This window comes from Streptomyces sp. NPDC008317, assembly GCF_042955955.1.
Classification (GTDB): domain Bacteria; phylum Actinomycetota; class Actinomycetes; order Streptomycetales; family Streptomycetaceae; genus Actinacidiphila.
In genome coordinates this window covers 172281-229951 of sequence record NZ_JBIBFQ010000004.1, presented here as the reverse complement: position 1 = coordinate 229951, position 57671 = coordinate 172281, and the positions used below count along the sequence as shown (strand labels likewise).

Sequence of the window (57671 nt, the reverse complement as noted above, 5' to 3'; positions counted from 1 at the left end):
GCCCGGCCCCCGCGGGGGACGCGTATCTGTCGGTACGTGACCTGCGGATCCACTTCGACACCGACGACGGCCTGGTGAAGTCGGTCGACGGCCTCAGCTTCGACCTCCAGCGCGGCCGTACGCTCGGCATCGTCGGCGAGTCCGGCTCGGGCAAGTCCGTGACGTCGCTGGGCATCATGGGCCTGCACCGCACCTCGCGGGCCCGGATATCCGGCGAGGTCTGGCTGGACGGCGAGGAGTTGGTCGCCGCCGACCCGGACCACGTACGGCGGCTGCGCGGGCGCAAGATGGCGATGATCTTCCAGGACCCGCTCTCCGCGATGCACCCCTACTACACGGTCGGCGCGCAGATCGTCGAGGCGTACCGGGTGCACCAGAAGGTGTCGCGGAAGGTCGCGGCCGAGCGGGCCGTGGAGATGCTGGACCGGGTCGGCATCCCGGAGCCCAGGAAGCGCTTCTCGGACTACCCGCACCAGTTCTCCGGCGGTATGCGGCAGCGCGCGATGATCGCCATGTCGCTGGTCAACAACCCCGAGTTGCTGATCGCCGACGAGCCGACGACCGCGCTCGACGTGACCGTGCAGGCGCAGATCCTGGACCTGATCCGGGACCTGCAAAAGGAGTTCGGCTCCGCGGTCATCATGATCACCCACGACCTCGGAGTGGTCGCCGAGGTCGCCGACGACCTGCTGGTGATGTACGCGGGCCGGGCCGTGGAGCGCGGCACCGCCGAGACGCTGTTCACCGCGCCCCGACACCCGTACACCTGGGGCCTGTTGGGCTCCATGCCGCGTCTCGACCGGGAGCGCCTGGAGCGGCTCAACCCGGTCAAGGGCACCCCGCCCAGCCTGATCAACGTGCCGTCCGGCTGCGCCTTCCACCCGCGCTGCCCGTACGCGGCGCTGACCGGCGGCGCCGCGGAGACGGACGTGCCGGAACTGCGCGAGGTGGGCCCCGGCCACATGGCCGCCTGCCACCTCGGCGAGGCCGACCGCCTCCGGATCTGGACCGAAGAGATCGAACCGAAGCTGTGAAGGGTCAGGAAGAACCCGTGGCCGAGAACCCCTCGCCGGACGAGCCGCCGCAGGACGCGTCCTCGTCGGACGGCACACAGTCGGACGGCACGCCCCCGGACAACGCCGCTGCGGACGACGCGCCCTCGGACAACGCCGCGCCGGACGGCGGCACGTCGTCGGGCAGGCCCTCGCTCGACAAGAGCGTCCCGCTGCCGCGGCAGCGCGGCGGCGAGCCGCTGCTCAAGGTGACCGGTCTGGTCAAGCACTTCCCGATCACCAAGGGCCTGCTGCGCCGCCAGGTCGGCGCCGTACAGGCCGTGGACGGCATCGACTTCGAGGTCGCGGCGGGCGAAACGCTCGGCGTGGTCGGCGAGTCGGGCTGCGGCAAGTCCACGATGGGACGGCTGATCACCCGGCTGCTCGAACCGACCGGCGGCACGATCGAGTTCCAGGGCCGGGACATCACGCACCTGAGCACCGGGGCGATGCGCCCGATGCGGCGCGACGTCCAGATGATCTTCCAGGACCCCTTCTCCTCGCTGAACCCGCGGCACACCATCGGCACGATCGTCGGCGCCCCGTACAAGCTCCAGAAGGTCGCGACCGAGCACGGTGTGAAGCGCGAAGTGCAGAATCTGCTGGAGCTGGTCGGGCTCAGCCCCGAGCACTACAACCGCTACCCGCACGAGTTCTCCGGCGGTCAGCGGCAGCGGATCGGCATCGCGCGGGCCCTCGCCCTCAAGCCGAAACTGGTCGTCGCCGACGAGCCGGTCTCGGCGCTGGACGTGTCCATCCAGGCCCAGGTGGTGAACCTGCTGGACGACCTCCAGTCGGAGCTGGGCCTGACGTATGTGATCATCGCCCACGACCTGTCGGTGATCCGCCATGTCTCGGACCGGATCGCGGTGATGTACCTCGGCAAGGTGGTGGAGATCGCGGACCGGGAGGCGCTGTACAGCGCGCCCTTCCACCCGTACACCACCGCCCTGATGTCGGCGGTGCCGGTGCCCGACCCGCGGCGGCGCACGCAGCGCAAGCGCATCCTGCTCACCGGTGACGTGCCGTCGCCGATCTCGCCGCCGAGCGGCTGCCGCTTCCACACCCGGTGCTGGAAGGCGACGGAGGTGTGCAAGACGCAGGAGCCGCCGCTGGCGCCGCTGGCGACCGGCCACCAAGTGGCGTGCCACCACCCGGAGAACCAGCAGGACAGCGCGGCTGTCACGCCGTAGGCAGTCGTGACGGGACGGGCCGTACGGTCGCTGCTTTCTGGCCGTACGGCCGGCGCCGCCGGTCCGGCGCCGGTTCGTACGGTGGGCCTCGCGGTTCGTACGGCGGGCCGTAGTACAACATCGGCATGGCCACGGATCTGTTCACGCCCACCGTCCAGCACACGCTCGACGTCGTCGGGATCTTCGTCTTCGCGATCTCCGGCGCGCTGGCGGCGGTCCGCAGGAACTACGACGTGTTCGGCATGGCGGTGCTCGCCGAGGTCACGGCGCTCGGCGGCGGGGTCTTCCGCGATCTGGTCATCGGCGCGGTGCCGCCCGCCGCCTTCACCGACGTCGGCTACTTCTCGACGCCGCTGGTCGCCACCGCGCTGGTCTTCTTCCTGCACCCCGAGGTCGAGCGGATCACCGCCACGATGAACGTCTTCGACGCGGCCGGGCTCGGGCTGTTCTGCGTGAGCGGCACGATCAAGGCGCACACGTACGGGCTCGGGCTCACCCCGTCCGTCGCGCTCGGCCTCGCCACGGCGGCGGGCGGCGGCGTCCTGCGCGACCTGCTGGCGAACGAGGTGCCGTCGCTGCTGCGCTGGGACCGCGATCTGTACGCCGTCCCGGCCCTGGTCGGCGCGAGTACGGTCGCGCTGCTGATCCACTTCGACGTGCTGGGCGGTGTGACCGCGGGGCTCGCGGCGCTGGTCGCCTTCGTCCTGCGGCTGCTGGCGCTGCGGTTCCACTGGCGGGCGCCGCGGGCGTGGCACCGCAGGAGCGCGGCGGCGGAGGGGGAGTAGCGGACTCCGTCCGGGCCGGGCCGTGCGTACGCGGGCCTCGCGTGTGCCGGGCCGTGCGTACGCGGGCCGCGCGTGTGCCGGGCCGTGCGTATGAACGGCGGGGTCGCGCGGCCGGTCGCCGCGGCGGGAAACCGCCAGCGCTGGACACGGAGTCTCTACCGCTGGGTAACATCGGGGCATGGCACATGCGACAGCCCGCGCGACCCTCGGCGACAGCGAATTCGACCGCGACACGACGGTGACGGCCCGGCCGGGCGAGCCCGGCACGTACGACATCGACCTGTCACCGGGCTGGACCATCGCCGCGGCCGTCAACGGCGGGTATCTGCTCGCCGTCGTCGCCCGCGCCCTGCGCGACGCGCTGCCGCACGACGACCCCTTCACCATCACCGCCCATTACCTGACCGCCTCAGGCCCCGGCCCCGCCGTGATCAGGACCGAGACGGTACGGGCGGGCCGGACCCTCTCCAGCGGGCAGGCGTCGCTCTACCAGACCGACGAGCAGGGCCGCGAGGTCGAGCGGATGCGGGTCATCGCCGCGTACGGCGACCTGGGCGCGCTGCCCGACGACGTACGCACCACCGCGCCCGAGCCGTCGATGCCGGAGTACGCGGACTGCGTCGGCCCCGAGGACGCCCCCGAGGGCGGCGCGCCGCTGCCCGGCTCCAGCGCCCTCCTCGACCGCATCGCGCTCCGGCTCGATCCGGCCACCGCGGGCTGGGCCGTCGGCGCGCCCTCGGGGCGCGGTGACATGCGCGGCTGGTTCGGCCTGGCCGACGGCCGCGACCACGACGTCCTCTCGCTCCTCCTGGCCGTGGACGCCCTGCCCCCCACCGCCTTCGACCTCGGCCTCAAGGGCTGGGTCCCCACCCTCGAACTCACCGTCCACCTCCGCGCCCGCCCGGCCCCCGGCCCCCTCCGCATCGCCCTCACCACCCGCAATCTCGCCGGCGGCCTCCTCGAAGAGGACGCCGAAGTCTGGGACACCGCCAACCGCCTCGTGGCCCAGTCCCGCCAACTCGCCCGCGCCCCCCGCCCCTGACCCCCCTCCCGCCGCGGTCGGCCACCACGCCGGTGCCGTTGGCCATACGGTGAGGCGCCGGGTCCCACCCGGAGAGGGGGCATGGAGCGGTGAGGACACACCTGTTTCCCGCGTTCGCGAGGGTCTTCGCGTTCTGCGCGGCTGGAGGATTGACGGCTTTCGCGGTGCGGCGTTCGGGGGTGGCCGACGCCACATTGGCGGGTGCCATCTGGTACGGATTCCTCATGTGCGGAGTGGTTTCCGAGGTATTCCGCCATCGGCGCGACAAGGCGGCCGGTGGACGCCCGCACCGCGAAAGACGGTAGCCATGAGCATCCGCCATCCATCGCTCCGGCCAATCGGTTGCCTCGCGCCGGGGGCGTTGTCGCCGGGGTGAGGCGCCTCGGGGAGGGGGCGGACGCGGGTGGGGGTCGGAAGGTTGCTCCGGCGAACGTAGAATCGGGGCACCATGGCCTACTTCGACCACGCCGCCACCACGCCCATGCTCCCGGAGGCGGTCCAGGCGATGACCGCCCACCTCACGGTGACCGGGAACGCGTCCGCACTGCATGCCGCCGGGCGGCAGGCCCGGCGGACCGTCGAGGAGTCACGGGAAGCGCTCGCCGCGGCACTTGGCGCGCGCCCCAGCGAGATCGTCTTCACCGGCGGCGGCACCGAGTCGGACAACCTGGCGGTGAAGGGCCTGTTCTGGGCGCGCAGGGACGCCGACCCGCGCAGGGTCCGCGTACTGGCCAGCCCGGTCGAGCACCACGCGGTGCTGGACGCCGTCCACTGGCTCGCGGAGCACGAGGGCGCCGTCGTCGAGTGGCTGGACGTCGACGGCTACGGCCGGGTCCACCCCGAGACACTGCGCGCCGCGATCGAGCGTGACCCCGACGACGTGGCCCTGATCACCGTGATGTGGGCGAACAACGAGGTCGGTACGGTGCTGCCGGTCGCCGAACTGGCCGAGGTGGCACGGGAGTTCGGCATTCCGATGCACTCCGACGCCGTGCAGGCGTTCGGCCAGGCCGAGGTGGACTTCACCGCGAGCGGCCTCGACGCGATGACGGTGACCGGCCACAAGATCGGCGGCCCGTACGGCGTCGGCGCGCTCGTGCTGCGGCGCGAGGACACCCCCGTACCGCTGCTGCACGGCGGCGGCCAGGAGCGCAGCCGCTCCGGCACCCTCGACGTACCGGCCATCGCCGCCTTCGCGACCGCAGGCACCCTCGCCGCCGAGCGCCGCACCGCCTTCACCCGCGACATCGGCGCCCTGCGCGACACCCTCGTCCGCGACGTGCTCGCCACCGTGCCCGACGCCATCCTCAACGGCGACCCCGACCCCGCGGGCCGCCTCCCCGGCAACGCCCACTTCACCTTCCCAGGCTGCGAGGGGGACGCCCTGCTCCTGCTCCTCGACGCCCAGGGCATCGCCTGCTCCACCGGCTCCGCCTGCACCGCGGGCGTCGCCCAGCCCAGCCACGTCCTGCTCGCCATGCACCAGCCCCCCACCCACGCCCGCGCCACCCTGCGCTTCTCCCTGGGCCACACCACCACCCCCGCCGAGATCGCCACCCTCACCGCCGCCATCGGCCCCGCCGTCGAACGCGCCAGGGCCGCGGGCCAGACCTGAGGGCCGGGCCGGGAGGCCGTTACTCTGGGGGAGTGAATGACTTCCCTGACGCCGATCGCAAGAAGCTGCGCGTACTGGCCGCGATGAGCGGCGGTGTGGACTCCGCCGTGGCGGCGGCGCGCGCCGCCGAGGCGGGGCACGACGTGACCGGCGTGCACCTGGCGCTGTCGGCGAATCCGCAGAGCTTCAGGACGGGCGCGCGGGGCTGCTGCACGGTGGAGGACTCGCGGGACGCGCGGCGGGCGGCCGACGTGATCGGCATCCCGTTCTACGTGTGGGACCTCGCGGAGCGCTTCCGGGAGGACGTGGTCGAGGACTTCGTCGCGGAGTACGCGGCGGGCCGGACGCCGAATCCCTGCCTGCGCTGCAACGAGAAGATCAAATTCGCCGCGCTGCTGGACAAGGCGCTGGCGCTGGGCTTCGACGCGGTCTGCACCGGGCACTACGCGACCGTGCTGGTCAAGGACGACGGCACGCGCGAGCTGCACCGGGCGAGCGACGCGGCCAAGGACCAGTCGTACGTGCTCGGCGTCCTGGACGAGCGGCAGCTCGCGCACGCGATGTTCCCGCTGGGGGACACCCTGACCACCAAGGACGAGATCCGCGCGGAGGCCGAGCGGCGCGGGCTCGCGGTGGCGCGCAAGCCCGACAGCCACGACATCTGCTTCATCGCGGACGGCGACACCCAGGGCTTCCTGGCCAAGCGCCTCGGCACCGCGGAGGGCGCGATCGTGGACGAGGACGGCGCGCGGGTCGGCACGCACACGGGCGCCTACGGCTTCACCATCGGCCAGCGCAAGGGCCTGCGGATCGGCGTCCCCGCGGACGACGGCAAGCCGCGCTACGTCCTGGACATCTCGCCGGTCGACAACACCGTGACGGTCGGCCCCCTCGACGCTCTCGACGTGACATCGCTCACCGCGATCAAGCCGCGCTGGTGCGGCACCCCGCCGGCCGGCCCCGCCGCGTACACCGCGCAACTGCGGGCGCACGGCGAGGACGTACCGGTGACGGCGGAGCTGGTGGACGGCGAGCTGCGGGTCGGCTTCGGCGCGCCGGTGCGCGGCATCGCGCCGGGCCAGGCCGTCGTGCTGTACGACGGCACGCGCGTCGTCGGCTCGGCGACGATCGCCACGACGGACCGGGCGGGTTCGGCCGCGGACCGGGCCACCGGCGACCGGACGGACCCGCGGCCGGAACGGACCGCCGCCGTGAACGCCGATCAGGCCGCAGGAGCGCGCGCGGGCGCCGATACCGTGACCGTATGAACATCTGTGTCTTCCTCTCTGCCGCCGATCTCGACGAGCGGTATACGGCCCCTGCGCGTGAATTCGCCGAGCTGATCGGGCGCGGCGGCCACACCCTGGTCTGGGGCGGCTCGGACGTCGGCCTGATGAAGGTCGTCGCGGACGGCGTCCAGGAGAGCGGCGGCCGGCTGGTCGGGGTGTCGGTGGAATTCCTCCGGTCCAAGGCGCGGGAGAACGCGGACGAGATGGTGACCGCGGTCGACCTCGCCGAGCGCAAGGCGGAACTGCTGCGGCGCGCGGACGCGATCGTCATCATGGTCGGCGGCACCGGCACGCTGGACGAGGCCACCGAGATCCTGGAGCTGAAGAAGCACGGGCTGCACGCCAAGCCCGTCGTGCTGCTCAACAGCGCCGGTTTCTACGACGGGCTCAGGGAACAACTGCACCGGATGGACGCGGAGGGCTTCCTGCCGCTCCCGCTGGCCGATCTGGTGGCCTTCGCCGACACCGGCGAAGAGGCCATGACCTACCTGACGGAGAACGTGTGAGCATCCACCTGGTCACCGGAGCCGGCTCCGGCATCGGCGCCGCGGTCGCGCGCGGGCTGCTGGAGCGCGGCGACGAACTGTGGCTGCTGGCCAGGGACGCGGGCCGGGCCAAGGCGCTGGCCGCCGCCTTCCCCGGCGCGCGGACCCTGGTCGGCGACCTCGCCGAGCCGTCCCGGCTGTCCTGGGCGCTCGGCCACCAGTCGCCGCCCGACCGGCTGGACTCGCTGCTGCACATCGCGGGCGTGGTCGAACTGGGCGACATCGGCGACCTCACCCCGAAGGTGTGGAACGAGACGCTCGCGGTCAACCTCGTCGGCCCCTCCGAGCTGACCCGGCTGTTCCTGCCCCAACTGCGGCTCTCCCGCGGCCATGTGGTCTTCGTCAACTCCGGCGCCGGACTCGACGCGCATGCGCAGTGGGGCCCGTACGCGGCCAGCAAGCACGGCCTCAAGGCCCTCGCGGACGCCCTGCGCCGCGAGGAGCACGCCAACGGCCTGCGCGTCACCTCCGTCTTCCCCGGCCGCACCGCCACGCCCATGCAGGCCAAGGTGCACCAGCAGGAGGGCAAGCAGTACGACGCCGAGCGCTGGATCGCGCCCGAGTCGGTCGCCACCACGGTCCTCACCGCGATCGACCTGCCCCGGGACGCGGAGATCACCGACCTGACGGTCCGACCGGGCCGGTAACGCCTCGGGCGCGCCTGGCCGCGGCGGTGTGCCGCCTCCGGCACGGCTGACGGCGACGGCTGACGGCGGCGGCGGGGTGCGGGCTGTGGCAGGTGGCGCGCGCCGCGCGTGAGGCCGCCCGGTGCCCGGTCATGCGTCGGCCCCGGACCGGCGCGTCGCGTCTCGGCGGCCGGGGGCGCGTCACGTTTCGGGCGGGCGGCCCCCCGCCCCGCCGGTTTCGGTGGGCTTCCCGCAGGGGGCGGTCGCCCAACCGTGTACTTATGCCGGTCGATTGCTCCGGCGCAGCCGATATCCGACCCCTTTCGTCACTCTCGCACCTTAAGGTCATCCGCGCCCCACCCCGATCCGAGGGAGCGGACCGACCATGGCCTCTGCCACCGCAGTACCCCGGCCGAGCAGCGCCGGGCGGGACGTACGGACCCGCGCCGAGGCCGCCCTGCGGCTCGCCGCCCCCGCGCTGCTCGGCTACGGCGCCGCCCGCGCCCTCGGCATCGTCCTGCTCTGCTACTTCGCCGAGCGGCGCGGCCGTTCACCCGGCGCGGTGCTGTACGGGTCCTGGGACTCGCGCTGGTACCAGGACGTGGTCGAGCACGGCTACGACCGTACGGTCACCGGAGTGCCCAACGCCTGGCACGGCTGGAGCAACCTCGCGTTCTTCCCGCTGTACCCGGCGCTCTGCCGCGTCGCGGACGCGGTCCTGCCGGTCGGCGACGCCAAGGCGTCCTGGCTGGTCTCGCTGACCGCCTCGATGGCCGCGGCCTGGCTGATCTTCCTGGTCGGCAACCGCCTCCACCGGCGGCGTACCGGCGTCATCCTCGCGGTGCTGTGGGGCTGCCTGCCGCACGCGCTGGTCGAGAGCATGGCGTACACCGAGTCGCTGTTCACCGCGCTCTGCGCCGCCGCCCTCTACGCCACGCTGGCCAAACGCTGGGTGTGGGCCGGGACGTTCGCCGCGCTGGCCGGACTCACCCGGCCCACCGGCGTCGCCATCGCCGCGGCCGTCGGCCTCACCGCCGGGCTCGCCGCGGTCCGGGCACTGCGGCAGCCGCGCGAGGGACCCTGGTGGGGGCCGGTCTGGCGGCCCGCGCTCGGCATGCTGCTCGCGCCCGCCGGATGGCTGGCCTTCGTCGTCTGGGTGGGCGTGCGCGTGCACCGCGCCGACGGCTACTTCGCCGTCCAGGAAGCCTGGGGCAACCGCTTCAGCAAGGGCGGCTACCTGCTGCGGCGCTTCCGCTGGGTCTTCCTCGGCCCGCGCGGCAGCGACGTACCCGTCGCCTTCGTCGTCGTCACCCTCGTCGTCGTGGCCTGCTTCGCGCTCTTCGCCTTCAGCCTCGTCCAGCGCCAGCCGCTGCCGCTGCTGCTCTTCAGCGGCGCGCTCCTCGCCGTCCTCACCCTCGGCGCGGGCGTCTACATCGCCCGCGCCCGCTTCCTGCTCCCCGGCTTCCCCCTGCTGATCCCGCTGGCCCGCGTCCTCGCCCGCACCCACCCGCGCACCATCGCCTGCACCCTCTCCTTCGCCGCCGTCGCCTCCGCGATCTACGGAGTCCACCTGTCCCTGGTGTGGAACGGCCCGCCGTAGGGGAGGGCGACCGGCAGGAGAGGACGACCGCCGGAGGAGAGGGCGACCGCCGCGAGGGAAAGCGACCGGCCGCGGAGCGCATACGCTTTCGGACGTGAGTACCCAGACTGACTTCTCCCTGCCCGCGGGCACCGCGACCGGTGTCGGGTCCATGCCGGGCGGCGACGCCCGGGAGGCGGCGCGGGTGGCCGTGGAGGCCACGGCGGGCATGGCCTTCCTGCCCGAGCTGCCCGGCCGGGGCCCCGGCGCCGACATGATCGGCCGGACCCTCGGCATGCTCGTGGACCTCTACGCCCGCGTGGAGCCCAGCGGCTGGCGCTTCGGCGACCGGCCGGGACGGGACTCGAAGCGGGCCACGTCCTGGCTCGGCGAGGACCTGGACGCGCTGGAGGAGTTCACCCAGGGCTACGAAGGGCCGCTCAAGATCCAGGCGGTCGGCCCGTGGACGCTGGCCGCCGGGGTCGAGACCCGCAACGGCGAGGCCGCGCTGCGCGACCACGGGGCCGTACGCGACCTGGCGGGATCGCTCGCCGAGGGCCTGCGGCTGCACGTCGAGGAGGCGCGGCGCCGGGTCCCCGGCGCCCAGATCGTGCTCCAGCTCGACGAGCCGTCGCTCACCTCCGTGCTGCACGGCAGGATCAGGACGGCCAGCGGCTACCAGACCTACCGCGCGGTGGACCGCGCCGTCATCGAGTCGACGCTGCGCGACCTGATCGCGGCGGTCGGCGCACCGGCCGTCGTCCACTCCTGCGCCCCCGAGGTGCCCTTCGGTCTGCTGCGGCGCGCCGGGGTCGTCGGCATCTCCTTCGACTTCGACCTGCTCACCGAGCGTGACTGGGACGACTTCGGGGAGGCCGCGGAAGGCGGCACCGCGCTCTTCGCCGGTGTCGTCGCCGGCAAGGATGCCCCATTGTCAGACCCTGGCGGTAGCGTCAGTGGTGTTCGGGCGCTGTGGCGCAGGCTGGGGCTGGCACCGGGGGCATTGGGCTCCTCGGTCGCGGTCACCCCTTCCTGCGGTCTGGCGGGGGCCTCTCCGGCCTATGCCCGTGCCGCCCTGGTGCACTGCGCGAAGGCGGCGCGATCGCTCGTCGACAACCCTGAGTGAGGGAAGGGACAGTTTCGTGGCAGCCGTGGACGACGACGCAAGCCGGGGCGAGGCGAGCGCGGCGGAGATCCCCGCCGAGGCACGCGAGGAGCACGCACGCCTCGCCGAGCAGATCGAGGAGCACCGCTTCCGCTACTACGTCAACGACGCGCCCGTCGTCAGCGACGCCGAATTCGACACGCTGCTGCGCCGACTCGAAGCGGTCGAGGAGGAGCACCCGGGCCTGCGCACCCCCGACTCGCCGACCCAGAAGGTCGCGGGCGCGTACGAGACGGAGTTCACCTCCGTCCAGCACCGCGAGCGGATGCTGTCGCTCGACAACGCCTTCGCGCCGGAGGAGCTGGCCACCTGGGCCGAGCGCGTCGCCGCGGAGCTGGGCCCGCCGGACAACACGCACAGCCCGTACCACTTCCTGTGCGAGCTGAAGGTCGACGGCCTCGCGGTCAATCTGACGTACGAACAGGGCCGCCTCACCCGCGCCGCCACGCGCGGCGACGGCAGGACCGGCGAGGACATCACGCCCAACGTGCGGACGATCGCCGACATCCCCGACCGGCTCGCGGGCGACCGCGTGCCCGAACTGGTGGAGATCCGCGGCGAGGTGTACTTCCCCGGCGAGAAGTTCGAGGAGCTGAACGAGCGGCTGGTCGAGGCGGGCGACAAGCCCTTCGCCAACCCGCGCAACGCGGCGGCCGGTTCACTGCGGCAGAAGGACCCGCGGATCACTGCGAGCCGCCCGCTGCGCATGGTGGTGCACGGCATCGGCGCCCGCCAGGGCTTCGACATCGACTGCCAGTCGCACGCGTACGAGCTGCTGCGCGAGTGGGGCCTGCCGACCGCCCGCTACAACAAGGTGGTCGACTCGCTCGCCGAGGTCTCCGACGTCATCGCCTACTACGGCGAGCACCGGCACGACGTCGAGCACGAGATCGACGGCGTCGTGGTCAAGGTGGACGAGATCCCGCTCCAGGGACGGCTCGGCTCCACCTCGCGGGCGCCGCGCTGGGCGATCGCCTGGAAGTACCCGCCCGAGGAGGTCAACACCAAGCTGGTGGACATCCGCGTCGGCGTCGGCCGCACCGGGCGCGTGACGCCGTACGCGGTCGTCGAGCCGGTGACGGTGGCGGGCTCCGAGGTCGAGTTCGCGACGCTGCACAACCAGGACGTGGTGAAGAAGAAGGGCGTCCTGATCGGCGACACCGTCGTGCTGCGCAAGGCGGGCGACGTCATCCCGGAGATCCTCGGGCCGGTCGCGGACCTGCGGGACGGCAGCGAGCGGGAGTTCGTGATGCCCGCCGAGTGCCCGGACTGCGGCACCGCCCTCCAGCCCATGAAGGAAGGGGACATCGACCTGCGGTGCCCCAACGCCCGCTACTGCCCTGCCCAGTTGCGCGAGCGGATCTACTACCTCGCGGGCCGCAAGTGCCTCGACATCGAGAACTTCGGATACGTCGCCGCGACCGCTCTGACGCAGCCGCTGGAGCCTTCCGAGCCGCCGCTGAAGGACGAGGGCGACCTGTTCGGCCTGGAGATCGAGGAGCTGCTGCCGATCCGCTCCTACGTACTCGACCAGGACACCGGCCTGCCTAAGCGGGACGCGGACAGCGGCGACGAGAAGATCGTCACCTTCTTCGCCAACCAGAAGGGCGAGCCGAAGAAGAACGCGCTGGCGATGCTGGAGCACATCGCCGCGGCCAAGGAGCGCCCGCTGGCCCGCATCCTCACCGGTCTGTCGATCCGTCATGTCGGCCCGGTGGCCGCCGAGGCGCTGGCCCGCGAATTCCGCGACCTGGACCGGATCAAGGACGCCGCAGAGGAGGAACTGGCCGCGGTCGACGGCGTCGGCCCGACCATCGCCGCGTCGGTGAAGCAGTGGTTCGCCGAGGACTGGCACCTGGAGATCATCGAGAAGTGGCGGGCCGCGGGCGTCAAGTTCACCGAGGAGGGCTCGGACGAGGGACCGCGTCCCCTCGAAGGACTCACCGTCGTCGTGACCGGAACACTGGCCGGACACACCCGGGACGGCGCCAAGGAGGCCCTGGTCAGCCGCGGTGCGAAGGTCACCGGCTCGGTCTCCAAGAAGACGAGTTTCGTCGTCGTCGGCGACAACCCCGGTTCCAAGTACGACAAGGCGCTCCAGGTGAAGGTGCCGGTGCTGGACGAGCCGGGCTTCGCCGTCCTGCTCGAACAGGGGGCCGAAGCCGCCAGAGCCGTGGCGGTGAATCCGCCGGAGGCGGCGGAAACGGAGGAAGGTGCCGCGGACAAGCCGGTGGCCGAAGACGCGGAAGCGGCGGACGCCGACGGCACAGAAACGGCCGCCGAATCCGGCTGAATGGCCCTGGGATGTCACCCGTTCGGCCTATATCAGAATACGGCGATCGCCCAGGTCGCATTCCGGGAACCCCTGCCGATCGGTGCCCGAGGTGGCGTGTCGCGGCCTACTGTTGAGAAGCGCGCCCGCCGGGCATGAACCTTCCAGCGGCCTCAGCGGGTCCCACCGCGGGCACCGGCGCGGTGGACCTGCTTGCCACACCAGGCTGCGAGAGGGACGGGCATGGAAACGACGGAGGGCGTCGTAGCGGCGCCGCTGCCCAGCAGCCAGGCCGCGACACCGCTCCCGTGCGCGACCCGGCCGTCGATCCGGATAGGGGTGCCGGCGGTGGCCGGTGCCGCGCTCGTCGCGGGCGTCGTCCGCATGGTCGTCAGCGGCCACGCGCTCTTCCCCGGCGGCACCATCGGCTGGGCCCTGGCCGTACTCACCGGCATCGTTGTCGGCCACCTGGTCGCGATGGGCCGCGACCGCTGGTGGGGCGGCACCGGATCCGGCGCCGCCCTCACCCTCGCCATGCTCCTGCTCTACGGCTGGGTGCCCGCCGTCCTCGTCAGCCTCGCCGTGGTCGTCCTGGTCGGGGCCGCCCGCAGGCACCGCTGGCGGGAGGCCGCCCTGCACGGCGCCATCGACATCCTCGGCATCGGCGCGGGCGCGCTCGCCCTCTACTGCTTCGGCGACCACCCCTCCGTCGAGGGCCCCTGGCGGCCCGCCGCCTGGACGCTGTCCGCCGCCCCGGCCATCCTCGTCACCGCGTTGGCCTATCTGACCGCGACCCGGCTGCTGCTGTGGCTCGCGTTCGCCCCGCGCGGCGGCGGCCTGCCCACGGTCGCGCGCACCGCGCTCATCCGGCAGGGCATGGTCGGCGTCGCCCTGCTCGGCATCTCCCCGCTGATCCTGGTCGTCGCCTGCGACATGCCCGTCCTGCTGCCGCTGTTCTCCGTCCCGCTGATCGCGCTGGACTCCACCTTGTGGATCGCGCACGCCCGCGCCGAGGAACAGCTCCGCGACCCGCTCACCGGCCTGCCGAACCGTCAATGGCTCCTGGAACGCGTCCGGTCGGCGCTCGACATCGCCCAGGGACGCGGCGAGCGCAGCGCCCTGATCCTCATCGACCTCGACAAATTCCGCTCGGTCAACGACACGCTCGGGCACCTCGCGGGCGACCGGCTGCTCCTCCAGGTCGCCGACCGGCTGCGGCTCGCGCTGCCGCGCGGCGCCGAGGCCGCCCGGCTCGGCGGCGACGAATTCGCCGTTCTGCTGCCCATCTGCGACTCGCCGACCCGCGCCCAGCGCGTCGCCCGCGCGCTGGCCCTGGCGCTCGGCTCCCCGATCAGCCTGGACGGCCTGACCCTGGTGCTGGAGGCCAGCGCCGGGGTCGCCGTCTTCCCCGACCACGCGGTGGACGCCGAAGGGCTGCTGCGCCGCGCCGACGTCGCGATGTACCAGGCCAAGCTGGACCGCAGCGGCGTCGAGGTCTACGAGGCCAAGCGCGACGGCAACACCCCCGACCGGCTCGGCCTGCTCGGCGACCTGCGCCGCGCCCTGGACGCCGGGGACGTCCAGCTCCACTACCAGCCCAAGGTCCGCTTCGACGGCCAGGTCGCCGGACTCGAAGCGCTGGTGCGGTGGGAGCACCCGGAGCGCGGCCGGGTGAACCCCGAAGAGTTCATCACGATGGCCGAGACGTCCGGGCTCATGCCGCAGCTCACCGAGTACGTCCTCGACACCGCCCTCGCGCAGGTCGCCCGCTGGCGCCGGATGGGCCTCGAAGTCCCCGTCGCCGTCAACGTCTCGCCCCGCGACGTCCACAGCCCCGGCTTCGCGGGCGCCGTCGCCGCCCGCCTCGCCCGGCACCAGGTCCCGCCGGGCTCGCTCCAGTTGGAGATCACCGAGCACGTCCTGCTCGAAGACCCGCAGCGCGCCGCCGACACCCTCAACGGGCTCACCGGACACGGCGTCAAGATGTCCCTCGACGACTTCGGCACCGGCTACTCCTCCCTGGTCCACCTGCGACGGCTCCCCGTCAGCGAACTCAAGATCGACCGCTCCTTCGTCGCCCGCCTGGTCATCGACAACGAGGACGCCGAGATCGTGCGCTGCACCATCGACCTCGCCCACTCCCTCGGCCTCCTCGTCGTCGCCGAGGGCGTCGAGGACGACGAGACCTGGGAACGCCTTCGTGACCTGCGGTGCGACGCCGTCCAGGGGTGGCTCGTCGCCGCCGCCATGCCTCCCGACGAAGCCACGGCGTGGCTGCGCGCCCGCGGTGAACGAGGGTGGCAGCGGCCTGTCGCCGCGCTGGCGGCGACGCCCGAGCCCGAGCCCGAGCATTCGGCTCTGCCGGAGATCCGCCGACCCTGACGCGCCCATGGGCACGGCCCTTGTGCGTCCACTTGCGCAGGTGGGTACGCCCCTGAAAAGCAGGGCCCCGCGTCAGCGCACCGTACCGGGGCCGCGCCCCTGAAAAGATCGGGTTGCCGCGCGCGGGAGGGAAATGGGGTCTGGGGGCGTGCCCCCGGGCCCGTAGGATGAGGGGTCCACCGACATCTCACCCCGCAGAGGATCGCAATCGCATGCCTGGCATCACGCGCGAGGAGGTCGCCCACCTCGGCAAGCTGGCACGGCTGGAACTGTCCGCCGACGAGCTGGACCACTTCGCCGGACAGCTCGACGACATCATCGGCGCGGTAGCCCGCGTGTCCGAGGTGGCCGGCGAGGACGTACCGCCGACCTCGCACCCGCTGCCCCTGACCAACGTCATGCGCCCGGACGACGTCCGGCCGTCGCTGACCCCGGAGCAGGCCCTGTCGGGCGCCCCGGCGCAGGAGCAGCAGCGCTTCAAGGTGCCGCAGATCCTGGGGGAGGACTAAGACCATGACGGACATCATCAGGCTGACCGCCGCTCAGACGGCGGAGAAGATCGCGTCCGGCGAACTGACCGCGGTCGAGGTCACCGAGGCGCACCTGGCCAGGATCGAGGCCGTCGACGAGAAGGTGCACGCCTTCCTGCACGTCGACCGCGAGGGCGCCCTCAAGCAGGCCCGCGCCGTGGACGCCAAGCGCGCGGCGGGCGAGCCGCTCGGCCCGCTGGCGGGTGTGCCGCTGGCGATGAAGGACATCTTCACCACCGAGGGCGTGCCCACCACCGTGGGCTCGAAGATCCTCGAAGGGTGGATCCCGCCGTACGACGCGACCGTCACGAAGCGGCTGAAGGCCGCCGACGTGGTGATCCTCGGCAAGACCAACATGGACGAGTTCGCGATGGGCTCCTCGACGGAGAACAGCGCGTACGGCCCGACCGGCAACCCGTGGGACCTGACCCGTATCCCCGGCGGCTCCGGCGGCGGTTCGGCCGCGGCGCTCGCCTCGTACCAGGCGCCGCTGGCCATCGGCACCGACACCGGCGGCTCCATCAGGCAGCCCGCCGCGGTGACCGCGACGGTCGGCGTGAAGCCCACCTACGGCGGCGTCTCGCGGTACGGCATGGTCGCCTTCTCGTCCTCGCTCGACCAGGGCGGCCCCTGCGCCCGTACGGTGCTGGACGCCGCGCTGCTGCACGAGGTGATGGCCGGGCACGACCCGCTCGACTCGACCTCCGTCGACGCGCCGGTGCCGCCGGTCGTCGAGGCCGCGCGCAACGGCGGCGTGGCGGGCCTGCGGGTCGGCGTCGTCAAGGAGTTCGGCGGCGAGGGCTACCAGGCCGGTGTCGTCCAGCGGTTCAACGAGTCGGTGGAGCTGCTGCGCGACCTGGGCGCCGAGATCGTGGAGATCTCCTGCCCGTCGTTCACGTACGCGCTCGCCGCGTACTACCTGATCGCGCCGTCGGAGTGCTCCAGCAACCTGGCCCGCTTCGACGCCATGCGCTACGGCCTGCGGGTCGGCGACGACGGCACGAAGTCGGCCGAGGAGGTCACCGCGCTGACCCGTGACGCGGGCTTCGGCCCCGAGGTCAAGCGCCGCATCATGCTCGGCACGTACGCGCTCAGCTCCGGTTACTACGACGCGTACTACGGCTCGGCGCAGAAGGTCCGCACGCTGATCACCCGGGACTTCGAGAAGGCATTCGAGAGCGTCGACGTGATCGTCTCGCCGACGACGCCGACCACCGCCTTCCCGATCGGCGAGCGCGCCGACGACCCGATGGCGATGTACCTCGCGGACCTGTGCACCATCCCCGCGAACCTCGCGGGCAACGCGGCGATGTCGCTGCCCTGCGGACTGGCCCCCGAGGACGGGCTGCCGGTGGGACTCCAGATCATCGCACCCGCACTCAAGGACGACCGGCTCTACCGGGTCGGCGCCGCCGTCGAGGCCGCCTTCGTGAAGAAGTGGGGCCACCCCTTGCTAGAGGAGGCACCCCAGCTATGAGCACCGTGAAGAAGAAGGGCAAGCCGGGCACGTACCTGGCCATCGGCAGCACGCTCTTCGCGGCCTTCAGCAACATCAAGAAGGTCCGCACCGCCCGCGGCGAGCAGGACACCCTCCAGTTGGTCGACGGCCTGATCCGGGTGGCCGCGGTGGCCACCGGCGTCGCCCTGCTCATCCGCGAGCTGCGCCAGGCGAACGACGACGACATCCTGACCGGCTGACCGGACGGACTGAGAAGGTAGAGGGAACTGTGACCGTCACGGAGCTGCTGTCCTACGAGGACGCGCTGGCGTCGTACGACCCGGTGATGGGCCTCGAGGTCCATGTCGAGCTGGGCACCAGGACCAAGATGTTCTGCGGCTGCTCGACCGAACTGGGCGCCGACCCCAACTCGCAGACCTGCCCGACCTGTCTTGGCCTGCCCGGCGCGCTGCCGGTGGTCAACGCGGTCGGCGTGGAGTCCGCGATCAAGATCGGCCTCGCGCTCAACTGCGACATCGCGCAGTGGTGCCGCTTCGCCCGGAAGAACTACTTCTACCCGGACATGCCGAAGAACTTCCAGACCTCGCAGTACGACGAGCCGATCGCGTACAACGGCTATCTGGACGTCCAGTTGGAGGACGGCGAGGTCTTCCGGGTGCAGATCGAACGCGCCCACATGGAGGAGGACACCGGCAAGTCGCTGCACGTCGGCGGCGCCACCGGGCGGATCCACGGCGCCTCGCACTCGCTGCTGGACTACAACCGCGCGGGCATCCCGCTGATCGAGATCGTCACCAAGCCGATCGAGGGAGCGGGCGCGCGCGCCCCCGAGGTCGCCAAGGCGTACGTCGCCGAGCTGCGCGAGCTGATCAAGGCGCTGGGCGTGTCCGAGGCCCGGATGGAGCAGGGCCAGATGCGCTGCGACGTCAACTTGTCGCTGCGCCCGCACGGGCGGGAGAAGTTCGGCACCCGCAGCGAGACCAAGAACGTCAACTCGCTGCGCAGTGTGGAGCGGGCGGCCCGCTTCGAGATCCAGCGGCACGCGGCGGTGCTGTCCTCCGGCGGCACGATCCTCCAGGAGACCCGGCACTTCCACGAGGAGGACGGGTCGACGACCTCCGGCCGGATCAAGGAGGAGGCCGAGGACTACCGGTACTTCCCCGAGCCCGACCTGGTGCCGGTCGCCCCGGCCCGTGACTGGGTCGAGGAGCTGCGCGCCGGGCTGCCCGAGCTGCCGCGGCTGCGCCGCAAGCGGCTCCAGGAGAGCTGGGGCATCGCCGACCACGAGATGCAGTCGGTGCTCAACGCGGGCGCGCTCGACCTGATCCTCGCCACCATCGACGAGGGCGCGGACGCGGCGGCGGCCCGTAAGTGGTGGATGGGCGAGCTGGCCCGGCACGCCAACGAGTCCGGCACCGAGCTGGCCGATGTGCCGATCACCCCGGCGCAGGTGGCCAGGGTCGCGGCGCTGGTCTCGGCGGGCGACCTCAACGACAAGCTGGCCCGCCAGGTCATCGAGGGCGTTCTCGCGGGCGAGGGCGACCCCGACCAGGTGGTCGACAAGCGCGGCCTGAAGGTCGTGTCCGACGACGGCGCCCTGGGCGCGGCCGTGGACGAGGCCATCGCGGCCAACGCGGCGATCGCGGACAAGATCCGTGGCGGCAACCTGGCCGCGGCGGGCGCGCTGATCGGCGCCGTCATGAAGCTCACGCGCGGGCAGGCGGACGCGAAGCGGGTCCGTGAGCTGGTGCTGGAGAAGCTGGGCGTGCAGGGCTGAGGCCAGGCCGCCCGCGCGCGCCGGACGGTTATACGAGGGCGGTTCCCGGTGGCGGGGGCCGCCCTCGGCCGTGGGCGGCCCCCGTCGCCGTGGGCGGCCTCGGCCGTGCCCGGCGACGTGAGTCGGCCGGGATGTGGACAGTGGATCTCACAGGTTGAGGCGGGCACTCTCAGACGGCTCTCAGTCCGCTCTCAGAAAGCATCCCTACGGTGCGGACCATGGAGACCACCAAGCCCCCCACAGTGACCGACGCCGAGACCGAGAGCGGGATTGAGAGCGGGACCGAGACCGAGACCGGGACCAAGAGCGGGACCGAGACCGAGACCGGGACCGAGACCGCGTCCGCGCGGGAGAAGCCCGGCACCCCCGCCGCGGAGACCGCGGCCGACCTCGAAGTCGTGGACGAGACCGACTACGAGGTGATCGGCGACGGAGCCGACGCCGAGGAGGAGGACGACGCCCTCGCCGCGGAGCCGTCCGCCGCCTCCGCCATCGTGACCGGCGCCGCCGCCGTCGCGGGCGCCGCGCTCGCGTTGTCCTCGCTCACCGGCACCTGGCTCAGCAACGTCGTCTCCCAGCGGCAGGGCCTGATCGGCCAGATCAAGACGTCCAGCGGCACCGCCAAGCAGCAGATCGCCGCCGGATACGGCACGCCCTGGCACGCGATCGCCCTGGTCAACGGCATCTTCGCGGTCGTCGCGCTGATCGTCTGCGGCGGAGTGCTGCTGCACCCGGCCTCCCGGGCCCGCGCCGCCCGCGGCCACTGGAGCCAGGCGCTGGCCTGGGGCGGTGTCGTCCTGGCCTTCATCGGCCTGCTCATCGCGGGCGCGATGTGGTTCGACGTGTTCGCCGACCTCCCTACGGTCCCCGCGTCCTGACCCCCGCGCGGTGAGCGTCTAAGGCACTCGCACCCCGTACGGGGCGGCCGTCTAAGGCCCCCTGGGGCCGAGAGTTGCGGCAACTGCCCGATGTGGCGGGACCCCCTTGGAGACGAAGCTTGTGGCAGCGGAACAAGCACATCATCCAAGGGGAGAGACCGATGTTCGCGTACGAACTCCAGCAGGCCCGCCGTGACGACCTCCAGCACCGCGCCGACGCCTGGCGGCTGGCCCGGGACGCCAAGGCCGCCCGCGACGCCGCCCGCAGGAACCGCAGGACCACCAGGACCGCCGCCCGCACCGGCACCGAGGCGGACTCGGCCGCGGAGGCCCCCGCCTCCCCGCGCCCGTCCCGCGGCCGAGCCCGCCACCAAGCCGCATGACTGCGCCGCACCCGGCGCCGGCCCGGACCACCGCGACCGCGCCGCCGGGTGCGCGGGCGCAGGGGCCGCCCCCGGCGGGCGGCCCCTCTCCCGCGCCCGGCGGCAGGGACGGGCAAGGCGCCGCCCGGGTAATCGGTGTCGGGGGAAGGCGTGGGCGTGCGATGCTCGGCAGCGTGCAGACGCAGTCGCTGAGTCCCGAGTTCATTGGCCGTGACGCCGAGCTGGCGAAGCTCGGCGCCGCGCTGGCCGCCGCGGCGGCGGGGGAGCCGCAGGCGGTGCTGATCGGCGGGGAGGCGGGGGTCGGCAAGACCCGGCTGACCGAGGAATTCGTGGCCGCCGCGCGGGCGGCCGGCGCGGTCACCGCGGTCGGCGGCTGCGTGGAGATCGGCGCGGACGGACTGCCGTTCGCCCCGATCTCGACGGCGCTGCGCGCCCTGTACCGGGCGCTCGGCGCCGAGCTGACGGCCGCCGCGGCCGGGCAGGAGGCCGAGCTGGCCCGGCTGCTGCCCGAGCTGGCCGAATCCGGCGGCGGCCTGCCGCGCGACCCGCACGACGAGGACGGCCGGGTCCGCCTCTTCGAGCTCACCGCCCGCCTGCTGGAACGGCTCGGCGCCGACCGTACGCTCGTCGTCGTCCTGGAGGACCTGCACTGGGCCGACCGCTCCACCCGCGAGCTGCTGGCGTATCTCTTCCGCTCCCTCCAGCGCGCCCGCGTGCTGATCGCGGGCACCTACCGCGCCGACGACATCCACCGCAGGCACCCGCTGCGGCCCTTCCTCGCCGAGACCGACCGGCTGCGGACCGTCAAGCGCATCGAGCTGCCCCGCTTCAGCCGCGCCGAAGTGCGCCGTCAGCTCGCGTCGATCCTCGGCGCGGAGCCCGCGGACGCCGTCGTGGACGAGGTCTTCACCCGCTCGGACGGCAACCCCTTCTTCGTCGAGGAGCTGGCGTGCAGCATCACCCGCGGCTGCGCCACCGGCATCAGCGAATCCCTCCGCGACCTGCTGCTGGTCCGCGTCGAGGCGCTGTCCGACGACGCCCAGCGGGTGGCGAAATTCGTCGCGGAAGGCGGCAGCACGGTCGAGTACCGGCTGCTCGAAGCCATCACGGGACTGGACGAGGACGCCCTGCTGGACGCGCTGCGCACCGCCGTGGGCGCCAACATCCTGCTGCCCTCCGACAGCGGTGAGGGCTACCGCTTCCGGCACTCCCTGGTCCGCGAGGCCGTCGGCGACGACCTGCTGCCCGGCGAGCGCAGCCGGATCAACCGGCGGTACGCGCGGGCCGTCGAGGCCGACCCGACGCTCGTCCGCGCCGACGAGCGGGCCGCGCGGCTCGCCAGTTACTGGTACGCCGCCCACGACCCGGCCAAGGCGCTGCCCGCCGTCCTGCGCGCCTCCGTCGAGGCCAGGCGGCGGCACGCGTACGCCGAGCAGTACCGGCTGCTGGAACGCGCGCTCGAACTGTGGGACGACGCCCCCGAGGAGACCCGCGCCGAGCTGCGGCCCGCCGACTACGCGGAGGCGTACCCGGCGTGCGGCTGCCACCCCGACACCCCGCTGAGCCTGCTGGACCTGCTCGCCGAGGTCACCGTCGCCGCCCGGCTCGGCGGCGAGCGGGAACGCGCGCACGCGATGGCCAAGCGGGCACTGCGGCTGATGGACCGCGACGACAGCGGCGACGACCCGCTGCGCGCCGCCTGGTTCTGGGCGCAGCGCTCCCGTGTCACCGAGGCGCTCGGCCGCGGCGACGGCTGGGACGAGCTGTCGCGCGCCCGCGAACTGGTCCGCGGCCAGCCGCCGTCCGCCGCGCACGCCGAGGTCCTCACGATGATCGCGAGCTGGATCATGGTGCACAAATCCGGCGCCGAGGGCGTCGACATCGGGCGCCGCGCCGTCGAGTACGCCCGGCAGGCCGGCGCCCGCGACACCGAACTGCACGCCCGCGTCACCCTCGGCCTGCTCCAGGCCGACGGCGGTGACATCGACGGCGGCATCGCGGAGGTCGAGGAGGTACGGCGGCTGCTCAGCGGCGACCACGCGGTGCCCGGCGCCATCGCCCGCACCTACGGCAATCTGTCCTCCGTCCTGGAGGGCGCGGGCCGCTCCCGCGAGGCCGTCGCCGTCGCCCGCGAGGGCCAGCGGCTGATCGGCGCGCGCGTCTCGCTCGGCATCCGCTCGTGGCTGCTCACCAACGAGGGCGAGTCGCTGATCTCGCTCGGCCGGTACGCGGAGGCCGCCGTCGCCCTCGCCGAGGCGCTGCGGTACGCCGACGGCTCGTATCCGCGCGCGGGCATCGAGATGCACCACGGATTCCTCGCCCTGCTGCTCGGCGACACCGAGGCCGCCGTCCGCTACCAGTCCGCCGCCCGGTCCGGTCTCCTCCACGACACGCAGCCGCAGCACCTCATCCCGAGCCGCACCCTCGCGCTCCAACTGGCCTCGGCCCAGGGCCGGTTCGACGACGCGCGCCGCGAACTCCTCGGCGCGATCGACAGCGGCTTCGCCACCGGGACCACCCGCTTCGCCTGGCCCCTGCTCGCCGCGGGAGCCGCCGCCGAGGCCGACGGCGCCGCCGAACCGCGCGTCCTGGAACGTATCCGCGCCGCCGCCCGCGAGCTGTCCCGGCCGACGCCGCTCGCCGAGGCGTACGCCCTGGTGGTCGACGCCGAACTGGCCCGCGCCGAAGGCCGTACGGAGCCCGACCTGTGGGCCGCCGCCGCGCTCGCCTTCGCCCGCCAGGAACGGCCGTACGAACTGGCCGCCGTACGCCACCGGCACGCCGAGGCGCTGCTGGCCGCGGGGCCCGAGGGCCGTGAGGAGGCCGGGTGCCTGCTCGCGCAGGCGTACGCGACGGCGGACGCCTTCGCCGCGCGCCCCCTGCGCGACCGGATCACCCGACTGGCCCAGCGCGGTCGCCTGCCCCTGGACAGCCCCGCGCCCCCCGCCACGGACCCCGTCGAATCCCTCGGGCTCACCGCCCGTGAACGCGACGTGCTCCGCCTGGTCGCCGACGGCCTCACCAACCGTCAGGTCGCCGAAGTCCTGTTCATCTCACCCAAGACGGCGAGCGTCCACGTCTCCAACATCCTCGCCAAGCTCTCGCTGTCCACCCGCGGTGAGGCCGCCGCGCTGGCCCACCGGCTGAACCTCTTCGCCCCGGCGGCGTCCTGACGCCGCCCGCGCGGGTCAGCTCACCGTGAGGTGCAGGATGCGGTCGTCGCCCTTGGCGGGGGTGCCGCGGCCGTCGGTGTTGCTGGTCGTCAGGTACAGGGTGCCGTCGTCGGCGGCGACGACGGTGCGCAGGCGGCCGTAGACGCCGGTGAAGAAGGACTGCGGGGCGGCGGCGGCGTGGGCGCCGTCGAGGGGGATGCGCCACAGGCGGGCGCCGTGGAGGGCGGCCATCCAGATGGACCCGGCGGCGTAGGCGATCCCGCTGGGCGACGCCTGGTCGGTGTGCCACTGGACGACGGGGTCGACGTACCCCGCGCGGTGCGCGATGCCCTCGACGACCGGCCAGCCGTAGTTCTTGCCGGGCTCGATGAGATTCAGCTCGTCCCAGGTGTCCTGGCCGAACTCCGAGGCCCACAGGCGGCCCTTGTCGTCCCAGGCCAGGCCCTGCACATTGCGGTGGCCGTCGGAGTAGTCGAGGGAGCCGGGCGTGGGGTTGTCCTTCGGCGGCTGCCCGTCGGGCGTCATCCGCAGGATCTTCCCGGCGAGCGAGGACTTGTCCTGCGCGAGCCCGCGCTGGTTGGTCTCGCCGGTCCCGGCGTACAGCATCTTGTCGGGGCCGAAGGCGATCCGCCCGCCGTTGTGGATGGTGCCGCTGGGGATGCCCCGCAGGATCGTGTCGGGGGCGCCGAGCTGCTGGCCCTCGGCGTGCGAGGTGTCGTACAGCATCCGGACGATGCGGTTGTCCGACGCGGTCGTGAAGTACGCGTAGACCAGCCGGTCGGAGCCGAAGTCGGGGGAGAGCGCGAGGCCGAGCAGACCGCCCTCGCCGCCCGCCTGGACGCCGGGCACGGTGCCGACCGCGCTGGTGGTCTTCTTGACCGGGTCCACGCGGACGATCCGGCCGGTGTCGCGGGAGCCGACCAGCATGGTGCCGTCCGGCAGCGTCGCGACGCCCCACGGGGTGTCGAGCCCGGAGGCGACGGTGCCGGTCACCTTCGCGGTGCCCTTGGCGGGCGCGGCGGACTCCGACGGGCTGGCGGGCGGCGCGGTGGTCCCGGCCGTGCCGCCGCTCGGGGAGGGCGCGGACGGCGAGGCGCCACTGCCCGACGGCCGGGGAGTGACGAGATTCGGGCCGTCCGACGAGCAGCCGCCGAGGACGAGTACGGCCACGGCGGCCACAGTCCCGGCCGCCGTCCGGCGGACCGGCCCGCGGCGCACTGCGCTCCAAGACCTCACGGCGCTCACTCCCTCGTTTCGCCCCAGCACATCACACGCGAGCGGCGTCCCGCCCGCCGATCACCCGTACCCGCCGGGGCCGCACGGCAGACCCGCGTCAGTCCCACGAGCCGCGCGCGGCGGGCAGCTCCGCGATCTCCGACAGGTCCTCCGAGGTCAGCCGCAGCCGCGCGGCCCCGGCGTTCTCGGCCGTCCAGCGGGCCGACTTGGCGCCGGGGACCGGCACGACGTGCGGCCCCTGGGCGAGGACCCAGGCCAGGGCGACCTGGGCGGCGGTCGCGTCGTGCCGCTGGGCCACCCGGCGCAGTCCGGCCACCACGGGCTGGTTGGCGGCCATCATCTCGGCGGTGAAGCGCGGATGCCGGGCGCGCAGGTCGTCCGGCTCGAAACCGCCGCCGGGCGTCAGCGTGCCGGTGAGGAAGCCGTTGCCCAGCGGCATCGCGGCCATGAAGCCGATCCCGCGCGCCGCGCACCACGGCAGCAGCGACTCCAGGGCCTCGGCCGCCCACACCGACAGCTCGGCCTGCACACAGCTGACCGGGAAGACCTGCTGGGCGCGTACGAGGTGCCGGATCGTCTCGTCGTGCAGGTGCGCGCCGGTGCGGCGGTTGCCGCGCGCGCCGACCGCGCACAGGCCGAGCGCCCGCACCTTGCCCGCCGCGACCAGTTCCGCCATCGCGCCCCAGGTCTCCTCGATGGGCACCTCGGCGTCCACCCGGTGGAGCTGGTAGAGGTCGATGACGTCGGTCTGGAGGCGGCGCAGCGACGCGTCGCAGGCGCGTTTGACGTACCCGGGGCGGCCGTTGGCGACGATGTGCTGCTCGCCGACGAGCAGCCCGCACTTGGTGGAGACGAACGCGTCGCGCCGCCGCTCCCTCAACACCCGCCCCAGCAGCAGCTCGTTGGTGAACGGGCCGTACATGTCGGCGGTGTCCAGCAGCGTCGAACCCGTGTCGAGCGCGGTGTGCACGGCCCGCAGCGACGTCTCGCCGTCCTGGCGCGAGGTGCTGTACGCCCAGCTCATCGGCATGCATCCCAGGCCCACGGCGCCCACTTCGAGAGCTGCTGCACCGATTGTCCTGCGCTCCACCCGACCGTCCTCCCTCAAAGGGCCGTTCGTGATCCGCCGGACCGATCCCAGCCGCCGCCCCACTGTGTCATAGCCTCCTGACCATGAACGACATGACCCGAGACCGCCGTCCCCAGGTGTGGCTCTCCGTGCCGCCCGAGGGCGTGGACGGACTGCCGGACGCCTTCGAGTACGTCTTCTGGGACGGTGACGGCGACTTCCCCGCCGACCCGGCGGACGCCGCCTTCTACGTCGTCCCCTACATGAAGGGCGCGACCGCGGGAGCGCTGCCGCTGCCGCGGATGACCGGGGTGCGCGCCGTGCAGACGCTCAGCGCCGGAGTGGACCACATCCTGCCGCACCTGGAGCGACTGCCGCCCGGCGTGAGCCTGTGCAACGCGCGCGGGGTGCACGAGGCGAGCACCGCGGAACTCGCCCTCGCGCTCGTCCTCGCCTCGCTGCGCGGCATCCCGCGCTTCGTGCGCGGCCAGGACGCCGAGGAGTGGCACGGCGGTTTCTACCCGGCGCTCGCCGACCGCGAGGTGCTGATCGTCGGGTACGGCTCGATCGGAGCGGCCGTCGAGGAGCGGCTGATCCCGTTCGAGTGCGAGGTGGTGCGGGTGGCGCGCGGCGCCAGGAACGCGCCGCGCGGACCGGTGCACGCCCTCTCCGAGCTGCCGCGCCTCCTTCCGTCCGCCGACGTGGTGGTGCTCACCACTCCGCTGACCGAGCAGACCCGCGGCCTGGCCGGCGCGGAGTTCCTGGCCCGGATGAAGGACGGCGCGCTGCTGGTGAACATGGCGCGCGGCCCGGTCGTCGACACCGAGGCGCTGCTCGCCGAGACCGGGGCGGGGCGGCTGACCGCGGCGCTCGACGTCACCGACCCCGAACCGCTGCCCGCGGGGCACCCGTTGTGGCACGCGCCGGGCGTGCTGATCAGCCCGCACGTGGGCGGCAGCACCTCGGCCTTCATGCCGCGCGCCCAGCGGCTGATCCGCGAGCAGCTCGTACGCTTCGCGGCCGGTGAACCGCTGGAGAACGTCGTCGCGACGAGCTGACCCGGCTGGCCGAGCGACCGGCCGACCGGCCGATGGGCGGACCGAGACGTCCCGCGCACGGCCGCCGGGGCGCGGCCGACGCGTATGCGTGAGGCGGGACGGGCACGCCTACAGCACGGGGGAGGACGGCCCTTCGGCACGCGGCGACCGCACGCGTGTCCGCCATCTTCCCTGTGGTTACGCTGAGTAGAGGAACTATGTCCCTGAGTGACGGATCTGGTGTATCGTCCCGATCGGGGGACTCACCGGGGCCGGGAGGGACGGCCACGGTGATGTGAACGACGAGCAAGTGAAGGGGGGCGACGGGCGATGCACGGCCGATGGATTCACTCCGGTCACTCCAGCGCGCGGGCCCAGAGCGCCGTACTGAGCAGCACACCGCGGCCGTTCGGCCCGCGCCGACGACACCGGACCGCACGGTGAGCTCCACCGGGGCGGTGCTCGCCCGCCCTTCGGCGCGCGGCGGCCGGGCGGGCCTGCTGCCCCAACTCCTGGTCGCGGTCCTGTGCGGCGGCTACACCACCGGCGCCGTGCTCGGCTGGGGCTCCAGCGAAGTCGCCCTGGTCATGGGCGACTTCGGACTCTCCGCCGCCGCGGCCACCGCCACCGTCTCCTCGCTGGTCTACGCGCGCAAGGTCTGCGGCCAACACCGCCCTGCCTGGCTGCTGTTCGCGGTCTCCTCCGCGATGGTCGCGCTCGGCAACGGCATCTGGGGCTGGTACGAGGTGGTGCTGCGCCGCCCGGTGCCGCAGACCTCCGCCGCCGACTTCTGCTTCCTGATGTTCGCGCCGCCCGCCATCATCGGCCTGCTCGTCCTGGCCAAACGCCCGGTCACCAGAGCCGGTTGGGTCTGCCTGGCGCTGGACGCGTCGCTGATCGGCGGCTCGCTGCTCACCTTGTCGTGGAGCCTGGCGCTCGCCCACACCGCGGCCTGGGACGGCCCGAGCACCGCCCGCATGGCGCTCTCGCTGGCCTACCCGCTGCTGGACATCGTCCTGGTCAGCATGGTGCTCGCCCTGCACTTCCGGCGCTCGGCCGCCAACCGCGCCGCGGTCAACACCGCCATCGCCGCGCTCGCCATGACCGTGCTGTGCGACGCCCTGTTCACCTCGCCGATCCTGCGCGAGCACTACCGCTCGGGCCAGATCCTCGACGCGGGCTGGTTCGCGGGCAGCATGCTGCTGGCGTACGCGCCGTGGACCGGCACCCGCACCGACCCGGTGCGGCGCACCGCCACCGCGACCCGCAAGGTCACCGGCTCGCTCGCCGCCCTCACGCCGTATCTGGCCGCCGCCGTCTGCACTCTCGGCATCCTCTACAACGTGATCACCGGCCAGAAGTGCGACCGCGTCGTCCTCTTCACCGGCTGCACCGTCGTCCTCGCCCTCGTCGTACGCCAGGGCATCATGCTGCTCGACAACATCTCGCTCACCCAGGAACTGGCCCAGAAGGAGAACCACTTCCGCTCCCTGGTCCAGGGGTCGAGCGACGTCATCATGATCGCCGCGCCCACCGGAGTGCTGCGCTACGTCAGCCCCGCCGCGCAGGGCGTCTACGGCCGCGACCCGGAGGAGCTGGTCGGCACCGAACTGGCCGCGCACATCCACCCCGACGACCTGGGACGCGTCGTCCACGAGGTCCGCAGATTCCTCGCCGCGCCGCCCGGCGACGAACCCGCGACCAGGATCGAGTGCCGCATCCGCTCCGGCCACACCCGCAACCAGGACGGCTCGATGGCCGACGACTGCTGGCTCAGCGTCGAGTCCAGCGTCAACCGCTACCAGGGCGGCCTGATCTTCAACAGCCGGGACGTCACCGAACGCGTCCGGCTCCAGGCCCAGTTGCAGCACAACGCCTCGCACGACCCGCTCACCGACCTGCCCAACCGCGCGCTGTTCACCGAGCGCGTCACCCGCGCCCTGAGCGGCCGGAGGGCCGGTGACGCCCACGCCGCCCTGCTCTACGTCGACCTCGACGGCTTCAAGGCCGTCAACGACACGGTCGGCCACCAGGCGGGCGACGAACTGCTGGTCCAGGCCGCCCGGCGGATACGGGACGCGCTGCGCTCCGGCGACACCGCGGCCCGGCTCGGCGGCGACGAGTTCGCCGCCCTGGTCTGCGGCGCCAGCGCCGACCCGCGTGAGCGCGAGTTCCAGATCCTCGACATCGCGGAACGCCTGCGGTCGGTGCTCTGCGAGCCGTACCGCGTGGAGGGCGGCGAGGTACGGGTCGCCGCCAGCATCGGCATCGCCTTCGCCGAACCCGGCGCCACCCCCGGCGAGCTGATGCGCAACGCGGACCTGGCGATGTACCGCGCCAAGCAGGCGGGCAAGGGCCGCGTCGAGGTCTACGCACCGCAGATGCAGGCCGACGTCGTCCGCCGCACCGAACTGGCCGGCAGGCTCCGCAAGGCGCTGCACGACGGCGAGTTCACCCTGCTCCACCAGCCCGTGGTGGAACTGGACAGCGGCCGGGTCACCTCCGTCGAGGCGCAGGCCCGCTGGCGGTCCGCGCAGGGCATCCTCTTCACCCCCGCCGAATTCCTGCGCGCCACCGAGGACACCGACCGTTCCTTAGAACTGGGGCGGTGGCTGCTGGAACAGGCGGTGGAGCAGGCGGCGCTGCGGTACGGGGCCGGTCACACCGTCCCCGTCGCCGTCCGGCTCCCCGCCCACCGCCTGCTCCACCGCGACCTCCCCGTGTCCGGCATCGAGACCATGCTCACCCGGCACGGACTGCCCCCCGGCGGCCTCGTCCTGGAGCTGGCGGGCGGCGACCCCCGGATCGCCCTGGACGACCTGGAACGGCGGCTGTCGGCGCTGCGCAGGATGGGCGTACGGATCGCGCTCGGCGGCTTCGGCGGCGGCTATGCCTCGCTCATCGCGCTGCGCAGACTCCCCGTCGACCTCGTCAAGCTCGACCGCTGCTTCGTGGAGGGCGTCGTGGAGTCGGCCCGGCTGCACAAGATCACCCGCGGTCTGCTGCGGATCGCCCACGACCTGGGCGTGGGCAGCGTCGCCGACGGCGTGGACCGCCCCGAGCAACTGCACGTCCTGCGCGACATGGGCTGTACGCACGGCCAGGGCATGGCCTTCTCGGGGCCGCTGGACGAGCACCGGCTGCGCGGCTCGCTGACCCGCGGCGGCTATCCCGTACCGCGGGAAACACCCCGTGAACAGGTCACATCGAACGGACTTCCGCTGCCCTCGCGTCGCTCAAATACTGAGACGCGTGTCCCACCGGCTTGACACCCGCCGGGGTCCGGGAGGAAGGTCAAGGCCATGCGCACCCGAATTCTCGTACTTGGAAAGCGCGTCGGCTGACCGAGGCCGTACAGCCTCGCACACGCACCGACGCGCTCCCCTCGCTTGCCTCACGGCACGAGGGGTTTTTTGTTGTCCGGCCCCCGTCGGACACCCCCACAAAACCCTCATCACCCCCATCTTCGAGAGAAGAGAACGCAGATGACCGAGCAGGCCAACGGGTCCCACCATCCGCAGCCGCGGACCCGCAGCGCGGCTCCCGCCGCAGCAGCCACCCCCGAGCGCATGACGGGCGCGCAGTCGCTCATCCGCTCCCTCGAGGCCGTTGGCGCCGACACGGTATTCGGCATTCCCGGGGGCGCGATCCTGCCCGCGTACGACCCGCTCATGGACTCCGCGAAGGTCCGGCACATCCTGGTCAGGCACGAGCAGGGCGCCGGTCACGCCGCCACCGGCTACGCGCAGGCCACCGGCAAGGTCGGCGTGTGCATGGCCACCTCGGGCCCCGGCGCGACCAACCTCGTCACGCCGATCGCCGACGCCCACATGGACTCGGTGCCGATCGTCGCCATCACCGGGCAGGTCGCCGCCAAGGCCATCGGGACCGACGCCTTCCAGGAGGCGGACATCTGCGGCATCACCATGCCGATCACCAAGCACAACTTCCTGGTCACCGACGCGGCCGACATCCCGCGCACCATCGCCGAGGCGTTCCACATCGCCTCCACCGGCCGCCCCGGCCCGGTCCTGGTCGACATCGCCAAGGACGCGATGCAGAACGAGACGACGTTCTCCTGGCCGCCGCAGCAGGACCTGCCCGGCTACCGCCCGGTGACCAAGCCGCACGCCAAGCAGATCCGCGAGGCCGCCCGGCTGATCAACGAGGCCAAGCGCCCCGTGCTCTACGTCGGCGGCGGCGTCATGAAGGCCCGCGCCACCGGCGAGCTGCGCATCCTCGCGGAACTGACCGGCGCGCCCGTCACCACCACCTTGATGGCGCTCGGCTCCTTCCCCGACAGCCACCCGCAGCACGTCGGCATGCCCGGCATGCACGGCGACGTCGCCGCGGTCACCGCGCTCCAGAAGGCCGACCTGATCGTCGCCCTCGGCGCCCGCTTCGACGACCGCGTCACCGGCCGCCTCGACACCTTCGCGCCGTACGCCAAGGTCGTGCACGCCGACATCGACCCGGCCGAGATCTCCAAGAACCGCGTCGCGGACGTCCCGATCGTCGGTGACGCCCGCGAGGTGCTCGCCGATCTGATCGTCGCCGTCCAGGCCGACCACGAGGCCGGTCACAAGGGCGACTACACCGGCTGGTGGGAGCACCTGAACTTCTGGCGCAACACCTACCCGCTCGGCTACGACCTGCCCTCCGACGGCAGCCTGTCCCCGCAGCAGGTCATCGAGCGGATCGGCCAACTCGCCCCGGAGGGCACGCTGTTCGCCGCGGGCGTCGGCCAGCACCAGATGTGGGCCGCCCAGTTCATCAAGTACGAGAAGCCCTCCACCTGGTTCAACTCCGGCGGCGCGGGCACCATGGGCTACGCGGTCCCGGCCGCCATGGGCGCCAAGGCCGGCCGCCCCGACGCCACGGTCTGGGCGATCGACGGCGACGGCTGCTTCCAGATGACCAACCAGGAACTGGTCACCTGCGCGCTCAACAACATCCCGATCAAGATCGCGATCATCAACAACGGCGCGCTGGGCATGGTCCGCCAGTGGCAGAACCTCTTCTACGGCGAGCGGTTCTCCAACACCGTGCTGCACTCCGGCGCCGAGAACGTCCCCGGCTCCACGCAGGGCGTCGGCTCCATCCAGAACCGCGGCACCCGCGTCCCGGACTTCGTGAAGCTGTCCGAGGCGATGGGCTGCGTGGGCTTGCGCTGCGAGACCCCCGAGGAACTGGACGCGGTCATCGCCAAGGCCAACTCCATCAACGACCGCCCCGTCGTCGTGGACTTCATCGTCCACGAGGACGCGATGGTGTGGCCGATGGTCGCCGCAGGCACCTCCAACGACGAGATCATGGCCGCCCGCGACGTCCGCCCGGACTTCAGCGACGAGCTGGACGACTGAAGCGACCGCGGACACGTGAGAGAAGGAATCCCGACCATGTCCAAGCACACCCTCTCCGTCCTGGTGGAGAACAAGCCCGGTGTCCTCGCCCGGATCACGGCGCTGTTCTCCCGGCGCGGCTTCAACATCGACTCCCTCGCGGTCGGCACCACCGAGCACCCCGAGATCTCCCGCATCACCATCGTGGTCAACGTGCTGGACGAACTGCCGTTGGAGCAGGTCACCAAGCAGCTCAACAAGCTCGTCAACGTGCTGAAGATCGTCGAACTCGACCCCGCGTCGGCGGTTCAGCGCGAACTCGTTCTGGTGAAGGTGCGGGCCGACAACGACTCGCGCTCCCAGATCGTGGAGATCGTCCAGCTCTTCCGCGCCAAGACCGTGGACGTCTCCCCGGAGGCCGTCACCATCGAGGCCACCGGCGGCGCCGACAAGCTGGAGGCCATGCTCAAGATGCTGGAGCCCTTCGGCATCAAGGAACTCGTCCAGTCCGGCACCATCGCCGTCGGCCGGGGCGCCCGTTCCATCACCGACCGCAGCCTGCGCGCGCTGGACCGCTCCGCGTAGCACCGCGGCGTCACGTAACGCCTCCTCGCCCGAATCCGTATGGCGAGACCCCGCAACCCCCGTGTCCCCACCCGTCGTACGGTGGGCCGTACAACCCGATCCAAGGAGAGACCCGAAGTGGCCGAGCTGTTCTACGACGACGACGCCGACCTGTCCATCATCCAGGGCCGCAAGGTCGCGGTCATCGGATACGGCAGCCAGGGCCACGCCCACGCGCTGTCGCTGCGTGACTCGGGCGTCGACGTGCGCGTCGGTCTGCACGAGGGCTCCAAGTCCAAGACCGTGGCCGAGGAGCAGGGCCTGCGCGTGGTGTCGGTGGCCGAGGCCGCCGCCGAGGCCGACGTGATCATGATCCTGGTCCCGGACCCGATCCAGGCCAAGGTCTACGAGGAGTCCATCAAGGACAACCTGAAGGACGGCGACGCCCTCTTCTTCGGCCACGGCCTCAACATCCGGTTCGGCTTCATCAAGCCGCCGGCCGGTGTCGACGTGTGCATGGTCGCCCCCAAGGGCCCCGGCCACCTGGTCCGCCGTCAGTACGAGGAAGGCCGCGGCGTGCCCTGCATCGCCGCCGTCGAGCAGGACGCCACCGGCAAGGGCTTCCCGCTGGCCCTGTCGTACGCCAAGGGCATCGGCGGCACCCGCGCCGGCGTCATCAAGACCACCTTCACCGAGGAGACCGAGACCGACCTCTTCGGTGAGCAGGCGGTCCTGTGCGGCGGCACCTCCGCGCTGGTCAAGGCCGGCTTCGAGACCCTGGTCGAGGCGGGCTACCAGCCGGAGATCGCGTACTTCGAGTGCCTCCACGAGCTGAAGCTGATCGTGGACCTCATGTACGAGGGCGGCCTGGAGAAGATGCGCTGGTCGGTCTCCGAGACCGCCGAGTGGGGCGACTACGTCTCCGGCCCGCGGATCATCAACGAGAACACCAAGGCCGAGATGAAGAAGATCCTCGGCGAGATCCAGGACGGCACCTTCGCCAACAACTGGATCGCCGAGTACAACGCCGGTCTGCCGAAGTACAACGAGTACAAGAAGGCCGACGAGGACCACCTGCTGGAGACGACCGGCCGCAAGCTGCGCAAGCTGATGAGCTGGGTCGACGAAGAGGCGTAACACCCCTCACGCGGTCTCGGGGGCTCTCGGCCGCCGGGCGGGCCAAGGGGTCTGTCCGGCGGGTGAGAAGCCCCTTGGCCGTGGCGTACAACCACCTTCGGGTGATCCTTACACCAAGGCGTAGGGTGCCCGTCAACGCGCCGATACACTGCCTTAACAAGCGCGTCAGGCTCACAGCGTCGTGCGTCTTCCACGCGGCATGCCATCCCCTCCCTCCCTGGAGCGACCGCGGGACCGGCCGCCCACGAAGGACAAGTGAGGACCACGTGAGCCAGAAGCCTGTCGTACTCATCGCAGAAGAGCTGTCGCCCGCCACGGTGGACGCGCTCGGCCCGGACTTCGAGATCCGGCACTGCAACGGGGCGGACCGAGCCGACCTGCTGTCCGCGATCACCGATGTCGACGCCATCTTGATCCGCAGCGCCACCAAGGTCGACGCGGAAGCCGTAGCCGCCGCGAGCAAACTCCGGGTCGTCGCCCGCGCGGGCGTCGGCCTCGACAACGTCGACGTCTCCGCCGCCACCAAGGCCGGCGTCATGGTCGTCAACGCGCCGACCTCCAACATCGTGACCGCCGCCGAGCTGGCCTGCGGTCTGATCATCGCCACCGCGCGCAACATCGCCCCGGCCAACGCCGCGCTCAAGAACGGCGAGTGGAAGCGGAACAAGTACACCGGCGTCGAGCTGAGCGAGAAGACCCTCGGCGTCGTCGGCCTCGGCCGGATCGGCGTGCTGGTCGCCCAGCGGATGTCCGCCTTCGGGATGAACATCGTCGCGTACGACCCCTATGTGCAGCCCGCGCGCGCCGCGCAGATGGGCGTCAAGCTGCTCACGCTGGACGAGCTGCTCGAAGCCGCGGACTTCATCACCGTGCACCTGCCCAAGACGCCCGAGACGCTCGGCCTGATCGGTGACGAGGCGCTGCACAAGGTCAAGCCGTCGGTCCGGATCGTGAACGCCGCGCGCGGCGGGATCGTGGACGAGGAGGCGCTGGCCTCGGCGCTCAAGGAGGGCCGGGTCGCGGGCGCGGGTCTGGACGTATACAGCAAGGAGCCGTGCACCGACTCCCCGCTGTTCCAGTTCGACAACGTGGTGGCCACCCCGCACCTGGGCGCCTCCACCGACGAGGCGCAGGAGAAGGCGGGCATCGCCGTCGCCCGCTCGGTGCGCCTCGCGCTCGCCGGTGAGCTGGTCCCGGACGCGGTCAACGTCCAGGGCGGCGTCATCGCCGAGGACGTCAAGCCCGCTCTGCCGCTCGCCGAGAAGCTCGGCCGGATCTTCACCGCGCTGGCCGGGGAGGTCGCGGCCCGCCTCGACGTCGAGGTCTCCGGCGAGATCACCCAGCACGACGTGAAGGTGCTGGAACTCAGCGCGCTCAAGGGCGTGTTCGAGGACGTCGTCGCCGAGACGGTCTCCTACGTCAACGCGCCGCTGTTCGCGCAGGAGCGCGGAGTCGAGGTCCGCCTCACCACCAGCTCCGAGTCGCCCAACCACCGCAATCTGGTGACGGTGCGCGGCACGCTCGCCGACGGCACCGAGGTCTCGGTCTCCGGCACGCTGGCCGGGCCGAAGAACATCCAGAAGATCGTCGCGGTCGGCGACGTCGACACCGACCTGGTGCTCGCCGACCACATGGCCTTCCTGCGCTACACCGACCGCCCCGGCGTGGTCGGCACCCTCGGCCGCATCCTCGGCGAGGTCGGCGTCAACATCGCCGGTATGCAGGTCGCCCGCGCCGCCGCCGGCGGCGACGCGCTGGTCGCCCTCACCGTCGACTCCACGATCCCGGCCGGTGTCCTCAGCGACATCGCGGCGGAGATCGGCGCGACGTCCGCCCGCGCGGTGAACCTGACGGACTGACGGTCCGCACGCGTACGACGGCGCCGCCTCCCACCGGGTGTGGGGGGCGGCGCCGTCCGTATGTCCCGGCCGCCCTACAGCCGCGCCGCCTTCAGGGCCATATGGAGCAGCAGCCGCGACTCGCCGTCGGCCAGGTCGAGGCCGGTCAACTGCTCGATGCGCGAGAGCCGGTAGTAGAGAGTCTGGCGGTGGATGGCCAGCGCGGTGGCGGTGCGGCCGGCCTGCCCGGCGTTGTCGAGGAACGCCTCGGCGGTGTGGGCCAGTTCGCGGTGCGCGGGGGAGAGCAAGGGGGCGATCACCGGGTCCGGCGGGACGTCCGCCGGGAGCGCGGTCAGTAAACGGTAGGGGCCGATGCCCGACCACTTCGCGATCGGCCCGTGCAGCGGCTGCGCGAGCGCGGCGCGCGCCGCGTCCCCCGCCTCCCGCCACGCCTCCGGCAGCTCCGCGAGCGACTTGCGCCCGTCGCTGACCCCGGCCACCGCGCCCTCCGAGGCCACCTCCCCGAGCACCCGCGCCGCCGCCGACCTGGCCGTGGCCAGCAGTTGTACGGTGCGCAGCCGCACCAGCAGCGCGACGCAGTCGCCGCGCGGGCCCGGCACGAAACAGAGCGCGGCGGCCGACGGGATCGTCCGCGGCCCCGGCAGGTCGTCCTCGCCGCCGGACGGCGGCCGGATGCAGACCAGCGCGTGCGGCTCGTCGGCGTCCGGGCCGAGCGCCGTCCGCAGCGCGTCCTCCGCGTTGTCGCGGGCGGCGCGGGTGCGGGCGGTCAGCAGGTCGCGCAGCGCCCGGCCGGTGCCCGCGCCCTCGCGGGCCGTCACCGCGAGCCGGTCGCCGATCCTGGCGGCCACCGCCATCGCCGCGTCGAGCTGGGTGGCGGTGTGCTCGGCCTCGTCCAGCAGCCAGACGTAGCCGTGCACCACGCCGCCGTGCCGCACGGGCAGGCAGAGTCTGCCGCGGAAGACGCCCGCCGAGGGCGCGGCCGGAATCCGTACCGGCCCGGTGGCGCGGGTGATGCCGAACTGCTCGAACCAGGCGCGGACCTCGGTGGTGGAGCCGCGCGTGAGGATCGACCGGGTACGCACCGGGTCCGTCGCGCCGTCGTCACCGTCGTGCACGCCGAAGGCGATCAGCCGGAAGTCCCGGTCCTCCAAGGTCGCGGGCGCCCCCAGCAGCGCCGACACCTCGTCGACCAGCTCCTGGAGATCGCCGCCGAAGCCACTGAAACCGCCGCTGCCGCCGTAGTCACTACGCACTCGTCCATTCTCCCTCATACATCTGTATGAGGGACCACACCCTGATGCGTGACAGGTGTCGCTGGTCCAACGGGTAGGCGAATCCTAGATTCGGGGCGACGGCCGGGGACGGCCGTTCCCCCGTACCGCCCTCGTCCCGGAGGAGCCACCGTGCTCGGTCCCGTGTTGCTCGCCGCCTCGCGCAGCGACCGTATGCGCCGCGTCGTCGCCGCCGCACCCGTCACCCGTCCCGTGGTGAACCGCTTCATCGCGGGCGACGAACTGCGCCCCGCGATGGACACCGTGCGGTCGCTGACCGCCTCCGGCCTCGACGTCACCCTCGACCACCTCGGTGAGGACGTCACCGACCGGGCCACCGCGCAGGCCACCAGGGACGCGTATCTGCGGCTGCTGGAAGCGCTGCGGAACGACGGCCTCGGCAGCCGCGCCGAGGTGTCGGTGAAGCTGTCCGCCTTCGGCCAGACGCTGCCCGACGGCGGCCACGACATCGCGCTGGCCAACGTACGGCGGGTCGCCGAACTGGCCGCCGAGGTCGGCACCACCGTCACCCTCGACATGGAGGACCACACCACCGTCGACTCGACGCTGGCGATACTCCACGAGCTGCGCCGCGAGCACCCCGGCACCGGCGCCGTCCTCCAGTCGTATCTCTTCCGCACCGAGGACGACGCCCGCGCGCTGGCGGTCGCGGGCTCGCGCGTACGGCTGGTCAAGGGCGCGTACAAGGAGCCCGCCGAGGTCGCCTTCCAGGCCAAGGCCGACGTGGACAAGGCGTACGTCAGGGCGCTGCGCATCCTCTTCGCGGGCGACGGCTACCCGATGGTCGGCTCGCACGACCCGCGCATGATCGCCATCGCTCAGGACCTGGCGGCGCGCAACCACCGGCCGGCCGGGTCGTACGAGTTCCAGATGCTGTACGGCATCCGGGCCGCGGAGCAGCGGCGGCTCGCGGACGAAGGCGAACGTATGCGCATCTATGTGCCGTACGGCGCAGACTGGTACGGATACTTCATGCGCCGCCTCGCGGAGCGCCCGGCGAACCTCGCCTTCTTCCTCCGCTCCTTCCTCCCCGCCCGCTGATCCGGCCCGCCGGTCCCGGGCCCCTGATCCGCCCGTCGACTCCCGCCCGCTGATCCCCCTTTCTTCACCGAAGGAGAAACGCTTCATGGACGCCGTGACCCAGGTTCCCGCGCCGGTCAACGAGCCGGTGCACTCGTACGCGCCGGGCAGCCCGGAGCGCGCCCGTCTGGAGGCGAAGCTCAAGGAACTGGCGGGCAACCCCGTCGACCTGCCGATGTTCATCGGCGGCGAGCAGCGCATGGGCGGCGGCGAGCGCTCCGACGTCGTGCAGCCGCACAACCACGGCGCCGTGCTCGGCAGCTACGCCGAGGCCACCGCGCAGGACGCGCAGGACGCGGTCGACGCCGCGCTGGCCGCCGCCCCCGCCTGGCGCGCGATGGCCTTCGACGACCGCGCCGCGATCATCCTGCGCGCCGCGGAACTGCTCGCCGGACCCTGGCGCGAGACGATCGTGGCCTCCACGATGCTCGGCCAGGGCAAAACCGCCCAGCAGGCCGAGATCGACAGCCCCTGCGAACTGGTCGACTTCTGGCGGTTCAACGTCCACTTCGCGCGGCAGATCCTCGCCGAGCAGCCGGTCGCCAACGCCCCCGGCGTCTGGAACCGCCTCGACCACCGCCCGCTCGAAGGCTTCGTCTACGCGATCACGCCGTTCAACTTCACGGCCATCGCGGGCAATCTGCCCACCGCGCCCGCCCTGATGGGCAACGTCGTGGTGTGGAAGCCGTCGCCGACGCAGACCCACTCGGCCGTCCTGCTGATGAAGGTGCTGCGCGAGGCCGGGCTGCCCGACGGCGTCATCAACCTGGTGACTGGCAACGGCATCGCCGTATCCGAGGTCGCGCTGACCCACCCGGACCTCGCCGGTATCCACTTCACCGGCTCCACCAAGACCTTCCAGCACCTGTGGCGCACGGTCGGCGAGCACATCGAGGGCTACAAGTCCTACCCCCGGATCGTCGGCGAGACCGGCGGCAAGGACTTCGTGGTCGCGCACCCGTCCGCCGACCCCGCGATCCTGAAGACCGCGCTGACCCGCGGCTCCTTCGAGTACCAGGGCCAGAAGTGCTCGGCCTCCTCCCGCGCCTACATCCCGCGCTCGATCTGGGACGGCGGCTTCAAGGAGGAGTTCGCGGCCGAGGTCGACGGCATCACCATGGGCGACGTCACCGACCTGTCCAACTTCCTCGGCGCCGTCATCGACGAGCGGTCCTTCGCCAAGAACAAGGCCGCCATCGACCGCGCCAAGGCCGACCCGACGATCGAGGTCGTCGCGGGCGGCACGTACGACGACTCGGTCGGGTACTTCATCCGCCCGACCGTCCTGGTCTCCACCGACCCGGCCAACGAGATCTTCCGCGAGGAGTACTTCGGCCCGGTGCTCGGCGTGTACGTCTACGAGGACGCCGACTTCGAGACGATGCTCGCGCAGATGGAGTCGGTCTCGGCGTACGGCCTGACCGGCTCGGTCATCGCGCAGGACCGGGTCGCGGTGGCCGACGTGATGGAGAAGCTGCGGTTCGCCGCGGGCAACTTCTACATCAACGACAAGTCGACCGGCGCCGTCGTCGGCCAGCAGCCGTTCGGCGGCGGCCGGGCGTCGGGCACCAACGACAAGGCGGGCGCCGCGCAGAATCTGCTGCGCTGGACGTCCACGCGCTCCATCAAGGAGACGCTGGTCCCGCCGACGGACTACCGCTACCCGCACCAGGGCTGACCACGCCCTGCCCTCAGCGGCCCCCGTCACCGGTCCCCATCCGGTGGCGGGGGCCTCCTCATGGGTGACGGTCGTCTCAGATAGTAGGAAGTCCGAGTAATTGTGGCGACAGGACGGCCACGCTGACCTAACTTTGTAAGAAGCCGAACGTCTCGCTCCATCGAGCGAGCGGCGGATGCGAGCAGCGCCCTTCGCGCGGGTCACCCCCGCGGCGCCCGCTCCCCGCCCCGTTCCGTGGCGACCGCCATCCATCTCCTCAAGTTTTCCCTGGAGTTGATCACCATGGACGAGACCGCCCGCCAGAACGCCCTCCGCGCCCTCCAGCGCAGCATGGACCGCCGCGACAACGGCGGCAGCACGGGCCACGAGGCCCGCTGACCGCACCCCGCACGAGCGGCGCGCGGCCCGCGGCCGGCCCCGTGGCCCGGCCTCATGAGACCGGCTCCACACCACCGGTCTCACGGTTCCGGCCCTACCGCGCGCGCCGCGCCACCGTGAAGTGGTCGATCCGCGCACCCGTCTCCGCCAGCGCGGACACGGTCAGGGTCGACTCCCGCCCCGGCCGCGCGGGCTCGACGTCCACGGAGATGAACGAGTAGCCGGTGTAGCGGACCCGCGACCACTCGACGGTGTCGGCGACCTTGCCGCCGCCCTTCGCGGAGTGCCACGTCGTGACCGAGTCCACGTGGTGCTCCGCGCCCTCCACCGAGTCCGGCGCCGGGAAGTCGTACAGGCTGCGGCCCGCGCCGCCCGCGGTCACATAGACGACGCCGTCCGTCTCCGGCCGGGTCGTCGCACCGATCGCCACCTGCCGGGACACCTGCCCGCCGCGGATCGCGTCGGTCCGCTCGTACACGTGGTTGTGGCCGTTGATCACGAGGTCCACCCGGTGCTTCTCGAACAGCGGCACCCACTGCGCCTGCACACCGCCGTCCGAGGCGTGCGCGTTGGTGGTCGAGTACGCGCAGTGGTGGAAGAAGACCACCAGGAAGTCGATGCCGTGCTGCTTGCGGTACTGGCCGAGCGTCCGGTCCAGCCACGCGGTCTGCTTGCCGCCGGTGATCCCGTAGTTGGCCGGGATCTCGTACGAGACGTCGTTGGCGTCCAGCGCGATCACCGCGGTGTTGCCGTAGACGAAGGAGTACGAGCCCGGCTGGTTCTTCGGGTCGTGGCCGTTGCCGGGCAGCGCCCAGCGGGCCTCCTGGCCGCCGTAGCCGTTGGGCGAGTACCAGGCCTCCATGTCGTGGTTGCCGGTGGTCACCATCCACGGCACCCGCGCGGCCACCGACTCGGTCTGCGCGAGGAAGGAGTCCCAGGTGCGCGCGTCGTAGTCCGCGCCGTCCGCGGGCAGGCCCGCGCCGTCCGGGTCGGCGTAGCAGATGTCACCCGCGTGCAGGTGGAAGGCCGGGTTGCGGGCCAGGATCAGCGAGTCGTTGGCCAGTGCGTGGTAGCTGACGCCCTGGTCGCCGAAGGCGGTGAAGGTGAAGCGCTCCCGCTTGCTCTGCGAGGGAGCGGTGGTGAAGGAGCCCACGGTCGCGAAGGCGGCGGCGTCCGCCGGGTCGAAGCCCTCGTGGCCGACGCCGTAGTAGTAGGTGGTGTCGGGACGCAGCTTGTCCAGGGCCACGTGCAGGTAGAACTGGTCGACCGGCGGCAGCTTGCTGTTGAGGAGCTGCGGGGTGTGCAGCGCCCGCACCTCCGCCTCGATCTTGTGGCTGAGCGACCAGGGCTGGAGACCGACCCGCAGGAACGGCCTGCGGACCGCGAGCGGCACCTGCCAGGAGACCCGGAACTGGGTCTTCGGGTCGGGGCCGAAGGCGAGGTGGCGGCCGAACGGGGCGACCAGCGCGCCGTCGACGTGGTGCCCGGTGGCGGGCCGGCCGAGCAGCGTCGGGCCCGCGCCGGGGCTCGGGGTGCTCGCGGCGGCGACGCCGCTGAGGAGGCCGGAGGCGGCGATCGTGCCCGCGGCCGCGACACTGCCGCCGATGACCCGGCGGCGGGTCAGCTTGGCGCGCAGGTATTCGTGCTGCTCCGCCATGCTCATCCGACCGGCGAGCCTGGCGTCGATACCCATCTGTGGTGTGTCCATGACGCGCAATCTCCCAGCGCCGTCCTACCGTGGCCCGACTGGCGTCCGTCCGCGCGGTGAACGCGGCGTGGCGACCGGCTGACGCCCAGGATGCCGGATACCTCCGGTCGTCCGGCATGCGGACACGCCGTGTCAGGGGCTGGGACGCGGAGTAGGGTGCACGGCATGTCTCGCAGCATCAGCCTCGCAGTGATCCCCGGTGACGGAATCGGCCAGGAAGTCGTGACGGAGGGCCTCAAGGTCCTTGCCGCCGTGCTTCCGCAGGACGTCAAGCTGGAGACGGAGGAGTTCGACTTCGGCGCGAAGCGCTACCACGCCACCGGTCAGACGCTGACCGACGACGACCTCGGCCGGCTCAAGGCGCACGACGCAATCCTGCTGGGCGCGATCGGCGACCCGTCGGTGCCGTCGGGCGTGCTGGAGCGCGGCTTCCTGCTCAAGCTCCGCTTCGCCTTCGACCACCATGTGAACCTGCGGCCGAGCAAGCTGTTCCCCGGTGTCGCCTCGCCGCTCGCGGGCACCCCGGAGATCGACTTCGTCGTGGTCCGCGAGGGCACCGAGGGCCCGTACACCGGCAACGGCGGCTCGATCAGGACCGGCACCGAGCACGAGGTGGCCACCGAGGTCAGCCTGAACACCGCCTTCGGCATCGAGCGCGTGGTGCGCGACGCGTACGCCCGCGCCCAGGCCCGCCCCCGCAAGAAGCTCACGCTCGTGCACAAGAACAACGTGCTCGTGCACGCGGGCCACCTGTGGACCCGGATCTTCGAGCAGGTCGGCGCCGAGTTCCCCGAGGTCAGCACCGACTACCTGCACGTGGACGCGGCGACGATCTTCCTCGTCACGCAGCCCGAGCGGTTCGACGTGATCGTCACCGACAACCTCTTCGGCGACATCATCACCGACCTGGCCGCGGCCGTCTCCGGCGGCATCGGCGTGGCCGCCAGCGGCAACATCAACCCCAGCCGCGACTTCCCCTCGATGTTCGAGCCGGTGCACGGCTCCGCGCCCGACATCGCGGGCCAGTCCAAGGCCGACCCGACCGCTACCGTGCTCTCGGTCGCCCTGCTCCTGCGGCACCTCGGTTACGAGGCCGAGGCCGAGCGGATCGACGCCGCCGTCCAGGCCGACCTGTCCGAGCGCACCGGACAGCCCGCCCGCAGCACGGTCGCGATCGGTGACGCGCTGGCCGCCCGGGTATCCGCCTGACGCGGCGGTCCGACCTCGAGGCCAGGGGCTGCCCCGGCCCCACCTGTAGGTACCCGGCCCCACCGCTGCGATAATCGGCGGTGGGGCCGCGGTGCGACCGGATGCTCGGACGTCCTAGGACCTGTCCCGGTGTCCCCGCCGCCACGACGGCGAACGACAACGGCTGACCTGCGCTGACAGCACCTGCCAGCGCACGACGGCGAACGACGGCGAACGACAGCGAACACGGCGAAGGACACGGACATGACGACACCCACGATCGAGCTGAAGCCCTCCGCCCACCCGCTGGCCGCCGCCGAGCGCGAGGCGATCCTGGCCGACCCCGGCTTCGGGCGGTACTTCACCGACCACATGGTCACCATCAAGTGGACCGAGGGCCGCGGCTGGCACGACGCCCAGCTCGTGCCGTACGCCCCGCTCTCGATCGACCCGGCGAACATGACGCTGCACTACGCGCAGACGATCTTCGAGGGCCTGAAGGCGTACCGCCAGCCCGACGGCACCGTGGCCACCTTCAGGCCCGAGGCCAACGCGCGGCGCTTCCAGTCCTCCGCGCGCCGCCTGTCGATGCCCGAGCTGCCGGTCGAGACCTTCATCGAGGCGTGCGACGTGCTGGTCAGGCAGGAGAAGGCGTGGGTGCCGGACGCGGGCGAGGCGTCCCTGTACCTGCGGCCCTTCATGATCGCCACCGAGGTCGGCCTCGGGGTGCGCCCGGCCAACGAGTACCTCTTCCTGGTGATCGCCTCCCCGGCCGGTTCCTACTTCTCCGGCGGCGTCAAGCCCGTCTCGGTGTGGCTGTCCGAGGAGTACGTGCGCGCCGCGCCCGGCGGCACCGGCGCCGCGAAGGCGGGCGGCAACTACGCCGCCTCCCTCGTCGCCCAGGCCCAGGCCATCGAGCACGGCTGCGACCAGGTGGTCTGGCTCGACGCGATCGAGCGCCGCTGGATCGAGGAGATGGGCGGCATGAACCTGTACTTCGTGTACGGCAACCGCATCGTCACCCCCGAGCTGTCCGGCTCCCTCCTGCCGGGCATCACGCGCGACTCCCTCCTCACCATCGCCGCGGACCTCGGCTACGAGGTCGGCGAGGGCCGGATCTCCGTGGACGACTGGAAGCGGGACGCCGCAGACGGCACCCTCACCGAGGTCTTCGCGTGCGGCACCGCCGCCGTGATCACTCCGGTCAGGTCCGTCAAGTCCACCCGCGCGAGCTGGCCGGTGGCCGACGGCGCGCCCGGCGCGGTCACCATGCGCCTACGGGAGGCGCTTCTCGACATCCAGGGCGGCCGGGCCGCCGACCCGTACGGCTGGATGCACCCGCTGGGCGGCTGAGCGCGGGCGGGGGCGGCGCGTCGGACCGCGAGGCGCCGCCCACCAGGGAAGCGACCGAATGGTGAGACCGGCGTCCCGAGCGGGCCGGTTTGTGGCACACTGCCAACGTGCACCCGTACGCCAACGTGATTATTGGCCGCAGGCACGCCGGTCCGCAGTGACTGATCCCCTGACCACAGGGGAGCGTCACCCGCCCAGACCCGCGTGCAGACCTCTCGCATCCGCGAGAGGTTTTTTCGTTTTCCGGCCCACCACCGCCGGGAGGCGGGGCGCGAGGGACGATGGGGGCAAGTGGAGCTGGATCCTCCCGATATCCGCATGTCCGGACGGGAACCCACTCACCCGACAGGAGTTACGACAGCCATGACCGCCGAACTGGACGACAGCTTCCACGTCTTCGACACCACGCTGCGCGACGGCGCCCAGCGCGAGGGAATCAACCTCACCGTCGCCGACAAGCTGACGATCGCCCGGCACCTGGACGACTTCGGAGTGGGGTTCATCGAGGGCGGCTGGCCCGGCGCCAATCCCCGCGACACCGAGTTCTTCGCCCGAGCCGCCACCGAACTGGACCTGAAACACGCGACGCTGGTGGCCTTCGGCGCCACCCGCCGCCCCAACGCGGTCGCCGCGCAGGACCCGCAGGTCAAGGCCCTGCTGGACTCCGGCGCCCCGGTCATCACCCTGGTCGCCAAGTCCCACGACCGGCATGTGGAACTGGCCCTGCGCACCACTCTCGAAGAGAACCTGGCGATGGTGACGGACACCGTCTCCCACCTCGTCGCCCAGGGGCGCCGCGTCTTCGTCGACTGCGAGCACTTCTTCGACGGCTACAAGGCCAACGCCGCCTACGCCACCGCCGTCGTACGGGCCGCGCACGAGGCGGGCGCGTCCGTCGTCGTCCTGTGCGACACCAACGGCGGGATGCTGCCCGCCCAGGTCCAGGCCGTCACCGGGCTGGTCCTGGCCGACACCGGCGCGCGCCTGGGCATCCACGCGCAGGACGACACCGGCTGCGCGGTCGCCAACACCCTGGCCGCCGTGGACGCGGGCGCCACCCACGTCCAGTGCACCGCCAACGGCTACGGCGAGCGCGTCGGCAACTCCAACCTCTTCCCGGTGGTCGCCGCGCTGGAGCTCAAGCACGGCCGCCGCGTCCTGCCGCCCGGCACGCTCGGCGAGATGACCCGCATCTCGCACGCCATCGCCGAGGTCGTCAACCTGCCGCCCTCCACCCACCAGCCCTACGTCGGCGTCTCCGCCTTCGCGCACAAGGCCGGTCTGCACGCCTCCGCGATCAAGATCGACCCCGACCTCTACCAGCACATCGACCCCGAGCAGGTCGGCAACACCATGCGGATGCTGGTCTCCGACATGGCGGGCCGCGCCTCCATCGAGCTCAAGGGCAAGGAACTCGGCATCGACCTCGGCGGCGACCGCGAGCTGGTCGGCCGGGTCGTCGCGCGCGTCAAGGAACGCGAGCTGAAGGGGTACACCTACGAGGCCGCCGACGCGTCGTTCGCGCTGCTGCTGCGCGAGGAGCTGGAACGCGCTGAGAACGGCGGCCCGCGCCGCTTCTTCCGCACCGAGTCCTGGCGCGTCATCACCGAGGACCGCCCCGACGGCACCCACGCCAATGAGGCGACGGTGAAGATGTGGGCCAAGGGCGAGCGCATCGTCGCCACCGCCGAGGGCAACGGCCCGGTCAACGCCCTGGACCGCGCCCTGCTCGCGGCCCTCGGCCGGATCTACCCGCAGCTCGCCGCCTTCGCGCTGGTCGACTACAAGGTCCGTATCCTCGAAGGCCGTTCGGGCACCGACTCCACCACCCGCGTCCTGATCACCACCACGGACGGCGCCGCCGAGTGGTCCACGGTCGGCGTCGCGGACAACGTGATCGCCGCGTCCTGGGCGGCACTTGACGACGCGTACACGTACGGGCTGCTGCGCGCGGGCCTCGAACCCCAGGAGCAGTAGCGGGATTTGGCCCCCTGGGCGTCACCCCTCGCGGGCCGTTTACCGGCCTTTACCGGCCTTTACCGGTCTTTGCCGTGCTCCGGGTCCCGGTCGTGTTCCCCGCGACCGGGACCGTTCATGTGCGGACACTGGCGGACGCGCGTAGAGCTCGGGCACACTCCTCCTGCGCCACCTGCACACCGGTCACCCGCACACCACCCACCCCAGCGGAAACAGCAGGAGGAATCGCATGACGCTACGTCTGCGCGCCCGATCCGTGCTCAGTGTCCTGACTCTCGTCCTCACCGCGGTGTTCGCCCCCGGCATCGGACTGGCCAGCTCCACCGACGCGTTCGCCGTCACCAAGCTCACCCACGCCCAGGCGACGAGCATGTTCAGCGGCGCGGGCATCACCTGGTCGTCCTCCGGCGGCTGCTCCAACCGCAACGTCTCGACGTGTACGTCCTTCGACCAGCTCAACCTCACCACCGCCCAGGGCGCCGTCACCCTCAAGCACGCCAGCGGCTGCGCCCTCAACATCACCGGCGGCACCGAGACCGGCCACGCCAGCGGCACGTACTCCCACTGGAACGGCTACAAGCTCGACTTCGGCAAGAACACCTGCATCACCAACTACATCCACAGCGCCTTCACCTACATCGGTCTCCGCGGTGACGGCTACCCCCAGTACCAGGCTGCCTCCGGCAACATCTACGCCGACGAGGGCAGCCACTGGGACGCCCTGTTCTACACCTGCGGCGGCTGCTGACCCCCTCCGGGGCGCGGGGAACGTGCGCTGCCACAGCGCAGGGCCTTGTTCTCGGGGGCGCGGGGAACCGCGCGACCAGCCCCCACCGGGCTGAAAGCCCGAAGACAACGGCATCTGCCCCGCTGGCGCCGGTCTTCAAAAGGCCGCGCCACCGTCGGCGGCTGAGCGCGCGGTTCCCCGCGCCCCTCAAAAGATCGGCGAACCGCCCCACAGCAGAGGAACCGCACGGGGCCGCGCCCCGGGAAGGATGAGTACGGATGCTCAGGCCCGCGCCGGAGGCGGACGGCTAGCGTCGGGTCAGGCGAAAGGAGCCCCCCGTGCTGTGGTTGGTGATGCTGCTCGGAGCGGCGACAGGTCTGCTCGGCACGCGGCGGCAGCGCCGCACGGCGGCCCGCATGGGCGACCGCCTCTTCCCCGGCCGACTGGCCGTCTACGGCGCGCGTTCCCGCTTCCCCGCGGCCGGCGGCGCCGAGGTGATGTTCCGGGTGACGGACGACCCGGACGCCGTCGTGCGGCTGAGGGTGGACCGGGCGGAGCCGGAAGAGGACGAGCTGCGCAAGGCGGTGGCGGACGCCCTGGACCGGGCGCGGACCTGGCGCGGCCTCGACGCGGCGTTCCGCGAAGGCGGTTACGAGGTGTACGCCCTCGGCAACGTCGTCGCCGAGCCGTGGATCGCGGCCGACCCCCGTAACGGAACGGTCGACGACCTCCTCACCCGTATCGCCGCGTGCCTGACCCGCTGGTCCGGCGCCACGCCCACGACCGTACTGATCGCCCACCCCGACCTGGTGGCGGGCCTGAAGGACCGGGACCCGAGCGCCCCGACGCTGCTGCGGGTGACCGCGAGACGGCGGCTCGCCGCCTTGTCCGGCCAACGCCCGTACTACCGCGCCTGGTTCGAATGGCGCGACGGCGTCCCCGTCCCCGGCTCGGGGCGCCTCGACCTCGTCCGCCCCTTCGACGACAGCCAGCGCTTCGCCGCCGCCGTGGAGGCGAGCGCCGCCGCGTGGCTGGCCGAGGCGGTCCCGGAGGCGACGGTGTGCTCCGCGACCGGCGTGTGGCGGCTGCTCCCGAACCGCGTCGACCGCGTCACCGGCTTCGTCCTCTACCGCGACGAGCCCGAGCCGGGCCCCGTCTACCTCGGCAAACACGCCCTGCGCGTGACGACGGACCTGGACGGCGCGCTGGTCGGCGACCCGACCGTCCTGCCCCACGTGCGGGAGGGCCGGGGCCGCCTGCACCTGCCCGCCCTGTGAGGAGCGCGCCCCCCCCTGCTCCGTCACGCGTCCCGTCCCCGCAGCAGCACCCCGCCCCCGAGCAGGGCCGCCGCCGCCCACGCGGCCAGCACCCCGAGCCCCGCCCACGGCGGCAGCCGTCCCGGGCGGGGCCGTCCCGGGCGGGGCCGTCCCGGGCGGGGCCGTCCTGTCAGGGGTGACGGAAAATGGGTCGAGCCCACGGCCCCCGATACGTAAGGTCACGCGGGTGACAGAGACCCCCGAGACCATCGTCAGGGACGCGGTGGCGGCCGACGCCGCCGCCATCGCGCACGTCCACGTCACCTCGCGCGAGGTGACCATGCCGTACCTGCCGCCGCGCAAGCGGACGGACGCCCAAGTGGAGGCGTGGGTGCGGGACATCGTGCTGCCCGGCTCGGCGGTGTGGGTGGCCGAGCAGGGCGGCGCCGTCGTCGGCTACGCGTCCGTCGAGGACGGGGTCCTCGACGCCCTCTACCTCCTGGCGGAGGTGCGCCGCCAGGGCATCGGCAGCCGCCTCCTCGCCCGCGCCAAGGCGCACAGCCCCGCCGGCCTCACCCTCTTCGCCTTCCAGCGCAACACCGACGCCCGCGCCTTCTACGAGCACCACGGCTTCACGCTGGTCGACACCAACGACGGCTCCCGCAACATGGAGAAGGAGCCCGACCTCTCCATGCGCTGGCCGTAACCCCCTTTCCAGGGGCGGCGGGTGTCAGACCCCGGCGCTAGCATGCGACGCATGGGCATGATCGAGAACTACGCACGTCTGACACCCGCCGAACTCGACCGCGCCGTCCGGGAACCGGACTGGACGCAGGAGTTCGTCTTCGACCTGATGTACGCCGAGTCGGAGGAGACCACGGGCGCGGGTCAGCCGCGCTGTCTCGACATCGACAAGGCGTGGGACGCCCTGGACTTCCTGTTCCGGCGGATCGAGTTCCCGCTCGACATCGTCCACGGCGGCCAGCCGATACCCGGCGCCGGCGACTGGGGCTACGGCCCGCCCCGTTACCTCACCCCCGACCAGGTCCGCACGGCCGCCGCCGCCCTGACCGCACTCCCCGCCGCCGCCCTCACCAAGGACCTCACCGAAGCCGAGGTCGAAGAGGGCGTCCTCTACCCGAGCGTCGAGGGCCAAGCCCTCGAAACGCTCGAATACGCGACCCAGCACTACGAGGCCCTCGTCCCCTTCTTCCAAGCGGCAGCCGCCGAAGGCGACGCGATAGCCCTCTGGCTCAGCTAGCCCCTCCCAGCGCCTCCCTCCCCTCACGCACCGCCCTCCCCACGGCCTCCGGCGTAGCCGTGTCCTCGACGGACTCCATTCCCAACAGCCCGAGCGGAAACAGCAGTACGTCCACTCGCGGCACCTCCCCGCCCGCGTTCCACTCCCGCACCGCCTCGAGCGCCCGCGACACCCCGAAATACGCGGGGCTGACGTCGGCGTACTCCGGCCGCACCACCGGTCGCCCCTCGCCGTCCAGCATCGCCGGGCGCGTGGCGGGCACCACGACAAGACCCGGATAACCGTCCCCCCGCACGTTCCGCAAAATCTGCGCCCGCCCCGGCGTCGGCCTCCCCCCGTACCGCCCGTGCGCGAACACCCCGGCCACCATCACGGCATCAGCGCCCACATCCCGGGCCTCGGCCTCCCGCAACTCCACCGGCAGGCCATCCCCCAAATGCCGCCGCCACACCTCAAGAAGCCGTGCGTTGTCCGAAACGATGATGATGTCCACGTCGCGTTCCACTCAGAAGGGGTGCATCAGGGCAGGGGCATGAAGGGAAGGATGCGAACTCGTCCCGCGTGGGCCATCTCTTCCACGGACAGGGCCAGAGCGTCGATTCCGCCGCCCGCGTCCGCCAGGTGGTCGATCAGGCTCTCGGGGTTGATCGCGTCCTTGTGGATCACCGATCTGACCAGGGTATAAGGACCTTCTTCCTTGTACGCCTTGAACGCGGCCCGGGCATAAGCCGCTGCGCCCTCCATCGTCGTCGAGAAGTACTTGGTCTCGATGCCGAGGACGTTCTCGAACCGCCGCGTCTTGAGCAGCTGTGCCAGCTCCTTGGCCTGGACGGCACGGTAGATGAAGATCTCGCCCGGCTTGAGGGCGCGACCCAGTTCCGTACAGGGACTCAGGCCGAACGGGTCGATCTCGTCGTATGGATTCTCCACATACGTGTGGTGGTTGGGAGCCGGGACCAGGCCGAGGGGATCGGGGCTCTGATAGCGGGCGGTGACCGGGTCGTAATACCGCAGATGGTTGTAGTGGAGTCCGGTCTCGGCGTCGGCGTACTGGCCGGGGAAGCGCAGCGGGCAGTCGGTCTGCCCGTCGACGGCTGGTTGCCGGTCCCATACCGTGCGCGTGCTCCGCCACGCCACATCGCCGTCGGAGCCGATGAGTTCGCTGGGGGCACCGATGAGATCGGTGACGATGGCGTAGAAGCGTTCGTCGATCTGGGCCAGCGGACGGTGTGTGCCAGGCGCGTACTCCCAGGTCGTGGCGGCCTGCCCCGTCACCTCTTCCGTCATGCGCGCGCCGTCCCAGACGAACACGGTCTCCGCGATGAGGCCGCTGTCGCCCCACTGCTGCTTGGCGATCCGACGGCCCAGCGCGTCGTACAGATAGCGCCAGACGCTGCCGTCCGGCGTGGTGACGCCCGTCCCCCCGTGGTCCCCGTCAGCTCCGGGGCATTGTTTCACCTCGGTCATGAGTGACGTGTGGGAACTGCGGCGGGGTTCCCGATGACCGGAACAGGTGGTCGCGGCCTGCGGATCACTGCTCCAGCAGGGGAGGGGGCGGGGTGAGGTGGGCTTCGGTGCGGGCCAGGCGGTGGGTGGTGCGGCGGGTGGAGGGGAGGGTGGTGAGGAGAAGGAGGGCGGCGAGGGCCAGGTAGATGGCGGCGAGGTCCTTGGCGGTGGGGCCCCACAGGAGCACGGCGGCGCCCAGGGCGGCGAAGAGGGTGGCGAGGGCGAGCGCCAGGCGGCGGGTGGTGCGGGCTGCCCGGCGTTGGCGGTGCAGGAGGAGGGTCATGGCGTGGCGGGCCGCGGGGTCGGAGGGGATGACCTCCTTGCGCATGAGGCGGGCGGCCACGGCGACCTGCCGGGGGGTGAGCCCGGTCTCTGAGGCGATGTGCCGCCGGCTTCTCAGGTCTCGCCACGCGAACACCAAGCCGCCGGCCATGCCGCCGACGAGCGGGACGGTGGGGGCGGGCAGCCAGAACAGGCACACGGCGACGTAGAGCACGGCGGGCGCGAGGCGGACCCATATGTTGTCGCGCCAGGGACGTTCGCGGTCCCAGTCCATGGAGGCGGGCCTATCCGTGTCCGGGCGCCCCGGCGGCAGGGCCGGGGCACACGGACAACAGGGTGCGGGTCAGGGCTTGATGACGACGGAGTGGACGATCTTGTCCGCGAAGGTCTGCTTCTTGGCGTCCCAGGCGGGCCACAGGAAGCCGAGGTAGCAGGGCAGAGCGTCCAGGATGTGCAGCAGGCGCCGGCCGAAGGCCAGACCGAAGCCGAGGACCTGGCCGTCCGCCTCGCGCAGCGTGCGGGTGCCCACGACCTTCTTGCCCGGCGTCTGCCCGGTCGTTCCCTCCATGTAGGAGAAGTAGATCGAACCGGCCAGGGCGACGACCGCGCCCAGCAGGGCCCCGGCCGTGCCGCCGATGCCGAAGCGCAGGATCGCGTACGGGACACCGAGGATGAGCGCGTCGATGAGATACGAACCCGCCCGCGCCCCCCAGTTGGCCAACGGGGGCATTCCGGTCGGCTGTTGACCGTAGTTCGCGACGTCAGGCTGGCCGCCGCCGGGGTAGGACGGTATGGGTCCCTGCCCGTAAGGGCCGGGCTGGCCATAGGGGTTGGGCTGTTGCTGCCCCTGCGGGTTGTGCTCCCAGGGGCCGGACTGTCCGCCGTTGTCGCCGTCGTATGGAGGTGGCTGTCTGTCACTCATGCCGCCGAGTACACAGGGCCTACCGGCAGGAGACAACCCTCTACCTGCAACGATTGCGTACCACTCGCCCAGCCGGGGCCGGTCAGCCGATCGGTTCGACGTACGTGGCGAGGTTGGCGAGCGAGGAGGCGATGCCGGTTTCGTGGTCGGCCTGGTCGATACCGGGCGGTACGTCGGTGGCGGTGACGGCGACCTCGGTGGCGTCGGCGGCGTCGTCGGTGGGCGTGAGAGACCAGGTCATCGTCATGGTGCCCGCATACAAAGGGTCGTCCGCCTCGAAGACGGCCTGCTGGACGACGCGGCGGTGCGGGACCAATTGCGTGAAGGCGACCGTGACGACGTCCGTCGCGTCCGAGGACTTGCCCGGGCTGTCGGCCGCGTCGAGATACGTGAGCACCATACGGAAGCCGCCGCCGGGGCGGGGGTCCCAGTGCTCGATCCGGCCGCGCATACCGTCAGGCGGCAGCCAGGCTTCGAGGGAGTCGCGGTCGATGAGGGCGCCGTAGATGGTCGCCGGTGGTGCCGCGATCACCCGGCTGGCGCGGTCGGTCCTACCCATGAGCCGAGTCTAGGACCGCAACGTCGGCGCCCGCACTCACGCCGTGCGGGCGATCCGTCGGACGTGTCGCCCGATACGTCAGAGCGCGGGCTGCTGCGCGGCGGCGAACGTCACGAACGCCGACCACGCGGCGGGCGTGACGGTGAGCGCCGGGCCCTCGGGGTCCTTCGAGTCGCGGATGTGAATCGCCTGCGGATGCGCGGCGACCTCGACGCAGTTGCCGCCTTCGCCGGTGCTGTGTGAGGACTTGTGCCAGTCGCACGCGACCTCGACGCAGTTGCCGCCCTCATCGCTGCTGTACGAGGACTTGCGCCAGTCGTAGGCGAGTTCGACGCAGTTCCCGCCATCGCCGCTGCTGTGGCTCGACTTGAACCAGATCAGGTCGGGGGAGGGCTGCGGCCGTACAACGTGGTTCATTGCTCTCCTAGCAAATCGTCCAACAGGCGCTTGCTCTCCTCAGGAGTGAGGGCCTGTGAACGCAGCATCGCATATCTCTGATGGAGCACGCTGACTTCATCCGGATCATCGACGAGCACGCTGAAGCCGTGTGCGTCGAAGTAGCCCAAGTGCTCGTGGGCGGGGGTCTCCAGGAGCACCATGGGACCGGCGAGGGAAGCGTGCGGGCGGTCTCGTGGCATGACCTGGAGACAGCTGAAGGGGAGGTCAGCCACCTCCCTGAGACGCTGGATCTGGCGGCGCATGGCCGCTTTGCCACCAAGAGGCCGGTCGAACACAGCCTCTTCCAGGACGTACGACATCAGCGGCGGCGACGGCTTGCGCTCGAACATTGCTTGTCGGACGAGCCGGTCGGCTACCCGCTGCTCCACCTCGTCGGGGCTGAGCGGCGGAAACTGCTCGTTGAAGACCGCCCGCATGTACTCCTCGGTCTGGAGCAAGCCCGGTACCAGGGCGTTTTCGTACGACATCAGGCTCAGCGCCAGCGGCTCCTCCTCCATGTAGTCCTGCGCGAACAGCGGATACCGCTCCGCCTGCGGGACTTCGGCGACGGCCACCTCCAGCGTCTGGCTCGTGCGGAGCAACTGGTCGAGCTGGCGGGCCAGCCGCAGGCCGAGCGGTCTGCGGCCCTGCTCGATCGATGCGATCTGGTCCAGGCTGAGGTTCACCTCGTCGGCGAGCCGCTGCTGCGACATACCGCTCGCACGCCTGAACTGGCCGACCGTGGCGCCGATGACGCGCCACGCTGAGTTTTTTCGTGGTCGCTTTCCGTAGGGCATGCGATCTCTATTTCCGTCCCAAACCCGCGCCACCCTCGTCCGGCTCGTACAGTCCGGTTGTACGGGTTCACGCGGGGTACGGTCCCGCGCCTCTTCTTCTGTAGCGGGCCGAAATCCACGGCCCCTCGGGGAGGGACACCATGGACCGGGCCACGCTTGCCGTCACCGTTCTCTCGGTCCTCACGGCCAAGGGGTGCGCGCTGCTGGGGTATTGGCTGCGGCTGCGCTGGCGGGCGCGTTACGAGCACGCGCGCGCCGCGTATCTCGCCGAGGCCGTCAACGGCCTCGGGGCGGGGGACCGGCTGGAACTGGACGACGCACGCGGTGGCGGCCACCGGCTCCACCTGACGATCAGCCGCGCGGCGGGCCGAAGGGACGATGAGAGCACGTGACCGACCATGAACCGCCGACCACCGCGTCGGCACAGCGCTTACCGGGGGAGACCGGCGCCCCCGAGCGCGTACGCGGCACCGTGGACGAGGAGTTCTCGGACTTCTACCGCGCCGAGATACGCGGCCTCGTCGTCTTTCTGCTGCACCACGGGGCCGCGCTGGCCGTCGCGGCCGACATGGCGCAGGAGGCGATGATCCAGGTCCACCGCTACTGGACCACGGTCCGCACTCCGCGCGCGTACGTCCGCACCGTCGCCGCCCGCGCGCTCGCCCGCAAGACGGCGGCGGTCCGCGAGGACCCGGTGGACGAGGTGCCGGAACCCACCTCGCTGCTGCCGCGTCCGGACGCGTACGCCGACTGGGAGGAGCGGCATGTGACGCTCGCCCTGCTCAGGAGTCTTCCGCCGCGCCAACGGCAGATCCTGGCCTGGACGTTGGACGGGTACGCGCCCGCCGAGATCGCCGAGCAACTGACGATGACTCCCGAGGCCGTACGCGCCAGTCTGAAGAAGGCGCGGCGCGCCGCCGTGCGTCTCCTCGCCGAGGAGGACGACCGGTGACCGCGGAACACCACCACGACGAGCGGCTGCTCGCCGAGCACGCACTCGCCCTCGCCGGGGACCTCGACGCCGTCCTCGACATCGAGGCGGGTCTGTCCGAGGTGCTGCTCCAGTCCCGCCACGCGGCTCTCACGCAGGACGTGCCCCTCGACGTCGACGCGGGCCTCGCGTCCGTACTCCCCGCGCCGGACCCGGACCGGATTCCCGGCGCGCCGCCGCCACCCGCCCCGACCACGAAGTACGCCCCGCCCAGGAGTCCGAACCTCGTGGAGGCGATGCTGCACGTCAACTTCCCTGCTGGCATGGCCAAGTTTGAATCCACGCTGACCCCGGCCGTCGGGCGCATGGAAGTGCGGAGCCAGCCGCAGATCGCCGCCGGTACGCGGGCCGTTGCCCTGGCGCAACGCCTCGCGGACGAGGCGGGCGACCACCGGGGACGCACCCTCGACTGCGTCGATCTGCTCGTGGGTGTGCTCGAATTCGGCTGCGAACTTGCTGTGGTGGGGCACAAGAAGCTCGCCCTCGTCCTCAAACTGGCCCAGACTCGCGTGCTGGACCCGGACGGGGTTCCGCACGACCGTCTGGGCGCCGACCCCAGCGTCGCGTGGCTGCTCCAACAGGCCCGGGAACTCGGACGGTCGCTCGCCTACACCAGCGAGCGCGGCCCACTGTACGGCGACGACGACCTCGCCCGACTCGCGGACCTGGCGTACGAGATCGCCGACGCCCCCGGCCTCGACCAGTCCCTCGCGGAGCATGCCACCCACGTCCTCGGCGCCGTGCGGATCGACCGAGTATGGCGCCAGTTCGCCCACCGCCTGCCCACCCGCGACGACCGACGTCTCGCCCTGCTCCTGGACGACTTCACCGTCACCGACCTCACCTCGGTCGACCTGCGCGGCGCCGACCTCACCGCCGTCCGCTGGACCGAGACCGGCACCCGCTGGCCCCCCGGCTTCGACCTCGCCGACCTCCGTTCCCGCTCGGACGAGTCCCCGCCGGGCAGCGCCATCTACGTCGTCCGAGGCGACTCGGCCACCGTCTCCGACTCCGTGGACCCGTAGGAGGCCCCCAGAGCCCGGCTTGCCCTGGGGCCGACTACTTCCCGGCCGGAGGCCCGTACCACTGGAGTGCCTGGCCGGTAACGGCCGCGACGCGCTCGAAGTCGCGGTCGCGGTGCAGGAGGGTGAGGCCCTGCAGTTCCGCTGTGGCGGCGACCACCAAGTCCACGGCGCCGGCGCCGCGGTGCTCTCCGCGTTCCGTGAGGAGGCCCTGCACTTGCCAGGCGCGGTCGTACGCGCGGTCGTCCACGGGCACCCAGCCGAACAGCATGCGCATGTCCGCGGTGGCTTGCGCACGGTCGGCGGCCGACCGTGCGCTGTAGAAGAACTCCAACTCGGTGATCGGGCAGGTGGCGATCAGACCGGCCGCTACCGCTTGGTCCCAGCCGAACTGCTCCGCGTCGCCGCGCATGATCCGTGCGAGGGCGCTGGTGTCGATCAGAAACTGCGCCGCGTTCACCGGCGGTAGTTCGTCTTGTCCTCGAAGATCTCCAAGTCGAAGGCCCCGTTGGCGGCTTGGGCACGCAAACGCGTGAGGGCGAGCGCTCGTCTCCGGTTCTCCAAAACCTCACGCAGGGCTGTGTTGACGGTCTCTCTCTTCGTGCCCGTGCCAAGGGCCTGGGCCACATCGGCGAGCAGTTCGTCGTCCAGGTCGATCACGGTCCGGCTCATATGATGCACCTCCGGTGATATCAACTTAGGTGTCGAGTATATCTCGCCCGATATCGAAAACGGGCCGGTGACGAACGGCACACGTACTGTCGGGTAACCCGGAGAGGGGCGCGGTCATAAGGTGAGCGGCGTACGGATGGGCGCGCGCGGGCTCATACGTGCGGGCACAGACGTAGGCTCCCCACCCTCGATCGATGAAACGGGAGATGGCATGCGCTCGGCGAAGGACTTCTTTCGGCCGTTGGCCGTGGGGGCACCGGCCCCCGTGCGGGAGGTGCCGTTCCGGCCCTCGCGGATGATCCACTTCTTTGATCCCGGCAACGAGAAGATGGCGGCGAAGGTGCCGACGCTGGCGCCGCAGGTCGACGTGCTGCTGGGCAATCTGGAGGACGCCGTACAGGCGGACCGCAAGGTGGCGGCGCGCGAGGGCCTGGTGGCGGTCGCGAAGGCGAACGACTTCGGCGACACGCAGTTGTGGACGCGGATCAACAGCCTGGACTCGCCGTGGGCGCTGGACGACCTGCTGACGCTGGTGACGGAGATCGGCGACCGCCTCGACGTCATCATGGTGCCGAAGGTGGAGGGCGCGGCGGAC

General features: G+C 71.9%; 52 protein-coding genes (2 of these 52 cut by a window edge). 39 read left to right on the top strand and 13 right to left on the bottom strand.

The window, feature by feature from the left end:
• The 19 genes from ACFY9V_RS14470 to ACFY9V_RS14380 form a co-directional block, all read left to right on the top strand.
• On the top strand, positions 1-1034 hold the 3' portion of the coding sequence (locus ACFY9V_RS14470) for an oligopeptide/dipeptide ABC transporter ATP-binding protein (RefSeq protein WP_391161733.1). It extends 13 nt beyond the left edge of the window; 1034 of the gene's 1047 nt are visible here — the last part of the coding sequence; its start codon lies off the left edge, out of view; its stop codon occupies positions 1032-1034.
• Positions 1035-1225: 191 nt separating this feature from the next.
• Positions 1226-2245, top strand: a complete 1020-nt coding sequence (locus ACFY9V_RS14465; RefSeq protein WP_391161732.1) for a dipeptide ABC transporter ATP-binding protein — start codon at positions 1226-1228, stop codon at positions 2243-2245.
• 125 nt (positions 2246-2370) lie between these two features.
• Entirely contained in the window at positions 2371-3030 is a 660-nt protein-coding gene (locus tag ACFY9V_RS14460) for a trimeric intracellular cation channel family protein (RefSeq protein WP_355348059.1), read from the top strand.
• A gap of 178 nt (positions 3031-3208) precedes the next feature.
• Entirely contained in the window at positions 3209-4072 is an 864-nt protein-coding gene (locus ACFY9V_RS14455) for a thioesterase family protein (RefSeq protein ID WP_355348062.1), read from the top strand.
• Between the two features lie 448 nt (positions 4073-4520).
• Positions 4521-5687, top strand: coding sequence for a cysteine desulfurase family protein (locus ACFY9V_RS14450; protein WP_355348065.1), 1167 nt, complete (start codon positions 4521-4523; stop codon positions 5685-5687).
• 83 nt (positions 5688-5770) lie between these two features.
• The gene (mnmA, locus tag ACFY9V_RS14445; protein ID WP_391044842.1) at positions 5771-6955 is read left to right on the top strand and encodes a tRNA 2-thiouridine(34) synthase MnmA; all 1185 of its coding nucleotides are present in this window, start codon (positions 5771-5773) and stop codon (positions 6953-6955) included.
• A complete protein-coding gene (locus ACFY9V_RS14440; protein ID WP_355348068.1) occupies positions 6952-7482 on the top strand; it encodes a TIGR00730 family Rossman fold protein in 531 nt (176 codons plus the stop codon). Before mnmA ends, ACFY9V_RS14440 begins: the two co-directional genes overlap by 4 nt.
• Positions 7479-8168, top strand: coding sequence for an SDR family oxidoreductase (locus ACFY9V_RS14435; RefSeq protein ID WP_391161494.1), 690 nt, complete (start codon positions 7479-7481; stop codon positions 8166-8168). The genes ACFY9V_RS14440 and ACFY9V_RS14435 overlap by 4 nt, the downstream gene beginning before the upstream one ends.
• Before the next feature lie 364 nt (positions 8169-8532).
• The gene (locus tag ACFY9V_RS14430) at positions 8533-9747 is read left to right on the top strand and encodes a hypothetical protein (protein ID WP_391161493.1); all 1215 of its coding nucleotides are present in this window, start codon (positions 8533-8535) and stop codon (positions 9745-9747) included.
• Positions 9748-9841: 94 nt separating this feature from the next.
• Positions 9842-10852 carry a methionine synthase gene (locus ACFY9V_RS14425; protein ID WP_355348077.1) on the top strand — a complete coding sequence of 337 codons (1011 nt, stop codon included), beginning with the start codon at positions 9842-9844 and terminating at the stop codon, positions 10850-10852.
• 25 nt (positions 10853-10877) lie between these two features.
• Positions 10878-13184 (top strand): NAD-dependent DNA ligase LigA, encoded by a 2307-nt coding sequence (gene ligA, locus ACFY9V_RS14420; protein ID WP_355348080.1) that lies wholly within the window; start codon positions 10878-10880, stop codon positions 13182-13184.
• Between the two features lie 222 nt (positions 13185-13406).
• Positions 13407-15545, top strand: a complete 2139-nt coding sequence (locus ACFY9V_RS14415) for a bifunctional diguanylate cyclase/phosphodiesterase (RefSeq protein WP_355348083.1) — start codon at positions 13407-13409, stop codon at positions 15543-15545.
• Positions 15546-15757: 212 nt separating this feature from the next.
• Positions 15758-16054 carry an Asp-tRNA(Asn)/Glu-tRNA(Gln) amidotransferase subunit GatC gene (gatC, locus tag ACFY9V_RS14410; protein ID WP_355348086.1) on the top strand — a complete coding sequence of 99 codons (297 nt, stop codon included), beginning with the start codon at positions 15758-15760 and terminating at the stop codon, positions 16052-16054.
• Between the two features lie 4 nt (positions 16055-16058).
• On the top strand, positions 16059-17552 hold the full coding sequence (gatA, locus tag ACFY9V_RS14405; RefSeq protein ID WP_355348089.1) for an Asp-tRNA(Asn)/Glu-tRNA(Gln) amidotransferase subunit GatA: 1494 nt from the start codon (positions 16059-16061) through the stop codon (positions 17550-17552).
• On the top strand, positions 17549-17773 hold the full coding sequence (locus tag ACFY9V_RS14400; RefSeq protein ID WP_355348092.1) for a hypothetical protein: 225 nt from the start codon (positions 17549-17551) through the stop codon (positions 17771-17773). The genes gatA and ACFY9V_RS14400 overlap by 4 nt, the downstream gene beginning before the upstream one ends.
• Positions 17774-17802: 29 nt before the next feature.
• On the top strand, positions 17803-19311 hold the full coding sequence (gatB, locus tag ACFY9V_RS14395; RefSeq protein ID WP_355348095.1) for an Asp-tRNA(Asn)/Glu-tRNA(Gln) amidotransferase subunit GatB: 1509 nt from the start codon (positions 17803-17805) through the stop codon (positions 19309-19311).
• A 218-nt stretch (positions 19312-19529) separates the two neighbouring features.
• Positions 19530-20189, top strand: a complete 660-nt coding sequence (locus ACFY9V_RS14390) for a hypothetical protein (RefSeq protein WP_391161492.1) — start codon at positions 19530-19532, stop codon at positions 20187-20189.
• A 161-nt stretch (positions 20190-20350) separates the two neighbouring features.
• Positions 20351-20572, top strand: coding sequence for a hypothetical protein (locus ACFY9V_RS14385; protein ID WP_355348101.1), 222 nt, complete (start codon positions 20351-20353; stop codon positions 20570-20572).
• Positions 20573-20733: 161 nt separating this feature from the next.
• Positions 20734-23745 carry an AAA family ATPase gene (locus ACFY9V_RS14380; RefSeq protein ID WP_391161491.1) on the top strand — a complete coding sequence of 1004 codons (3012 nt, stop codon included), beginning with the start codon at positions 20734-20736 and terminating at the stop codon, positions 23743-23745.
• 15 nt (positions 23746-23760) lie between these two features.
• Here ACFY9V_RS14380 and ACFY9V_RS14375 read toward each other — a convergent pair whose 3' ends face one another.
• The gene (locus ACFY9V_RS14375) at positions 23761-24915 is read right to left on the bottom strand and encodes a PQQ-dependent sugar dehydrogenase (RefSeq protein ID WP_391161490.1); all 1155 of its coding nucleotides are present in this window, start codon (positions 24913-24915) and stop codon (positions 23761-23763) included.
• A 163-nt stretch (positions 24916-25078) separates the two neighbouring features.
• Positions 25079-26071 (bottom strand): aldo/keto reductase, encoded by a 993-nt coding sequence (locus ACFY9V_RS14370; protein WP_355348110.1) that lies wholly within the window; start codon positions 26069-26071, stop codon positions 25079-25081.
• Positions 26072-26163: 92 nt separating this feature from the next.
• Here ACFY9V_RS14370 and ACFY9V_RS14365 point away from each other — a divergent pair, with 92 nt between their 5' ends.
• The 6 genes from ACFY9V_RS14365 (at position 26164) to serA (ending at position 35989) form a co-directional block, all read left to right on the top strand.
• A complete protein-coding gene (locus tag ACFY9V_RS14365; RefSeq protein WP_391044844.1) occupies positions 26164-27108 on the top strand; it encodes an NAD(P)-dependent oxidoreductase in 945 nt (314 codons plus the stop codon).
• 419 nt (positions 27109-27527) lie between these two features.
• Positions 27528-30356 carry an EAL domain-containing protein gene (locus tag ACFY9V_RS14360; RefSeq protein WP_355348113.1) on the top strand — a complete coding sequence of 943 codons (2829 nt, stop codon included), beginning with the start codon at positions 27528-27530 and terminating at the stop codon, positions 30354-30356.
• 216 nt (positions 30357-30572) lie between these two features.
• Entirely contained in the window at positions 30573-32450 is a 1878-nt protein-coding gene (locus ACFY9V_RS14355; protein WP_355348116.1) for an acetolactate synthase large subunit, read from the top strand.
• 36 nt (positions 32451-32486) lie between these two features.
• Positions 32487-33014 (top strand): acetolactate synthase small subunit, encoded by a 528-nt coding sequence (ilvN, locus tag ACFY9V_RS14350; RefSeq protein WP_188284938.1) that lies wholly within the window; start codon positions 32487-32489, stop codon positions 33012-33014.
• A gap of 117 nt (positions 33015-33131) precedes the next feature.
• Positions 33132-34130, top strand: coding sequence for a ketol-acid reductoisomerase (gene ilvC / locus ACFY9V_RS14345; protein ID WP_355348120.1), 999 nt, complete (start codon positions 33132-33134; stop codon positions 34128-34130).
• A 266-nt stretch (positions 34131-34396) separates the two neighbouring features.
• Complete coding sequence (serA, locus tag ACFY9V_RS14340) at positions 34397-35989, top strand: phosphoglycerate dehydrogenase (RefSeq protein ID WP_355348123.1); 1593 nt, start codon at positions 34397-34399, stop codon at positions 35987-35989.
• Between the two features lie 74 nt (positions 35990-36063).
• Here the strand turns inward: serA and ACFY9V_RS14335 are convergent, their stop codons facing one another.
• Positions 36064-37260 (bottom strand): helix-turn-helix domain-containing protein, encoded by a 1197-nt coding sequence (locus tag ACFY9V_RS14335; protein ID WP_355348126.1) that lies wholly within the window; start codon positions 37258-37260, stop codon positions 36064-36066.
• Between the two features lie 132 nt (positions 37261-37392).
• Between ACFY9V_RS14335 and ACFY9V_RS14330 the strand changes: the two genes are divergently transcribed.
• From ACFY9V_RS14330 to ACFY9V_RS14320, 3 genes are all read left to right on the top strand, one after another.
• Positions 37393-38322 (top strand): proline dehydrogenase family protein, encoded by a 930-nt coding sequence (locus tag ACFY9V_RS14330; protein ID WP_355348129.1) that lies wholly within the window; start codon positions 37393-37395, stop codon positions 38320-38322.
• Positions 38323-38407: 85 nt separating this feature from the next.
• Positions 38408-40039 (top strand): L-glutamate gamma-semialdehyde dehydrogenase, encoded by a 1632-nt coding sequence (gene pruA / locus ACFY9V_RS14325; RefSeq protein ID WP_391161489.1) that lies wholly within the window; start codon positions 38408-38410, stop codon positions 40037-40039.
• A gap of 234 nt (positions 40040-40273) precedes the next feature.
• A complete protein-coding gene (locus ACFY9V_RS14320; protein WP_188284990.1) occupies positions 40274-40417 on the top strand; it encodes a hypothetical protein in 144 nt (47 codons plus the stop codon).
• A gap of 94 nt (positions 40418-40511) precedes the next feature.
• On the opposite strand, the gene ACFY9V_RS14315 is transcribed toward ACFY9V_RS14320, so the two are convergent.
• Positions 40512-42125: a fibronectin type III domain-containing protein gene (locus tag ACFY9V_RS14315; RefSeq protein ID WP_391161488.1), complete on the bottom strand. Its 1614-nt coding sequence runs from the start codon at positions 42123-42125 to the stop codon at positions 40512-40514.
• Positions 42126-42290: 165 nt separating this feature from the next.
• Between ACFY9V_RS14315 and ACFY9V_RS14310 the strand changes: the two genes are divergently transcribed.
• The 7 genes from ACFY9V_RS14310 (at position 42291) to ACFY9V_RS14280 (ending at position 49887) form a co-directional block, all read left to right on the top strand.
• Positions 42291-43334, top strand: coding sequence for a 3-isopropylmalate dehydrogenase (locus ACFY9V_RS14310; RefSeq protein WP_391161487.1), 1044 nt, complete (start codon positions 42291-42293; stop codon positions 43332-43334).
• 243 nt (positions 43335-43577) lie between these two features.
• Positions 43578-44666: a branched-chain amino acid aminotransferase gene (locus ACFY9V_RS14305; RefSeq protein WP_391161486.1), complete on the top strand. Its 1089-nt coding sequence runs from the start codon at positions 43578-43580 to the stop codon at positions 44664-44666.
• A 363-nt stretch (positions 44667-45029) separates the two neighbouring features.
• The gene (gene cimA, locus ACFY9V_RS14300) at positions 45030-46643 is read left to right on the top strand and encodes a citramalate synthase (protein ID WP_391161485.1); all 1614 of its coding nucleotides are present in this window, start codon (positions 45030-45032) and stop codon (positions 46641-46643) included.
• Between the two features lie 229 nt (positions 46644-46872).
• On the top strand, positions 46873-47391 hold the full coding sequence (locus ACFY9V_RS14295; RefSeq protein ID WP_355348146.1) for a hypothetical protein: 519 nt from the start codon (positions 46873-46875) through the stop codon (positions 47389-47391).
• Positions 47392-47708: 317 nt separating this feature from the next.
• Positions 47709-48647, top strand: a complete 939-nt coding sequence (locus tag ACFY9V_RS14290; RefSeq protein WP_391044774.1) for a hypothetical protein — start codon at positions 47709-47711, stop codon at positions 48645-48647.
• A 226-nt stretch (positions 48648-48873) separates the two neighbouring features.
• Positions 48874-49332 (top strand): GNAT family N-acetyltransferase, encoded by a 459-nt coding sequence (locus ACFY9V_RS14285; protein WP_391161483.1) that lies wholly within the window; start codon positions 48874-48876, stop codon positions 49330-49332.
• 51 nt (positions 49333-49383) lie between these two features.
• A complete protein-coding gene (locus tag ACFY9V_RS14280; protein WP_391161482.1) occupies positions 49384-49887 on the top strand; it encodes a DUF1877 family protein in 504 nt (167 codons plus the stop codon).
• On the opposite strand, the gene ACFY9V_RS14275 is transcribed toward ACFY9V_RS14280, so the two are convergent.
• The 7 genes from ACFY9V_RS14275 to ACFY9V_RS14245 form a co-directional block, all read right to left on the bottom strand.
• Positions 49880-50380 carry a hypothetical protein gene (locus ACFY9V_RS14275; RefSeq protein WP_391161481.1) on the bottom strand — a complete coding sequence of 167 codons (501 nt, stop codon included), beginning with the start codon at positions 50378-50380 and terminating at the stop codon, positions 49880-49882. The genes ACFY9V_RS14280 and ACFY9V_RS14275 overlap by 8 nt on opposite strands.
• A 26-nt stretch (positions 50381-50406) precedes the next feature.
• A complete protein-coding gene (locus ACFY9V_RS14270) occupies positions 50407-51354 on the bottom strand; it encodes an RHS repeat-associated core domain-containing protein (protein ID WP_391161480.1) in 948 nt (315 codons plus the stop codon).
• A 64-nt stretch (positions 51355-51418) separates the two neighbouring features.
• On the bottom strand, positions 51419-51949 hold the full coding sequence (locus ACFY9V_RS14265) for a hypothetical protein (RefSeq protein ID WP_391161478.1): 531 nt from the start codon (positions 51947-51949) through the stop codon (positions 51419-51421).
• Positions 51950-52018: 69 nt separating this feature from the next.
• Positions 52019-52597 carry an RDD family protein gene (locus tag ACFY9V_RS14260; protein ID WP_355349367.1) on the bottom strand — a complete coding sequence of 193 codons (579 nt, stop codon included), beginning with the start codon at positions 52595-52597 and terminating at the stop codon, positions 52019-52021.
• Between the two features lie 82 nt (positions 52598-52679).
• Positions 52680-53156: an SRPBCC domain-containing protein gene (locus ACFY9V_RS14255; RefSeq protein ID WP_391161476.1), complete on the bottom strand. Its 477-nt coding sequence runs from the start codon at positions 53154-53156 to the stop codon at positions 52680-52682.
• Between the two features lie 78 nt (positions 53157-53234).
• Positions 53235-53573, bottom strand: coding sequence for a DUF397 domain-containing protein (locus ACFY9V_RS14250; protein WP_391161474.1), 339 nt, complete (start codon positions 53571-53573; stop codon positions 53235-53237).
• Positions 53570-54391: a Scr1 family TA system antitoxin-like transcriptional regulator gene (locus ACFY9V_RS14245; RefSeq protein ID WP_391050376.1), complete on the bottom strand. Its 822-nt coding sequence runs from the start codon at positions 54389-54391 to the stop codon at positions 53570-53572. The genes ACFY9V_RS14250 and ACFY9V_RS14245 overlap by 4 nt, the downstream gene beginning before the upstream one ends.
• Positions 54392-54531: 140 nt before the next feature.
• Here ACFY9V_RS14245 and ACFY9V_RS14240 point away from each other — a divergent pair, with 140 nt between their 5' ends.
• Genes ACFY9V_RS14240 through ACFY9V_RS14230 form a run of 3 tightly spaced genes read left to right on the top strand, consistent with a single transcriptional unit; the run spans position 54532 to position 56407 of the window.
• The gene (locus ACFY9V_RS14240; protein ID WP_355349376.1) at positions 54532-54783 is read left to right on the top strand and encodes a hypothetical protein; all 252 of its coding nucleotides are present in this window, start codon (positions 54532-54534) and stop codon (positions 54781-54783) included.
• Positions 54780-55343: a sigma factor-like helix-turn-helix DNA-binding protein gene (locus ACFY9V_RS14235; RefSeq protein WP_391161472.1), complete on the top strand. Its 564-nt coding sequence runs from the start codon at positions 54780-54782 to the stop codon at positions 55341-55343. Before ACFY9V_RS14240 ends, ACFY9V_RS14235 begins: the two co-directional genes overlap by 4 nt.
• Entirely contained in the window at positions 55340-56407 is a 1068-nt protein-coding gene (locus tag ACFY9V_RS14230) for a hypothetical protein (protein ID WP_391161471.1), read from the top strand. Before ACFY9V_RS14235 ends, ACFY9V_RS14230 begins: the two co-directional genes overlap by 4 nt.
• A 34-nt stretch (positions 56408-56441) precedes the next feature.
• Here ACFY9V_RS14230 and ACFY9V_RS14225 read toward each other — a convergent pair whose 3' ends face one another.
• Positions 56442-56864: a PIN domain-containing protein gene (locus ACFY9V_RS14225; protein ID WP_391050374.1), complete on the bottom strand. Its 423-nt coding sequence runs from the start codon at positions 56862-56864 to the stop codon at positions 56442-56444.
• Positions 56861-57076 carry a type II toxin-antitoxin system VapB family antitoxin gene (locus ACFY9V_RS14220; protein ID WP_355349388.1) on the bottom strand — a complete coding sequence of 72 codons (216 nt, stop codon included), beginning with the start codon at positions 57074-57076 and terminating at the stop codon, positions 56861-56863. The genes ACFY9V_RS14225 and ACFY9V_RS14220 overlap by 4 nt, the downstream gene beginning before the upstream one ends.
• Before the next feature lie 211 nt (positions 57077-57287).
• Here ACFY9V_RS14220 and ACFY9V_RS14215 point away from each other — a divergent pair, with 211 nt between their 5' ends.
• Positions 57288-57671, top strand: partial view of an aldolase/citrate lyase family protein gene (locus ACFY9V_RS14215; RefSeq protein WP_391161470.1) — the beginning only. Its footprint extends 744 nt past the window's final position; 384 of the gene's 1128 nt are visible here — the first part of the coding sequence; the start codon lies at positions 57288-57290; its stop codon lies beyond the right edge, outside the window.

Bases quoted from the DNA above. Each gene is read 5' to 3' on its own strand.
- ACFY9V_RS14460 (WP_355348059.1), top strand. From the start codon at position 2,371: ATGGCCACGGATCTGTTCACGCCCACCGTCCAGCACACGCTCGACGTC.
- ACFY9V_RS14455 (WP_355348062.1), top strand. From the start codon at position 3,209: ATGGCACATGCGACAGCCCGCGCGACCCTCGGCGACAGCGAATTCGAC.
- ACFY9V_RS14450 (WP_355348065.1), top strand. From the start codon at position 4,521: ATGGCCTACTTCGACCACGCCGCCACCACGCCCATGCTCCCGGAGGCG.
- mnmA (WP_391044842.1), top strand. From the start codon at position 5,771: ATGAGCGGCGGTGTGGACTCCGCCGTGGCGGCGGCGCGCGCCGCCGAG.
- ACFY9V_RS14440 (WP_355348068.1), top strand. From the start codon at position 6,952: ATGAACATCTGTGTCTTCCTCTCTGCCGCCGATCTCGACGAGCGGTAT.
- ACFY9V_RS14430 (WP_391161493.1), top strand. From the start codon at position 8,533: ATGGCCTCTGCCACCGCAGTACCCCGGCCGAGCAGCGCCGGGCGGGAC.
- ACFY9V_RS14415 (WP_355348083.1), top strand. From the start codon at position 13,407: ATGGAAACGACGGAGGGCGTCGTAGCGGCGCCGCTGCCCAGCAGCCAG.
- gatC (WP_355348086.1), top strand. From the start codon at position 15,758: ATGCCTGGCATCACGCGCGAGGAGGTCGCCCACCTCGGCAAGCTGGCA.
- gatA (WP_355348089.1), top strand. From the start codon at position 16,059: ATGACGGACATCATCAGGCTGACCGCCGCTCAGACGGCGGAGAAGATC.
- ACFY9V_RS14400 (WP_355348092.1), top strand. From the start codon at position 17,549: ATGAGCACCGTGAAGAAGAAGGGCAAGCCGGGCACGTACCTGGCCATC.
- ACFY9V_RS14390 (WP_391161492.1), top strand. From the start codon at position 19,530: ATGGAGACCACCAAGCCCCCCACAGTGACCGACGCCGAGACCGAGAGC.
- ACFY9V_RS14385 (WP_355348101.1), top strand. From the start codon at position 20,351: ATGTTCGCGTACGAACTCCAGCAGGCCCGCCGTGACGACCTCCAGCAC.
- ACFY9V_RS14380 (WP_391161491.1), top strand. From the start codon at position 20,734: ATGCTCGGCAGCGTGCAGACGCAGTCGCTGAGTCCCGAGTTCATTGGC.
- ACFY9V_RS14365 (WP_391044844.1), top strand. From the start codon at position 26,164: ATGACCCGAGACCGCCGTCCCCAGGTGTGGCTCTCCGTGCCGCCCGAG.
- ACFY9V_RS14355 (WP_355348116.1), top strand. From the start codon at position 30,573: ATGACCGAGCAGGCCAACGGGTCCCACCATCCGCAGCCGCGGACCCGC.
- ilvN (WP_188284938.1), top strand. From the start codon at position 32,487: ATGTCCAAGCACACCCTCTCCGTCCTGGTGGAGAACAAGCCCGGTGTC.
- ACFY9V_RS14335 (WP_355348126.1), bottom strand. From the start codon at position 37,260: ATGAGGGAGAATGGACGAGTGCGTAGTGACTACGGCGGCAGCGGCGGT.
- pruA (WP_391161489.1), top strand. From the start codon at position 38,408: ATGGACGCCGTGACCCAGGTTCCCGCGCCGGTCAACGAGCCGGTGCAC.
- ACFY9V_RS14315 (WP_391161488.1), bottom strand. From the start codon at position 42,125: ATGGACACACCACAGATGGGTATCGACGCCAGGCTCGCCGGTCGGATG.
- ACFY9V_RS14310 (WP_391161487.1), top strand. From the start codon at position 42,291: ATGTCTCGCAGCATCAGCCTCGCAGTGATCCCCGGTGACGGAATCGGC.
- ACFY9V_RS14305 (WP_391161486.1), top strand. From the start codon at position 43,578: ATGACGACACCCACGATCGAGCTGAAGCCCTCCGCCCACCCGCTGGCC.
- cimA (WP_391161485.1), top strand. From the start codon at position 45,030: ATGACCGCCGAACTGGACGACAGCTTCCACGTCTTCGACACCACGCTG.
- ACFY9V_RS14295 (WP_355348146.1), top strand. From the start codon at position 46,873: ATGACGCTACGTCTGCGCGCCCGATCCGTGCTCAGTGTCCTGACTCTC.
- ACFY9V_RS14280 (WP_391161482.1), top strand. From the start codon at position 49,384: ATGGGCATGATCGAGAACTACGCACGTCTGACACCCGCCGAACTCGAC.
- ACFY9V_RS14270 (WP_391161480.1), bottom strand. From the start codon at position 51,354: ATGACCGAGGTGAAACAATGCCCCGGAGCTGACGGGGACCACGGGGGG.
- ACFY9V_RS14265 (WP_391161478.1), bottom strand. From the start codon at position 51,949: ATGGACTGGGACCGCGAACGTCCCTGGCGCGACAACATATGGGTCCGC.
- ACFY9V_RS14260 (WP_355349367.1), bottom strand. From the start codon at position 52,597: ATGAGTGACAGACAGCCACCTCCATACGACGGCGACAACGGCGGACAG.
- ACFY9V_RS14255 (WP_391161476.1), bottom strand. From the start codon at position 53,156: ATGGGTAGGACCGACCGCGCCAGCCGGGTGATCGCGGCACCACCGGCG.
- ACFY9V_RS14250 (WP_391161474.1), bottom strand. From the start codon at position 53,573: ATGAACCACGTTGTACGGCCGCAGCCCTCCCCCGACCTGATCTGGTTC.
- ACFY9V_RS14245 (WP_391050376.1), bottom strand. From the start codon at position 54,391: ATGCCCTACGGAAAGCGACCACGAAAAAACTCAGCGTGGCGCGTCATC.
- ACFY9V_RS14240 (WP_355349376.1), top strand. From the start codon at position 54,532: ATGGACCGGGCCACGCTTGCCGTCACCGTTCTCTCGGTCCTCACGGCC.
- ACFY9V_RS14220 (WP_355349388.1), bottom strand. From the start codon at position 57,076: ATGAGCCGGACCGTGATCGACCTGGACGACGAACTGCTCGCCGATGTG.